Origin of the sequence: Kosakonia sp. YIM B13571 (assembly GCF_042788095.1) — a bacterium.
Taxonomy (GTDB): domain Bacteria; phylum Pseudomonadota; class Gammaproteobacteria; order Enterobacterales; family Enterobacteriaceae; genus Kosakonia; species Kosakonia quasisacchari.
Genome location: NZ_JBHZPL010000009.1, coordinates 57672 through 115342 on the forward strand (window position 1 = coordinate 57672; position 57671 = coordinate 115342).

General features: G+C 52.6%; 36 protein-coding genes (2 of these 36 cut by a window edge). 22 read left to right on the forward strand and 14 right to left on the reverse strand.

Annotation, left to right across the window (positions count from 1 at the left end; genetic code table 11):
- The 4 genes from ACFX4O_RS18500 to ACFX4O_RS18515 form a co-directional block, all read left to right on the forward strand.
- Positions 1 to 4316: the 3' portion of a neuraminidase-like domain-containing protein gene (locus ACFX4O_RS18500; RefSeq protein WP_380210135.1), read on the forward strand. 3214 nt of this gene lie to the left of the window's left edge; only the last 4316 of its 7530 coding nucleotides appear in the window; its start codon lies beyond the left edge, outside the window; its stop codon occupies positions 4314 to 4316.
- 101 nt (positions 4317 to 4417) lie between these two features.
- Positions 4418 to 11959: a neuraminidase-like domain-containing protein gene (locus ACFX4O_RS18505; RefSeq protein WP_380210137.1), complete on the forward strand. Its 7542-nt coding sequence runs from the start codon at positions 4418 to 4420 to the stop codon at positions 11957 to 11959.
- Positions 11960 to 12009: 50 nt separating this feature from the next.
- The gene (locus ACFX4O_RS18510) at positions 12010 to 20235 is read left to right on the forward strand and encodes an invasin domain 3-containing protein (protein WP_380210139.1); all 8226 of its coding nucleotides are present in this window, start codon (positions 12010 to 12012) and stop codon (positions 20233 to 20235) included.
- Positions 20236 to 20461: 226 nt separating this feature from the next.
- Positions 20462 to 20797: a cupin domain-containing protein gene (locus ACFX4O_RS18515; RefSeq protein ID WP_380210141.1), complete on the forward strand. Its 336-nt coding sequence runs from the start codon at positions 20462 to 20464 to the stop codon at positions 20795 to 20797.
- A 193-nt stretch (positions 20798 to 20990) separates the two neighbouring features.
- Here ACFX4O_RS18515 and ACFX4O_RS18520 read toward each other — a convergent pair whose 3' ends face one another.
- From ACFX4O_RS18520 to ACFX4O_RS18530, 3 genes are read right to left on the reverse strand one after another with little or no spacing between them, the layout of a single operon-like run.
- Positions 20991 to 21758 carry an inositol monophosphatase family protein gene (locus ACFX4O_RS18520; RefSeq protein WP_380210143.1) on the reverse strand — a complete coding sequence of 256 codons (768 nt, stop codon included), beginning with the start codon at positions 21756 to 21758 and terminating at the stop codon, positions 20991 to 20993.
- A 10-nt stretch (positions 21759 to 21768) separates the two neighbouring features.
- Positions 21769 to 22791, reverse strand: a complete 1023-nt coding sequence (locus ACFX4O_RS18525) for a LacI family DNA-binding transcriptional regulator (RefSeq protein ID WP_380210145.1) — start codon at positions 22789 to 22791, stop codon at positions 21769 to 21771.
- Positions 22788 to 23546, reverse strand: coding sequence for an MBL fold metallo-hydrolase (locus ACFX4O_RS18530; protein ID WP_380210146.1), 759 nt, complete (start codon positions 23544 to 23546; stop codon positions 22788 to 22790). The genes ACFX4O_RS18525 and ACFX4O_RS18530 overlap by 4 nt, the downstream gene beginning before the upstream one ends.
- Positions 23547 to 23698: 152 nt before the next feature.
- On the opposite strand from ACFX4O_RS18530, the gene ACFX4O_RS18535 reads away from it, so the two are divergent.
- The 5 genes from ACFX4O_RS18535 (at position 23699) to ACFX4O_RS18555 (ending at position 28812) form a co-directional block, all read left to right on the forward strand.
- Positions 23699 to 24682: an ABC transporter ATP-binding protein gene (locus ACFX4O_RS18535; protein ID WP_380210148.1), complete on the forward strand. Its 984-nt coding sequence runs from the start codon at positions 23699 to 23701 to the stop codon at positions 24680 to 24682.
- A 38-nt stretch (positions 24683 to 24720) separates the two neighbouring features.
- Positions 24721 to 25866 carry an extracellular solute-binding protein gene (locus ACFX4O_RS18540; protein WP_380210150.1) on the forward strand — a complete coding sequence of 382 codons (1146 nt, stop codon included), beginning with the start codon at positions 24721 to 24723 and terminating at the stop codon, positions 25864 to 25866.
- Between the two features lie 62 nt (positions 25867 to 25928).
- Positions 25929 to 26759 carry an ABC transporter permease gene (locus ACFX4O_RS18545; protein ID WP_380210152.1) on the forward strand — a complete coding sequence of 277 codons (831 nt, stop codon included), beginning with the start codon at positions 25929 to 25931 and terminating at the stop codon, positions 26757 to 26759.
- Positions 26759 to 27580 (forward strand): ABC transporter permease, encoded by an 822-nt coding sequence (locus tag ACFX4O_RS18550; RefSeq protein ID WP_131407070.1) that lies wholly within the window; start codon positions 26759 to 26761, stop codon positions 27578 to 27580. Before ACFX4O_RS18545 ends, ACFX4O_RS18550 begins: the two co-directional genes overlap by 1 nt.
- A gap of 104 nt (positions 27581 to 27684) precedes the next feature.
- Complete coding sequence (locus tag ACFX4O_RS18555) at positions 27685 to 28812, forward strand: hypothetical protein (RefSeq protein WP_380210155.1); 1128 nt, start codon at positions 27685 to 27687, stop codon at positions 28810 to 28812.
- Between the two features lie 319 nt (positions 28813 to 29131).
- On the opposite strand, the gene ACFX4O_RS18560 is transcribed toward ACFX4O_RS18555, so the two are convergent.
- A complete protein-coding gene (locus tag ACFX4O_RS18560; protein WP_131407074.1) occupies positions 29132 to 29413 on the reverse strand; it encodes a YjcB family protein in 282 nt (93 codons plus the stop codon).
- A 527-nt stretch (positions 29414 to 29940) separates the two neighbouring features.
- On the opposite strand from ACFX4O_RS18560, the gene ACFX4O_RS18565 reads away from it, so the two are divergent.
- Positions 29941 to 31344, forward strand: a complete 1404-nt coding sequence (locus tag ACFX4O_RS18565; RefSeq protein ID WP_380210158.1) for a diguanylate cyclase — start codon at positions 29941 to 29943, stop codon at positions 31342 to 31344.
- Positions 31345 to 31686: 342 nt separating this feature from the next.
- Entirely contained in the window at positions 31687 to 33258 is a 1572-nt protein-coding gene (locus tag ACFX4O_RS18570; protein WP_380210159.1) for an EAL domain-containing protein, read from the forward strand.
- Between the two features lie 7 nt (positions 33259 to 33265).
- On the opposite strand, the gene soxS is transcribed toward ACFX4O_RS18570, so the two are convergent.
- Positions 33266 to 33589, reverse strand: a complete 324-nt coding sequence (gene soxS, locus ACFX4O_RS18575) for a superoxide response transcriptional regulator SoxS (protein WP_131407081.1) — start codon at positions 33587 to 33589, stop codon at positions 33266 to 33268.
- Positions 33590 to 33670: 81 nt separating this feature from the next.
- Here soxS and soxR point away from each other — a divergent pair, with 81 nt between their 5' ends.
- The 4 genes from soxR to ACFX4O_RS18595 all read left to right on the forward strand — a co-directional run bounded on the left by soxR (position 33671) and on the right by ACFX4O_RS18595 (position 38532).
- Positions 33671 to 34129, forward strand: coding sequence for a redox-sensitive transcriptional activator SoxR (gene soxR, locus ACFX4O_RS18580; RefSeq protein WP_131407083.1), 459 nt, complete (start codon positions 33671 to 33673; stop codon positions 34127 to 34129).
- Positions 34130 to 34396: 267 nt separating this feature from the next.
- Entirely contained in the window at positions 34397 to 35071 is a 675-nt protein-coding gene (locus ACFX4O_RS18585) for a glutathione S-transferase family protein (protein WP_380210162.1), read from the forward strand.
- 293 nt (positions 35072 to 35364) lie between these two features.
- Positions 35365 to 36714, forward strand: coding sequence for a guanine/hypoxanthine transporter GhxP (ghxP, locus tag ACFX4O_RS18590; RefSeq protein ID WP_131407090.1), 1350 nt, complete (start codon positions 35365 to 35367; stop codon positions 36712 to 36714).
- A gap of 171 nt (positions 36715 to 36885) precedes the next feature.
- A complete protein-coding gene (locus tag ACFX4O_RS18595; protein ID WP_131407092.1) occupies positions 36886 to 38532 on the forward strand; it encodes a Na+/H+ antiporter in 1647 nt (548 codons plus the stop codon).
- Positions 38533 to 38580: 48 nt separating this feature from the next.
- Here ACFX4O_RS18595 and ACFX4O_RS18600 read toward each other — a convergent pair whose 3' ends face one another.
- Complete coding sequence (locus ACFX4O_RS18600; RefSeq protein WP_380210164.1) at positions 38581 to 39474, reverse strand: LysR family transcriptional regulator; 894 nt, start codon at positions 39472 to 39474, stop codon at positions 38581 to 38583.
- 100 nt (positions 39475 to 39574) lie between these two features.
- Between ACFX4O_RS18600 and ACFX4O_RS18605 the strand changes: the two genes are divergently transcribed.
- Positions 39575 to 39985 (forward strand): CidA/LrgA family protein, encoded by a 411-nt coding sequence (locus ACFX4O_RS18605; protein ID WP_380210166.1) that lies wholly within the window; start codon positions 39575 to 39577, stop codon positions 39983 to 39985.
- Complete coding sequence (locus ACFX4O_RS18610) at positions 39978 to 40667, forward strand: LrgB family protein (RefSeq protein WP_020456159.1); 690 nt, start codon at positions 39978 to 39980, stop codon at positions 40665 to 40667. Before ACFX4O_RS18605 ends, ACFX4O_RS18610 begins: the two co-directional genes overlap by 8 nt.
- A gap of 30 nt (positions 40668 to 40697) precedes the next feature.
- Here ACFX4O_RS18610 and ACFX4O_RS18615 read toward each other — a convergent pair whose 3' ends face one another.
- From ACFX4O_RS18615 to acs, 4 genes are all read right to left on the reverse strand, one after another.
- Positions 40698 to 41993, reverse strand: coding sequence for a Gfo/Idh/MocA family protein (locus ACFX4O_RS18615; RefSeq protein WP_380210171.1), 1296 nt, complete (start codon positions 41991 to 41993; stop codon positions 40698 to 40700).
- Between the two features lie 152 nt (positions 41994 to 42145).
- Positions 42146 to 43795: a cation/acetate symporter ActP gene (gene actP, locus ACFX4O_RS18620; protein WP_380210173.1), complete on the reverse strand. Its 1650-nt coding sequence runs from the start codon at positions 43793 to 43795 to the stop codon at positions 42146 to 42148.
- Complete coding sequence (locus tag ACFX4O_RS18625) at positions 43792 to 44106, reverse strand: DUF485 domain-containing protein (RefSeq protein WP_025263759.1); 315 nt, start codon at positions 44104 to 44106, stop codon at positions 43792 to 43794. Before ACFX4O_RS18625 ends, actP begins: the two co-directional genes overlap by 4 nt.
- Before the next feature lie 249 nt (positions 44107 to 44355).
- The gene (acs, locus tag ACFX4O_RS18630) at positions 44356 to 46314 is read right to left on the reverse strand and encodes an acetate--CoA ligase (RefSeq protein WP_380210175.1); all 1959 of its coding nucleotides are present in this window, start codon (positions 46312 to 46314) and stop codon (positions 44356 to 44358) included.
- A gap of 684 nt (positions 46315 to 46998) precedes the next feature.
- On the opposite strand from acs, the gene gltP reads away from it, so the two are divergent.
- Complete coding sequence (gltP, locus tag ACFX4O_RS18635; RefSeq protein WP_380210177.1) at positions 46999 to 48312, forward strand: glutamate/aspartate:proton symporter GltP; 1314 nt, start codon at positions 46999 to 47001, stop codon at positions 48310 to 48312.
- A 79-nt stretch (positions 48313 to 48391) separates the two neighbouring features.
- Here gltP and ACFX4O_RS18640 read toward each other — a convergent pair whose 3' ends face one another.
- The 3 genes from ACFX4O_RS18640 to ACFX4O_RS18650 all read right to left on the reverse strand — a co-directional run bounded on the left by ACFX4O_RS18640 (position 48392) and on the right by ACFX4O_RS18650 (position 52654).
- Entirely contained in the window at positions 48392 to 49810 is a 1419-nt protein-coding gene (locus ACFX4O_RS18640; RefSeq protein WP_380221878.1) for a hypothetical protein, read from the reverse strand.
- Between the two features lie 275 nt (positions 49811 to 50085).
- On the reverse strand, positions 50086 to 51120 hold the full coding sequence (locus ACFX4O_RS18645) for a hypothetical protein (protein WP_380210181.1): 1035 nt from the start codon (positions 51118 to 51120) through the stop codon (positions 50086 to 50088).
- 817 nt (positions 51121 to 51937) lie between these two features.
- Positions 51938 to 52654, reverse strand: a complete 717-nt coding sequence (locus tag ACFX4O_RS18650) for an ArsR/SmtB family transcription factor (protein WP_380210183.1) — start codon at positions 52652 to 52654, stop codon at positions 51938 to 51940.
- 76 nt (positions 52655 to 52730) lie between these two features.
- Between ACFX4O_RS18650 and ACFX4O_RS18655 the strand changes: the two genes are divergently transcribed.
- The 4 genes from ACFX4O_RS18655 to ACFX4O_RS18670 are packed head-to-tail and all read left to right on the forward strand — an operon-like array spanning position 52731 to position 56025.
- Positions 52731 to 53711, forward strand: a complete 981-nt coding sequence (locus ACFX4O_RS18655; RefSeq protein WP_380210185.1) for a sulfite exporter TauE/SafE family protein — start codon at positions 52731 to 52733, stop codon at positions 53709 to 53711.
- The gene (locus ACFX4O_RS18660; RefSeq protein WP_380210187.1) at positions 53708 to 54601 is read left to right on the forward strand and encodes a DMT family transporter; all 894 of its coding nucleotides are present in this window, start codon (positions 53708 to 53710) and stop codon (positions 54599 to 54601) included. Before ACFX4O_RS18655 ends, ACFX4O_RS18660 begins: the two co-directional genes overlap by 4 nt.
- Before the next feature lies 1 nt (position 54602).
- Positions 54603 to 55313, forward strand: a complete 711-nt coding sequence (locus ACFX4O_RS18665; RefSeq protein ID WP_131407104.1) for a methyltransferase domain-containing protein — start codon at positions 54603 to 54605, stop codon at positions 55311 to 55313.
- A complete protein-coding gene (locus ACFX4O_RS18670) occupies positions 55291 to 56025 on the forward strand; it encodes a class I SAM-dependent methyltransferase (RefSeq protein WP_380210189.1) in 735 nt (244 codons plus the stop codon). The genes ACFX4O_RS18665 and ACFX4O_RS18670 overlap by 23 nt, the downstream gene beginning before the upstream one ends.
- 35 nt (positions 56026 to 56060) lie before the next feature.
- Here the strand turns inward: ACFX4O_RS18670 and fdhF are convergent, their stop codons facing one another.
- Positions 56061 to 57671, reverse strand: the 3' portion of a protein-coding gene (gene fdhF / locus ACFX4O_RS18675) for a formate dehydrogenase subunit alpha (protein ID WP_380210191.1). The gene runs 537 nt beyond the window's last position; the window shows 1611 of its 2148 coding nt (coding positions 538-2148); its start codon lies off the right edge, out of view; the stop codon is at positions 56061 to 56063.

A 57671-nucleotide genomic window follows, 5' to 3' on the forward strand; every position in this document is an offset into this window, starting at 1 on the left:
CGGTGGGTGACGCGTTCCGGGGGTACATGACGCAGTTTGAGAAGGTTGCGAACCTGGACATTGTCAGCGCGTACCACGATAACGCCAGCATGGAGGAGGGGAAGACGTGGTTTATCGGCAGGTCGATGGTTGACGGGGAGAGATATTACTGGCGGTCGCTGCAGCAGTCGATGCTGAGCAACGGTAAATACCCGGCGACGGCATGGAGCGAATGGCTGGAGATAGGCACCGGTATAGCGGCGTACAACAAAATGGTGCGGCCGGTGATATTTAATGACCGTCTGTATGTGGTGTGGGTGACGGAGCAGCCAGTGGCGAAGGACGACGGCGGCACGGTGACAGAATCGACGGACTATTTTCTGAGTTTCTCATACCTGCGTCACGACGGCAGCTGGAGTTCGCCTTTAAGTGAAACGCTGTCGGAATATCTGCCGGCAGTAGATATCAGCAATATGTCGTCAAAACATCTTTATTGCACCAGCAATAATGGCGAGCAGGGCGCGTTTCTGATTGCGCTGTTTTATACGCCAGGTGCCACCGAGGCGTCTAACCAGTCACTAAAAGTATCGGGAATTACAATCTCTGCTCAGCATGAACTACTCACCATTACGGATGTCGGCGATTACCATGTTTCCGTATATACGCAGTACGACACACAGAGTGACACACGAGTTAATTTTTTACTTGCTCAATCTGTCAGTTATTCAGCAGGCAGCCTGAACTATGAGTGGGGCTATAAAAATCTGTCAATGATGAATGGAGGAAGTTATAAGGTAAATTCAGTTACAGTAAGTGATGACAACAAGACAGTTAATGTAAATTTGCAAGCTAACGTTAGATATATATTTAATGGTCTTGATAGTGGTGCATTCGGAGATAATAAAAAGAACTGGACTAACTTATTGAAAGAGGTTACCGAAGTTGGAGCAGAATACCTCTTTATTTGTGAAAAACCATTTACGATATTGGGAACCGCAGGGGATTTGTACTCAGGTTTTGTTATCTGCAATATTGACACCAATGAAATTTGGGTGAGAACTTCATCTCCTGTATATCAGCCTCTTCAGGGGCGGTTAAAACTTTATTTAGGCGGCGGTAGCGTGTCTTATACACTGGAGCCGCAATATTCAGGCGATAGGTGTGACACGTTTAAAGCTATCTATGATGACACGCAAATCACTGTTAAAGATCCCTCACTTCTGAATGATGGTTACGTGCAGTCTCTTTATTTTTATAGCGGACAGCACTTCGGCAAACCTTTTGTTTATTCAACATATGCTTCACATCCCTATTTAACCCTGACGGGGAACCCAACGACTGAAAGCTGGCGAGGTATAAATCATTCTGATGCTGTGCAGTGGGATTACACATATTATTATCCGGATCCAGAGGTTTCACTCAGTTTCGGCATCAGTGAATTTAAGAATAAAAAATTAGACGTTGCGATCGATTTTTCCTGTTCCAATGTGCGTACGCAATCTCTTGGGGCGCAACACGCTACCCTCAGCCTGTATCTGGTGGACGATGCTCGCAAGATGTTGCTGGTACGTACTGACACAGGAGCGCAGTATCTACAGCGCCAGGCATATCGGGCGCGTATTAACACACTGTTTGCCCGCCAACTGGTGGCCAAAGCAAACCTGGGGCTGGATGCGGTGCTGTCGATGGAGACACAACTGCTACAGGAGCCGAAGCTGGGTAAAGGGTTTTACTGTAATTTTGTCATGCCACCCTACGATGCCAGCGTGCATGGCGACAGCCGGGCCTTTTCACTCATTCTCAGACATGTTTATGATAATAATGACCGCCCTATCTATTCCGGTATGTTCGCTGATACACCGCTGACGATACGCCTTTTTATCCCCCTTGATGCGACGCCACTGCATACCGACTATATCGCCAGGGTTTACCCTGTCACGGCGAAAACGGTTTATTCAGGAGACGGAAAGGGCGCGCACTTCAAATATACCGACAGCACGCAGACTACCGTCGAGCTGAATCCCAATGTCTCTGATATAACCATGTTCCAGAGTGTCGATATTCTGCAGGACGATACTGAGCCGATGGATTTCGCCGGTGCCAACGCGCTCTATTTCTGGGAGATGTTCTTCTACGTGCCGTCAATGGTGTTCCAGCGCCTGCTGCACGAAAGCAAGTTCGAGGAAGCCACCATCTGGATGAAATACATCTGGAACCCGGCGGGTTATTACAGCAGTGATGGCACGCCCGCGCCGTGGACATGGAACGTGCGCCCGCTGGAGGAGGACATCTCGTGGAACCCGGACCCGCTCGATTCCGTCGACCCGGACGCGGTGGCGCAGTCTGACCCGATGCACTACAAGGTTGCCACCTTTATGCGGGTGCTGGATTTACTGATTGCGCGCGGTGATGCGGCGTACCGGCTGCTGGAACGGGACACCCTCAATGAAGCCAAAATGTGGTATGTGCAGGCGCTGAACCTGCTGGGCGATGAACCCGCTGACTCGCTGGTCAACGGAGGGTGGTCGAACCCGGTACTGGGGTCTGCGGCCAGCCAGACGCTGAAACAAACCTTCCAGCTGGAGATGATAAACATCCGTGAACAGACGGTAACGGAAGATGTGACCCGTACCGCGAACTCGCTGCTGGGGCTGTTTTACCCACAGATGAACGACAGGCTGAGCAGCTACTGGCAGACGCTGCGCCAGCGGCTGTACAACCTGCGCCATAACCTGTCGATTGACGGCCAGCCGCTGTACCTGTCGGTGTATGCCACGGCGGCCAGCCCGTCGGCGCTGCTGAGTGCGGCGGTGGCTTCCGCGAACGGTGGCGACTCCCTGCCGTCAGTATCCCTGCCGCTGCTGCGTTTCCCGGCGCTGCTGGAGAGTGCGCGGAGCCTGGCAAACCAGCTGACGCAGTTTGGCAGCACCATGCAGGTCATCACTGAGCGGCAGGACGCGGAAGCGCTGTCCCTGCTGTTGCAGAACCAGGGGCTGGCACTGCTGAGTCAGAGCATTGCGGTGCAGGAGCATGCCATTACCGAACTGGATGCGGATAAGGACGCGCTGACGGTCAGCCGGCAGGGGGCGGAGGAGAGACGCAACAGCTACCGGAAACTGTACGATGAAAACGTCAATGCCGGCGAAGCCCAGGCGATGGATTTGCTTATGGCCTCATCTATCACTGCCGAAGCAGCTAATGCGCTGCATATGGGGGCGGCGGCACTGGATATGGTGCCCAATATTTATGGTCTTGCGGTCGGCGGATCCCGCTATGGTGCACTGCTGAGCGCAGCCGCCATGGCAGTGAATATTGCTGCTGATGGCGTGCGTATCTCCGGCGATAAAATCGCCCAGTCGGAAATTTACCGTCGCCGCCGCCAGGAGTGGGAGATCCAGCGTAACAACGCGGAAGCGGAAATGAAGCAGATAGATGCGCAACTGGCCTCGCTGGCGGTGCGCCGTGAAGGTGTGGTGCTTCAGAAAGCGCAGGTGGAAACCCAGCTTGCACAGACGCAGGCACAGCTTGACTGGCTGCAGGGAAAATTCACCGGTCAGGCGCTGTACAGCTGGCTGCGCGGCACGCTGGCATCGATTTACTATCAGTTCTATGACGTGGCCATCACCCGGTGTCTGCAGGCGCAGCGCGCCTGGCAGTGGTACTTCAATGATGATGCCACCACGTTTATTAAACCGGGTGCCTGGCAGGCGAACTGGCTGGGATTCATGAGTGGTGAAACGCTGCTGCTGAGTCTGGCGAGCATGGAGCAGGCGTGGATTAATAAGGATTCTCGCATGCTGGAGGTCAATAAAACGATCTCGCTGGCAAAAGTGTATAGCGTGTTGTCGACAGGGGCGTTTACCCTGGCAGACCAGGTGGTTTCTCTGGTGAGTAGCGGGTCGGGCAGCGCGGGCAGCAGCGGTAATACGCTGGCTGTGGACAGCGGAGAGCTGCAGGCGAGCATTAAGCTTGCCGATCTGAACATTCAAGGTAATTACCCGGCGTTGCTGGGGGCAACCCGGCGCATCAAGCAGATCAGTGTCACGCTGCCGATGCTGGTCGGGCCGTACCAGGATGTCCGGGCGGTGCTCAGCTATGGCGGCAGCGTGGTGCTTCCACAGGGGTGCAGCGCGCTTGCTGTTTCACATGGTATGAACGACAGCGGTCAGTTCCAGCTTGATTTTAATGATGGCCGCGCGTTGCCCTTCGAGGGGATCCCTGTGGATGACAGCGGTACGCTGACGCTGAGTTTCCCTGATGTAGATAACCGGCAAAAAGATCTGCTGCAAAGCCTGACGGATATTATTTTGCATATCCGCTACACCATTACCGGCTAGTGCGATCTCTTTATTTCAGGCTTCCCCGAGGGAGCCTGAATAACCCCAAATAATTAGCCAGCCTCCTCTTTTTAAAGACGAGCAAGTTAGGGGATATTGATATGTACGACATTGATACCATCCTGAGTGAAATTAATACCACCCGCTCCAGTGCGCTGGATGTTAATAGACTGCTGTCCTCATTGATGCCTTATTCCGCTGTGGAAATACGTGAAGCGTATAAAGACGTTCTGACGTGGGGGGAAGCCAATTATCTCAGCAGCCAGGTTCGCGACGCGCAGAAAAAAAATAAAGAAACCGAAGCGCGAATTCTGAGCCGTGCCAACCCGCAACTGACCCGCGCCATCCGGTTGGGCATTTCTCAGACCCGGACCCAAACCCAGAGCCAGAACCTGCGGGATTATGACTCGCAGTTTGGTAACCGGACGCAACAGTATGTTGCACCCGGCTCGGTGGCCTCGATGTTCTCGCCTGCCGGTTACCTGACTGAACTGTACCGTGAGGCCCGGGATCTGCACACTACCGACAATGTGCGTCATCTGGATAACCGCCGCCCGGACCTGACCCGTCTGGCGTTGAGCCAGGACAATATGGACGCAGAGGTCAGCACGCTGTCGATCGCCAATGACATTGTGCTCACCAATCTCGTCAGTATTGAGGGGACTGACAGCGATACGGTGATGGAGAAACTTTCCACCTGGCGGCTGTCCGGTAATACACCGTATCACCAGCCGTATGAAGGGGCGCGGCAGGCAATATTATTGCAGGATCCGATGCTGGACGCGCTGGCAGAAAACCCGGCAATTGCGCAGCAGGTGGATTTAAACTCGCTGTTGGCGATCATGGCGGATGTCTCGCCGGAGCTTTACAGCATCCTGATCGAGGAGATTACCCCCGATAATGCCGTTGATTTGTATGCGAAAAACTTTGGTGCCGTCACTCCCGACGCATTAAAGAACGTTTATGCACAGGCCAGTTATTTTGACGTGAGCATTGACGAACTTGAGGCACTTACCGGCCTGCTGTCTAGCCGTGACTTTTCTGAATCGGTGCAGTACTACATTAATAATATGCTGACCATGCTGGTTGCCGGGGAGGAAACGGCCGGACAGGTCTCGCAATTCATCAGGACCGCCAGTGATAACTATGACGGTCAGCTGAATTACATGGAGCTGCTGCCCCAGGGGGGAGACAGCTATCTGCTCAGCTTTAATGTCAAGTACACGCTGGGTAATAATTCCAGGTTGCTTATTGGTACCAGCAATGACTCCGGTAATTTGTATCAGAATGATGATTTTGTGCCGCAGGCAAATCAGCATATCAGCGTGCCGGTGACGCTTACAGCCGAACAGTTAACCAATGGCGTGCTCATCGGCATTTCCAGAAAGCTACCCACCACCGGTGCGTATCATTTTACCGCAGCGAAGTTTCGGCTCTACACCCTGTCAGCGGAACAGTACCTGCTGTACCTGAATAAAATCACCCGCCTGTTTAAAGCCTGCCATTTCACGCCGGAGCAGATGTACCTGCTGATTTACAACAACCCCGGCGAAGAGCCGTTTGAAACCGACATGCTGGGGCTGAGTTTCCTCAGTTATTACTACCTGAAACGCTACAGTATGCGCTTTGAGGATGCACTGGTATTGGCTGGCGGGCACATCAGCGCGGTGGGTGTAAAAGGGCAGCCCAGCTATTTCACCACCCTGTTCAACACCCCACAGCTCATTAACCGGGAGTTCAGCGCCGACGGCGCGGCGGTAGACTGGGATTCGCAGGATGTGGATCACCTGTTCCGCGCCAGCGTGATCAAGCGTGGCTTCCACGTGAGCGGCGCAGACCTGAAAACGCTGTGGCAACTGGCGGCGGGTGGTGCCGCATTCACCGCCACTCAGGAGAATCTGGCGCTGCTGTACCGCACGCAACTGCTGGCAGATGTGCACCAGCTCACGGTCAGTGAACTGCGCATGCTGCTCTCCGTCTCAGCCTGGAGCCAGACACCGCTGGGTTCTCTGAATGGCGGCGGTTTTGCTTCGCTGGTGACCTGGCTGCACGGCATGATCCGCTGGCTGAAGACACTGGACTGGACGGTGGGGGAGCTGTATCTGATGGTGACGTCAAACTACAGCAGAGTGCTGACGCCGGAGATTGAGAACCTGGTGACCACCCTGCGGGGGACTGTCAGCACGGACAACCTTGATCCCGCCACGCTGATGGCCCGGATGGCACCGATCATTGCGGCGGCCTGCCAACTGGGTTACGCCGGGCAGGCGCAGAGTATCCTGAGCTGGCTTGACCAGCTGAAACCGGCCGGCACAGATGTGAAAGGGTTTGTCGCGCTGGTGCTGAAGGATGACCGGACCGCCGCCGAAACGGCAAGTCTGGTGACGTTCTGCCAGATACTGGGGCAGCTGACGCTGCTGGTACGTAAAACGGGGATCAGCGATTACCTGCTGTCGGCACTGGTGGCAAACCCGGCACTGGTGGCCGGCAGGGAGACGGTCACGGCGCTGAGTCTGGATACGGTACAGCGGCTGAGCCGGGTGAACCGGCGAATTATGCAGACCGGCGACTACGCGCAGCAGGTACTGACGGCGGTGGTTGGCGGCGGGCTGGCTCCGGATCTGCTGGCGCAGGCGCTGGCGGAAAGCACCCAGTCGGTAAGCCAGGCGATGACCCTGTCGGGGGCCGGGGGGGCGATCACCTCGCTGGAAATGCTGGATGTCACGCTGCAGTGGCTGGATTTTTCTGCGGCGCTGAACTGTTCCCCGCAGACGGTGGCGTCGCTGATCGCGCTGAAATATATCAATATTACGGAAGGTAACTCGCCAACGTACGAGGACTGGGTGGCAGTGAGTAACCTGCTACAGGCCGGGCTGAGCCCGGCGCAGACCACGGCACTGCAGCAGCAACTGGAAGAGCGAACCAGCGCGGCGCTGAGCAGCTACTACATCCAGACAGCGGGCAATGCGGACGTGACAAACCGCGAGCAGCTGTACGTCTGGCTGCTGGTGGACGGACAGGTGTCATCGCAGGTGATGACCACGCGGGTGGCAGAAGCGATAGCGAGTCTCCAGCTGTACATAAACCGCTGCCAGAACAGTCTGGAGGCGGAGATACAGCGGGCAGTCCTGACACGGCAGTTCTTCACGGACTGGGACCGTTACAACAAACGCTACAGCACGTGGGCGGGGGTGTCACAGCTGGCCTACTATCCGGAAAATTATATCGACCCGACGGTGCGCACCGGGCAGACCAGCATGATGGACAACATGCTGAATACCATCGGACAGAGTGCACTGAGTTCCGACACGGTGGGTGACGCGTTCCGGGGGTACATGACGCAGTTTGAGAAGGTTGCGAACCTGGACATCGTCAGCGCGTACCACGATAACGCCAGCATGGAGGAGGGGAAGACGTGGTTTATCGGCAGGTCGATGGTTGACGGGGAGAGATATTACTGGCGGTCGCTGCAGCAGTCGATGCTGAGCAACGGTAAATACCCGGCGACGGCGTGGAGCGAATGGCTGGAAATAGGCACCGGTATAGCGGCGTACAACAAAATGGTGCGGCCGGTGATATTTAATGACCGTCTGTACGTGGTGTGGGTGACGGAGCAGCCAGTGGCGAAGGACGACGGCGGCACGGTGACAGAATCGACGGACTATTTTCTGAGTTTCTCATACCTGCGTCACGACGGCAGCTGGAGTTCGCCTTTAAGTGAAACGCTGTCGGAATATCTGCCGGCAGTAGATATCAGCGATATGTCGTCAAAACATTTTTATTGCACCAACAGTAATGAAAATAGTCCGGAGATTGTCGCGATATTTTATACGCCCGCAGCCAGCGAGGCGTCTAACCAGTCACTGACAGTATCGGGATTAACCATTTCAGTGGAGCATAATATCTCTGCCTCAACCAAAATAGATTTTTATCACTCTTTCTGCTGGAGACAGTATGACACGGAGAGTGAACAACAAGTTAGTTTCTTATTTATGGCGGAAATAGCATTTACCACTGGCAGTTTGGGTTATGACTGGGGGTATGAATCCCTGTCGATTATGCTTGGTGGTAGTTATAGGATTAATAGTATTACTCTGGATGCAGATAAAGGTTTTGTTTATGTTAATTGCAACATGAATGTTCGGTATATATTTAACGGTGTTAATGGTGGTAGTTTCGGGAATAATAAAAGAAATTGGATAAATTTAATTAAATCTGCGGGCAGTGTTTATCGGCAATACACAATTTATACACGGCCATTTAAATATACTTATGGCGAAACAACAAATGAAGGGATTGCCATCGATGTGCTTGATGGTTTTAATAGTAGTAGACCTGTAAGGAGTTTATTAAAAACCGAACGAAATATAGTGACCCTTGGCGCTGAAATGAAAGACGGAACTAAACTTAAAATGTATGGATTAAATAATATTGTGGGTATGTGGGGGACGGAGTGGTATTATTTCTCTGATGATCATGGCCAGCTTGATAATATTGTAAATCTCTATACTAAGGATGATTTTCATTTGCTGGAACTCTTCAGTGCACCTATCAAATATAGCACTGTCGTTAATCCGGAGGATGTGGGTTATTCTGTAACGGCTGCCAGTGGATATGTTCTTTCTAAGAATGGTTCATCCGGTATGGCCTCGCCAGGTTGGGACACCACCTACAGCTTTACTAATACAAAGCTCACTTTCCCGGTATCAGAATTCAGGCAGGGTAAGCTAGACCTGACGATTCGCTTTTATGCAAAAAATTCAATGGGGCAATCCCTGGGGGTACAAAGCGCCACCATGAGCATTTACCAGCGGGCAGATTCGCGGAAATTTTCATTCGCGCGTACTGACTCTGGGGCGCAGTACCTACAGCGTGGAGCATACCGGACACGTATTAATACGCTGTTTGCCCGCCAATTAGTGGCGCGGGCGAACCTGGGGCTGGATGCGGTGCTGTCGATGGAGACACAACTGCTGCAGGAGCCGAAGCTGGGCAAAGGTAACTATGTGACCGTTACACTTCCGGCATATAACGCTGAGGTTCATGGCTCGAATGCAAATGTGCAGCTCAGTATTTCACCCTTATCTTCTTCAGCAACAAATACCACCCGGTATTCATTTTGGTCGGGTGTGTTGCAGAGCTCACCACTGATTATCCAGATTTTTGTACCGACATCCCAGACAGCCTATGGTGATCCCGTTCAGTTTCCAGAAGACAGGAATAAAGGGCTTGCAGTCTTTCTTACCTGTCAGAAAGGAACCTATTACCAGGGTGTTTTCGCAAATATTACCGTTTCTGATCTCTCCCTAACTGGATTCACAACTAATTCTGAAAGAGACGCAAAACGCGATGTGTCTATTGATGTTCTGACGGCGCAGAATACCGAGCCGATGGATTTCGCCGGTGCCAACGCGCTCTATTTCTGGGAGATGTTCTTCTACGTGCCGTCGATGGTGTTCCAGCGCCTGCTGCACGAAAGCAAGTTCGAGGAGGCCACCACCTGGATGAAGTACATCTGGAACCCGGCGGGTTATTACAACAGCGATGGCACGCCCGCGCCGTGGACATGGAACGTGCGCCCGCTGGAGGAGGACATCTCGTGGAACCCGGACCCGCTCGATTCCGTCGACCCGGACGCGGTGGCGCAGTCTGACCCGATGCACTACAAGGTTGCCACCTTTATGCGGGTGCTGGATTTACTGATTGCGCGCGGTGATGCGGCGTACCGTCTGCTGGAGCGGGACACCCTCAATGAAGCCAAAATGTGGTATGTGCAGGCGCTGAACCTGCTGGGCGATGAACCCGCTGACTCGCTGGTCAACGGAGGGTGGTCGAACCCGGTACTGGGGTCTGCGGCCAGTCAGACGCTGAAACAAACCTTCCAGCTGGAGATGATAAACATCCGTGAACAGACGGTAACGGAAGATGTGACCCGTACCGCGAACTCGCTGCTGGGGCTGTTCTACCCGCAGATGAACGACAGACTGAGCAGCTACTGGCAGACGCTGCGTCAGCGGCTGTACAACCTGCGCCATAACCTGTCGATTGACGGCCAGCCGCTGTACCTGTCGGTGTATGCCACGGCGGCCAGCCCGTCGGCGCTGCTGAGTGCGGCGGTGGCTTCCGCGAACGGTGGCGATTCCCTGCCGTCAGTATCCCTGCCGCTGCTGCGTTTCCCGGCGCTGCTGGAGAGTGCGCGGAGCCTGGCAAACCAGCTGACGCAGTTTGGCAGCACCATGCAGGTCATCACCGAGCGGCAGGACGCGGAAGCGCTGTCCCTGCTGTTGCAGAGCCAGGGGCTGGCACTGCTGAGTCAGAGCATTGCGGTGCAGGAGCATGCCATTACCGAACTGGATGCGGATAAGGATGCGCTGACGGTCAGCCGGCAGGGGGCGGAGGAGAGACGCAACAGCTACCGGAAACTGTACGATGAAAACGTCAATGCCGGCGAAGCCCAGGCGATGGATTTGCTATCCATTGCATCAGTGACTGCCGAAGCAGCTAATGCGCTAAATATGGGGGCGGCGGCGCTGGACCTGGTGCCCAATCTTTATGGCGTAGCAGACGGAGGATCCCGCTATGGCGGTATTCTGTCAGCTGTCGGATTCGGGATTCAAATTGCTGCCGACCGGGTGCAACTCACAGGCAATAAAATCGCCCAGTCGGAAATTTACCGTCGCCGCCGCCAGGAGTGGGAGATCCAGCGTAACAACGCGGAAGCGGAAATGAAGCAGATAGATGCGCAACTGGCCTCGCTGGCGGTGCGCCGTGAAGGTGTGGTGCTTCAGAAAGCGCAGGTGGAAACCCAGCTTGCACAGACGCAGGCGCAGCTTGACTGGCTGCAGGGAAAATTCACCGGTCAGGCGCTGTACAGCTGGCTGCGCGCTACGCTGGCAACGATTTACTACCAGTTCTATGACGTGGCCATCACCCGGTGTCTGCAGGCGCAGCGCGCCTGGCAGTGGTACTTCAATGATGATGCCACCACGTTTATTAAACCGGGTGCCTGGCAGGCGAACTGGCTGGGGTTCATGAGCGGTGAAACGCTGCTGCTGAGTCTGGCGAGCATGGAGCAGGCGTGGATTAATCAGGATTCACGTATGGCCGAGATCAGTAAAACCATTTCACTTAAAGAAGTTTACAGCGGTTTGTCGACAGGGGCGTTTACCCTGGCCGAGCAGGCGGCTTCTCTGGTGAGTAGCGGGTCGGGCAGCGCGGGCAGCGGTGGTAACACCCTGGCCGTGGCCAGCGGGGAGCTGCAGGCGAGCATTAAGCTCGCCGATCTGAACATTCTTTCTGATTATCCTGCATCGCTGGGAGCAACCCGGCGCATCAAGCAGGTCAGTGTCACATTGCCGCTGCAAGTTGAACCCTATCAGGATATCCGGGCGGTGCTCAGCTATGGCGGCAGCGTGGTGCTTCCGCGGGGGGGCAACGCGCTTGCTGTTTCACATGGTATGAACGACAGCGGTCAGTTCCAGCTTGATTTTAATGATGGCCGCGCGTTGCCCTTCGAGGGGATCCCGGTGGATGACAGCGGTACGCTGACGCTGAGTTTTCCGGACATTGCTGGCGAGCAAAAAGATCTCCTGATCGGGCTGACGGATATTATTTTGCATATCCGCTACACCATTACCGGCTAACTCTATGTATCTGTTTCGGGCTCCCGGCGGGAGCCCGTGGGAGCGCTACGATGCAAAATACAGATAATGTCAGACCTGAAACGCCCTCTTTACCGAAAGGTGGCGGTGCGATCAGTGGCTTAAAAAGCGATGTTGCAAGCGCAGGACCGGATGGGGCAAATACTCTGGTTATTCCGTTACCCATCAATCAAGGTAGAGGTTATGCGCCTTCGCTGGCGATTGACTATAACAGCCGCTCAGGCAATGGCCCCTTTGGTATGGGCTGGAGTGTTGATACACCGGCTGTTCGTCGCCGCACGAAGAAAGGGACGCCAAACTACGATGAGCAGGATGAATACGTTGGGCCAAATGGCGAGGTCCTGGTGCTTGATACGGGCGACACCCGCACAGCCACTTCGCTGCTTGGGACCACCCTGGGTAACAGCTTTACCGTTTACAGCTATCGGTCGCGTGTGGAAAGTGATTTTAGTCGGCTGGAGTATTGGTCTTCAACCGGGACTGGCGCGCGTGATTTTTGGCTGCATTACAATCCAGGTGGACAAGTACTGCTGTTCGGCAGCACTGCGCAAGCGCGGGTCAGTAATCCAGAAAACCCGGATAACACAGCTATCTGGCTGCTGGAGTCGTCTGTATCGGCAACGGGTGAGCAGATGTATTGGTTATATCGCGCCGAAGATGATACAGGCTGCGATGAAGGTGAAACCGCGTCCCATCCTTATGTGACCGCACAGCGCTATCTGACGGCAGTCTACTACGGTAACCGGGTAGCAGGGAGAATACTCCCTGGCCTGATGACGGCGACAAAAATCGACGACTGGTTGTTTTTGGTGGTACTGGATTATGGTGAGCGTAACGTTGATCTTATGGCCACTCCGGCATGGGTGGCTCCCGGTTCGGGGGACTGGCCTTGTCGGCAGGACTGTTTCTCAAGTTGGGAATATGGGTTTGAGAGCCGTACACGTCGCCTCTGCCGTCAGGTGCTGGGGTATCATTTTACGCAGGCTCTCGCCGGTGCGACAGAAAGTGCGCCAGAGCAGGTTTCCCGTCTCGTTCTGACCTATAACGATTCTCCAGCCGTCACGACGCTGGCATCCATTCAGCAGGTGGGACTGGAGCCGAACGGCACGCTGACTTCGCTTCCTCCGGTGGCATTTGACTGGAATACGTTTATTACAACGCCTGAAACCTTATGGCAGGAGCGGAAAGATTTAGCCAATCTGAATATCTGGCAGCCATACCAATTGGTGGATCTGAATGGCGAAGGTCTGGCAGGCGTTCTGTACCAGGATAGCGGAGCATGGTGGTACCGTGCGCCTGTGCGTAAGCAGGGCAAAGATCCCGATGCTATCACCTGGGATAAACCCGTGCCATTACCCGCCATTCCCGCTTTGCAAGACAGAGGAATGCTGATCGATATTAACGGCGATGGCTATATGGAATGGGTCGTCTCCGCAGCCGGTGTAAATGGTGTGTATGCACGTACGCCGGAACGAGGGTGGTTGAATTTTTCTCCACTATCCGCCTTTCCTGTCGAATATCAGCACCCTCGCGCTCAGCTCGCGGATGCATCAGGATCAGGTTTGGCTGATTTGGTGCTCATTGGTCCGAAAAGCGTTCGTCTTTATGTCGGCACCGGCAAAGGCTGGGAAAAAGCCCGCGATGTCATACAGCCTGATGGCGTCACACTGCCTGTTTCCGGCTCAAATGGTAATGTGCTGGTGGCTTTCAGTGACATGGCAGGAAGTGGGCAGCAACACCTGGTAGAGATCAAAGAGGATCAAGTCCGCTACTGGCCAAATAAAGGCCATGGGGAGTTTGGTACACCGGTACTCATGTCTGGGTGGGCTGCGCCGGGAGGTATTTTTAACCCAGCACAACTCTATCTGGCGGATATCGACGGTTCAGGCACAACGGATGTGATATATGCGCTGAGTAAAAAAATCCTGGTATATATCAATCAAAGCGGGAACAGTTTTTCTGCACCTTTTGAAGTTCTCCTGCCGGATGGCGTCCGTTATGACAATACCTGTGATCTACAGGTTGCGGACATTCAGGGATTGGGCATTGCCAGTCTGATGCTGACCGTGCCGCACCCAGAACCCCGCCACTATGTCTGCCATTTATCGGGTATCAAACCGTGGTTGTTGAACCAAATGCGCAACAATATGGGGCAACGACACGACTTTACCTACCGCAGTTCGGCGCAGTTCTGGCTGGATGAAAAGCAAGATGCCGCAACGGCAGGTGCTCCGGTTCCGGCCAGCTATTTGCCCTTCGCGCTTCATTTATTATCGCGCACGGATATCACTGACGAAATCACCGGAAATCATCTGATTAGTACTGCCCGTTACCGTTATGGTGCCTGGGATGGACAAGAACGCGAGTTTCGTGGTTTTGGTTTTGTCGAACTCCAGGATACAGATCTCCAGGAAAGTGCGGGAACAACCACAGAAATTAGCCAGCCATCGGTTTCGCGTCGCTGGTTTTCCACTGGATTACCCGTAGTTGATGATCAACTGGCGGCGAACTGGTGGGCCGGTGATAGCGCGGCGTTTGCACGTTTCTCTCCCCGCTTCACCTCGGGTAGTGGGGACAAGGAAAAGGCTTATATTCCGGACGATAGTGAAGTCTTCTGGCTACGTCGTGGCACCAAAGGCATATTGCTGCGCAGTGAACTGTACGGTCAAGACAGTAGCGACCAGCAAACCGTGCCGTATCAAGTCAGCGAAACCCGGCCTCAGGTTCGTCTGGTGGCGGCCGCGGCTGAGAATAGCTATCCGATTATCTGGTCTGTTATCGCAGAAACGCGTACCTATGTGTATGAACGAGTGAGCAATGATCCGCAATGTAGCCAGCAGATCCTGCTATCAAGCGATCAGTATGGTCAACCGTTGTATGCAGCGACTGTGAATTATCCTCGTCGCAAGCAACCAGACACCAGCCCGTATCCGGATACGCTGCCAGATACGCTGTTTGCTTCCAGCTACGATGATCAACAACAGCAACTGGTTGTGACATGCCAGATTAATACCTGGTACGGTATAGAAGATATGGCTTCAGGCATCTGGATGCAGGGACTTGCTGATATGGTTCGGCGCTATGTCTACCTCTATTCCTCTTCGCCGGACGCGGGGCTCACCCTGGAAAAATTTAGCCTTTCCGGGGAACCACTCGGCACCCCTGCTAGTCAGGCGTTCGCAGGTATGCAGGAGCTGTGGTATCTGGACAGCAGTGATAATGCCACTGCAAGTGCTCCGGCATTTCCTCCGCGTGTAGGGTTGACTCAAACAGCGGTGTTGGACGCCGATACGGTTGCAGAACTGAAAGAAGATCTGACCGACGATATCCTGCAACAAGCGGGATATTACTGGTATTCATATTATGGTCCTTGCTGGGTTGCGAAGCGGGATATCACCGTGTTTGGTACTGAGGAACATTTTTGGCTGCCGCAGATGGTGCGAGATTCGCAATTAACGGGATCGATAATTCTGATTCGCGACGTGTACGATTGCGTGGTAACGAAAGTCATCGATGCCGCAGGGCTTACCACCCAGGCGGAATATGACTGGCGCTTCTTAACGCCAGTCAAAATTATCGATGTAAACAACAATATTCAACAGGTAACGCTTGATGCTTTGGGGCGAGTGACCAGCCAACGTTTCAGCGGTACCGAGAACGGGAAGGCTGTTGGGTATAGTAATACCGCATTTGACCAGCCTGCTGATGCAGAAGAGGCTCTGGCGCTGACGGCACCGTTACCCGTGGCCCAGTGCCAGATTTATGTTACCGACAGTTGGCAAAATGGTGCGGGAATACCACCGCATGTGGTGACGCTGACTACCGATCGCTATGACGACAGTGATGAGCAGCAGATCCGTCAGTCGGTGCTTTTTTGTGATGGTTTTGGGCGGCAGCTACAAACTGCGGTGCGTTTCGAAGCCGGGGAGGCCTGGCAACGTGAGGATGATGGCACGCTTATTACCGATGTGGTGCAGACGACAACGCGTTGGGCAGTAAGCGGGCGTACGGAATATGACAACAAAGGGCAGGCGATACGCGCGTATCAACCCTATTTTCTGAATAGCTGGCAGTGGGTGGTGGATGACAGTGCGCGTGAAGATTTGTATGCCGACACCCATTTTTACGATCCTATCGGGCGTGATATTCAGGTCTTAACGGCAAAAGGGTATTTGCGCAGGTCACTGTATACCCCGTGGTTTGTGGTCAGTGAAGACGAAAACGATTTGTCGACGGTCAGGCTTGTCTGGTCGATTGCGCTAGCTGCTGTCACTAACAGTGCAGCAGCTGATGGTTCCTCATCTGACAGTGTCAAAGCCACTGTTTATGATCAGTATGGTGTCCCGATGGGCGATCAACTCGTGACATTTAGCGCTGATAGCGATGTGACGCTTGAACAAGCTGGCGGAAGCACCGACGCCGATGGCAGCATTACGGCTGTTTTAAAGAGTGTGGTAGCAGGGCAGCACACATTGACCGTATCTTGCAGCGGGCGAAGCAGTACGATAACGGTAATTTTCACGGCTGATGCTGCGCATTTGAGCCCAACATTATCAACATTGGCAGCAGTGCCAAAAAATATCCAGGCGATTGGCACGGATGCTACGACGGTCACTTTCATCCTGAAGGATATCCACGGTAACCTGGCTGCCGGTCAGAGTGTATCCATTCTTAGCAGCGTAGCAGGCGTAACGCTGACGGAGGTGGTTGATCACGGTGACGGCTCTTACACCAGTCAGCTCACCAGCAATGTTGTCGGCACAACCACCCTGACGGTGAGCGTGAATGGCAATGTTATGGATGGCATCACCTTTGAGGTGTACATGACGCCCCAAAGACAGGCGATGCCAAATACCACGATTTTCAATCCTAACGATTATCCGTTCTTCCGGCCTGCCGACGGTTTCCCAAATACGGGCATTTTTGGTGCGCAATTCCAGGTGCTGTTTGAAGGCTCCGCATCAAATAACAGTCTCTATCAATGGGGATCCGATCAGCCCTGGATGAGTGTCGACAGTAACGGCAATGTGGAGTTTATCGGTACGCCTGATATCACGAATAATACCGCCACGATTTGGGCAATCCCCATTGATACGGGAACGCCGATGTATGCCTACACCTTCACCGTGAAAAAATGGTTTGTCACCGCAGGATCGCAAAAGACGAACTATGACGGTGCCGTTATATGGTGCCGGGAGCGTAGGTTATCAATGCCGGCAACCACGGATATTGATTTTCCTAACCTGTCGGAAAGGCAGCGTCATGCGGGGCCGTACCTGTGGTCGGAATGGGGCGATCTGTCCCGCAATCCCCGAACTGGCATTACCTCATATTATTACTGCTGGGTAACAGATTTGGATGGTCGCGGAGTGCACCAGAATGTGGCTCTTGATTCGGGTGCAAACTCTGTTGATCTCAGCGACGACGCACCATATGAAACGCACTATGTGGTGGGTAAACTTCTGTTAGAAGAGGAACGGGTCCCTGCGTTGATGACGTTGACTCTTGACAGAGATAATGCGGTGGCAGATGGTCTGAAAACCAACTACAGCATAGCCCTCATTTATGATCAGTTCGGCAATCTTATGCGGGATCAGATTGTGGAATACAGCAGTGACGATAGTGTCACATTCGGTTCTGCATCTGATGTGACTAATCTCGCTGGCGAAAGCATGATGGCGTTTAACAGCACGGTTGCGGGCCTACATACAATTACTGTCACTGCGGGCAAAATTAGCCGCTCGTTGACAGCCAACTTTGTTGTCGACATTGAGCATTTAAGCCCGACGTTATCAACATTGACGGCTACGCCGAGAAGTATTCAGGCGATTGGTACCGATGCTGCCACAATCACCTTCATTCTGAAGGATTCTCACGGCAATCTGGCTGCTGGCCAGAGTGTGTCCATTTTTAGCAGCGTAGCAGATGTTACCCTGACGGAGGTGGTTGATAACGGTGACGGTTCTTACACTTGTCAACTCACCAGTAATATTATCAGCGTAACCACCCTGACGGTGAGCGCGAATGGCAAAGTCATGGATGGCATTGCCTTTGTGGTGAATATGACGCCGCTCAGACAGGCAATGCCAAATACCACGATTTTCAACCCTAACGATTATCCGTTCTTCCGGCCTGCCAACGGTTTCCCAAATACGGGCATTCTTGGTGCGCAATTCCAGGTGCTTTTTGAAGGCTCCGCATCGAATAACAGTCTTTATCAGTGGGGATCCGATCAGCCCTGGATGAGTGTCGACAGTAACGGTAATGTGGAGTTTATCGGTACACCTGATACGACGAACAATACCGCCACGATTTGGGCAATCCCCATCGATGCGGGAACGCCGATGTACACCCATACCTTTACGTTGAAAAAATGGTTTATCACGGCCGGGACGCTGAAAACCGACTGGGAGAGCGCGGTTGCGTGGTGCGAAGAAAATGGATTACAGATGCCCGCAGTGTCCGATATCTCATATCCTGATTCGTCGGCCAGATACCGCAAATCTGGGTTGTACCTGTGGTCGGAATGGGGCGATCTGTCCCGCAATCCTCGAACCGGCGTTACGCCTGGTTATTTCTGCTGGGTCACCGATTTCGATACTCGTATGTTGCACCAGAATGTGGGGCTGGACTCGGGAGGATACTACTATAACGATACTCTCAATGCGCCGTATGACACGTTTTACGTTGTAGGTTTCCGCTACCTGGCACAACCCCGGGTCGTTTCATCAATAGAGGTTATCCTCATATGGGATAATGTGCTCTCCGATGGTAAGACTTTCATCAATGCCAGAGTCGTCCTTCATGATCAGTTTGGTGACACGATGCTGGAAACATATGTGGAATACAGCAGTGACGACAGTGTGATATTCGGTTCCGCCTATGATGTGACGAATCTCATGGGGGAAAGCATTATGGTGTTTAGTAGCCAGGTTGCGGGTAAGCATACGGTTACGGCATCTGCGGGCGGGGTCACCGGCTCTGCGACGGCCACCTTTGCGGTAGATCTTGCTCATCTCAGCCCGACATTATCAACATTGACCGTGGTGCCACCAACCATTCTGGCAAATGGAATCGACACGGCGATGGTCACCTTCACGCTGAAAGATATTCGCGGCAACCTGGTGTCGGGCCAGTCCGTAGCCTTTACCAACAGTCTTTTAGGTGCTGGCATTACCATTGGTAAGATTGTGGACAATGGTAACGGAACTTACTTTGCACTCCTGAGTAGCCATATTTCCGGCAACAATAAAATTAGCGTAACGGTGAATGGTTCTGCTTTCGCCGTCACGCCTGCGTCCATCACGCTCGTTAATGCATCGAATTTAGGCGAGCTCAGCCCGACATTGTCCACCTTCAGTGCGTCGCCAGACACCATTACGGCAAATGGCACGGACATCTCAACCATTACCCTGACGTTGAAAGATGGGGATGAGGTGTTCAGACCCGGGCAGTACGTGGATTTCATCTGTAATGCGTCGGGCGTTACGCTCAGTAGCGTAGTGGATAACAATGATGGGACTTACTCCGCGACGATGAGCAGCATTGACGCCGGAAACGCTGAGGTAACGCTCATCGTGAACGGCGTTGATTTTGCGATGACGCCTGTCACGGTGAAAATCAGCGCGTCGGTTTATCCCAGTGCGCCAAGCCCTACGTTATCAAACCTGACCGCGAACCCTTTTGGTATTTTTGCAAATGGCACAGATATCTCGGTTATTAAATTGACACTGAAAGATGAGGATGGAGAGTTGATGACCGGGCAGTATGTGACATTTAGCAGTAGCCTGTCAGGCGTTTCGCTCAATGAAATTGCGGTAGATAATCATGACGGGACGTACAACTCGACGATGACTAGCACCGTTGCTGGAGAAGCTATGATTTCGGCAATGGTGAATGGTTCTGATTTTGCTACAAGACCTTACCCAGTGACAATCTATGAGGCGCCTGTCCCTCCAGGTCCACCTGATCCTGCATTATCAACGCTGATCGCGTCTCCGGATACCGTTTTGGCAAATGGCACGGACGTATCAACTATTACGCTTACATTGAAGGATAAAGACGGAAGGCCGGTTCCCGGAGCGATCGTAACTATCTCTCATGACGGATCAAATTCTATACCAACGGATAAAGGTGACGGAACGTACGTCTACGGGGTGAAAAGCGATGTTGCCAAAAGCATAGTGGTTAGCGCAGGTATTACTGGTGTCAGTTTTTATATCGAACCTGTCACCGTGGTATTTAAGGAAGTGCAATAACAGGGCGCATCAACACTGACGGTGTCGCTTGGCGTTATTATTGAAACCGGCGCGCGCATATTAAGGGAGCAATATGCGCGTGTTGCGTATTGTGACGCGCGTGATAACCAGATGGCTTTTGGACAGTACTGTAATTTCTACCGGGCAACACCGTGGCGGGATTTAAAAATGGACGGGCGCAGCCTGCCCTGCTGGAGACAATTCCCGACCAAAGGGAGCGCAAGCGATGCTAACCAACCTGCTGCGAGATTTCCCTGCAAGCGCAGGCGACGCGGAGACGTTTGAGGATCTGCTCTCGCGCCCGGATGTGAAAATTGAGCGCATTATCTCCACCGGGCAGGCCAGCCCGCCGGATTTCTGGTACTGCCAGCCGCAAAGCGAATGGGTGCTGGTAGTGCAAGGCGCTGCGGGTTTACACCTGGAAGGTGAGGCCGACGAGCGCGTGTTGCAGGTGGGCGATTTCGTTAATATTCCCGCGCAATGCCGCCATCGGGTGAACTGGACGCAGGCCGAACCGTCGACCATCTGGCTGGCGATTCACTACGCATACCCGGAAACATAACGGCGCGCGTAAACCGTTTTATTACTCACTGAAAAGCTGCCCGGTGAATGGGGTCATCAACAGGCTTTAGCGTTGCATTGCATGGATTGGCAACTCACAGGGCAGACACGCTTTTTGACGATATTGCTGCACCCCTGAAAGCGCCATCAGTACCGCCTTCGTCGAAGGCGGATTGTGACGTATCAAACCGGGTTTAACCGTTTGGCAGCAAAATCGGTTGCAGACGCTGCCACACTTGTGGCGTTGCCGCCCAGGCGTTATTGCCCTGTGTCAGACCGTTGTTGGCAAGAAAATCGTTATGCATGCCGCCCGCTTCTTTAATAATCACCAGCCCCGCCAGCGCATCCCAACTGTGCAGGTGCGCTTCGAAATAACCATGCACCTGGCCTGCGGCAACGTGCGCCAGCATTAATGCCCCCGCGCCGAAACGGCGGTGCTCCACGCCTTGTTCAAACAGGGTTTCGATGGTTTGCGTGTATTCGCGTGGCGGCCTGCGGCTGGAGCGGCCAATGCCAAGCACAACCGCGTCGGCGTCCGGCTCGCTCAGGCTCAGGCGTTTACCGTTTAAAAACGCGCCTTTGCCGCTTTCGGCGAAGAAAAACTCGTTGCGATCCGGGGCGTAAATCACCCCCAGTTTGATGGCATCGTCGCGCACGTAAGCGACGGAAATGCACCAGTAATCCATGCCGAGAATAAAATTTGTGGTGCCATCAATCGGGTCGATAACCCATACGCCGTCGCTGCCCGGCTCCAGCCCGCGCTCCTCGCCGAGCAGGCCGTCCTGCGGGCGTTCGGCTTTCAACCAGGCGCGCAGCTCGGTTTCGACATACACATCCGCCTGGGAGACAAAATCCTGGCGGCCTTTTTGTTCGATGGTCAGCCCGTTATCACGAAGCTGTTTCGCCTCCTGACCGAGACGACGAATCAGCGCGCACAGCGCCTGGGTAAACTCTTCTGTCATATCTGGACTCTTAGCCAATCTGTGGCGATGTTTGTCGGTGAATCAGTGTCACCTTAACCCACTCAACGCGGGAAGGCTGTAAAGGATTTTTCGCCCGCTCCAGCAAACGCGTCAGCGCCCGGTTCGCGATCTCCGCCACATCCTGATGCAGCGTGGTTAATTGGTAGCTGAACTGGCCGCTCTGCGGCGTGTTATCAAAACCTATCAGGTGAAAATCGGCTGGCGCGGATTTGCCGCGCTGGCGCATGCCGTCGAGAAAACCACAGGCTAGCTGCGCGTTGGCGCAAAATATGCCCTCCGGCAGATCCCCATCGTTCTCCTGCGCGGCCTGAAAACCGCCGTCGTAACCCTCTTCGCGCGCGTCAAACCAACGTACCTGCTGCTGAGTATCCACGCCGAGTTGCTGCAACGCCTGGAAAAAAGCCTCGCCGCGCTGAATACCCGCCCAGGTTGATCCGCAATTGTTGAGCCAGCCGAAACGGCGGCAGCCGGAGTGATAAAGCTGTTCAGCGGCCTGGCGCGCGCCGGATACGTTGTCGGAACAGACGAAATCAACCAACGGAATATCCGGGTGGCGGTTGATGCCGACCACCGGAATGCGCTGGCTGACGCACTCATTAACAATCGCTTCTGGCGGTTGGCCGGAGGTGACGATCACACCGGAAACGCGAAACTGGGTAAAACGGCGCAGTGTAGTGACCAAATCCTGCTCGCCAGTGATCTCTGTGACCAGCGCCTGGTAACCACGGCGCTGAATTTCATGCAGCAAGCCTTCCAGCAGATGGCTGCGAAACGGGTCGCCAATGCGCGCGACAATCACGCCAATTAAGTGGCTGCGCTGGCGGTTAAGTCCTTGAGCGAGGAAATTGACCTGGTAGCCAAGCTCCTGCGCGGCGCGCAGCACTTTCTCTTTGGTGGCGGGCGAAATGCTGCCGTTGCTGCTGAGTGCGCGTGACACCACGGCGCGGGACACGCCCGCGCGCTTCGCCACGTCTTCGGCGGTTACTGCTTGTTTGCGTAACGTCTGGCTCACACTTTCCCCTCCGCGCGGCTGCTGAGATCGGTGGCGAAACCATCATGGCTGAGAAACAAACCCGGATACGGCGTGCAAGCTTGCTCAATCGCGGGCAAGGCGGCGTCGTTGCAGTGGTACAACCCCAGGCGCGGTAAGCGCAATTGTTCGAACAGCGCCAGGCAGCCGGGAAAGTCACCGTGCGAGGCGTCATTGGGCAGCGCCGTTGCCGATGCGCACTCCTGAAACGCCAGGCAGGCGTTATGCATCAGCGCGATGCTTTCCGGTGTTGGGCGTCCGTCGCCGCTGTAGAACAGCGTGTGGCCGTCTGCCTCGACTCGCAGGGCGAGATTAGGCAGCTCATGGTGTGTAAACGCGGTGCGCATGTGCCAGCCTTGCCACTGCCATTCGGTTTCGCTGTCGCGCCAGTCAATATCGAAACAGAGGTCGTTTGCCGGCCAGTTAGCGAGGCTGGCCAGTTTTATCAGCACCGGTCGCTGCTCGCGCTGCGACCAGATGATCAGCGGTTTACGGCGCTGAAAACTTTTCCAGTAATTCAACAGCGCCGTCAGCCCGGAGCAGTGATCCGGGTGAACGTGGGTGAAGTAAATGGCATCGATGTCGTTCACGTCGCCGCCACGCTGCCAGAGCGCGCGCGGGATTGTCGGGCCACAGTCGATCAGCAACTGGCGGTTTTCGTTATCAATAACGCGGATCGCCGAGGTGTTTTGCTGCAATGAGAAGGCGCTACCACAGCCCAGAACATCTATTTTCATTTCGCTCCACCAAAATTATTGCGCACTTAATCAAACTGTCACAAATAGACGACAAAGTAGGCTCACATAATGTCGGTGCAAAGTTGCATTTTTTTTACAAATAAATGAACACGTGTTCATCGATGAAAGAAAAGTTGAAGAAAGGAACGCCCGTGAGTTATTTACAGATTGAAAAACTGAAAATTGGCTATGGCGAAAATATCGTTCTTCACGATATTCATCTCGCTGTGGAAAAGGGCGAAATGATTGCGCTGCTTGGGCCGTCTGGTTGCGGAAAAACGACGCTACTCAACGCGTTATGTGGTTTTATTCCGGTGCGTTCTGGTGGTATTTCCGTTAATGGTCGGGATATTACTCATAGCACGCCGGAGCTGCGAAATATTACGATGGTGTTTCAGAGTTATGCCTTATGGCCGCATTTTACCGTTGCGCAAAATATTGGTTATGGCTTAAAAGTCCGGCGCGTTAAAAAAGAGGCGATTACGCAACGCGTGCAGGAATTATTAAAAATCGTCAACCTTGAAAATTATGCGGATATAAAAGTGACGGCGCTTTCCGGCGGCCAGCGTCAGCGCGTGGCGCTGGCGCGCGCATTAGCCATTGAGCCGGATGTGCTGGTGCTAGATGAGCCGCTGTCGAACCTGGACGCCAAAGTGCGCCTCAACGTGCGCCATGAGATCAAAGCGCTGCAAAAAAAGCTCGGTTTCACCTCGTTAATCGTCACGCACGATCAACAAGAGGCATTGGTGATGGCCGACAGAATTGCGGTGCTGAATAACGGGCGCATCGAACAAATGGGGACGCCGGAAGATATTTATCACCGCCCGGCAACGCCGTTTGTCGCGGATTTTATGGGCGCGGATAACTGCATGACGCGGGCTGATGCGGGCGGGGAAACGCTCTATTTCCGCAGTTCAGACGTCAATATGCACCACCCGTTAACGCAGCCGGAACAGCCGGGGCTGGTACTGGATGGCGTGGTGGAGGAGAGCGCGTTTCTCGGCCATCAGTATCGCCACAGTGTGCGCTGCAACGGGCAGATTTTTCTCGCGGATTCCACGCAGTTCTGGCCTGCCCGAACGCCTGTGATTTTGCATGTGCCGGAAACGGCGCTGCATGTTTTTGCCAACACGTAGTCGTGCCAAACAACACACTCTTTTCCTGGGGATACATCATGTCTGTAAAAACGAAACTTGCTGTCATCGCCGCACTCTGTTTGGGTGCAGTACACACCGCCAGCGCCGAAACGGTACTCAACGTGGCGACGGCGGGCGATCAAAATATGGTCGACTACGTTAAAACCTGGCTGGGGCCAAAGTTTGAAGCCGCCCATCCAGGCGTGAAAGTGCAGGTGATTGGCACCGGGCCGGGCGATGCGGGCTCGAACAAGATTGTCGAAAAACTGACGGCACAACAGCAGAGCGGCGCGAAAAACTGGGACATTGACGTCGCGGTAGTGCACCAGGCGGCGGGTGGTCAACTGGTGGAAAAAGGGCTGCTGGAGAAATACCGCCACGCCATTAACACCGGCTCGATGGTCACGGCGGAAAACGCCAAAAACGCGCTGGGCGTTAACGTGGATGGCTACGTGATGCCGATGTTTTTAAGCCAGACGGCTATCGCTTATAACAGCGATCTGATTAAAACACCGCCGAAATCCTACGACGAGCTGGTGCAGTGGTCGGCGAAAAACCCGAAAGCCTTTGGCTATAACGGCATTAAAAACGGCATGTCCGGCGTCAGCTTTGTGGTCGGCTGGATTTACGCTTATGGCACCGACGCGGCCCGTCTTTCCGCGCTGCCGTATGACAAAAGCGTAGAAAAAACCTGGGGCCAGGCGTTCGCCAAACTGAAAGAATTCAACAAAAACGTCACCTTCACGCCGGGTAACGCCGGGACGCTGGATATGCTCAGCCGCGGCGAAATCACTATGGGGCCGGTGTGGGTCGATATGTTTTATAGCTGGAAAGATCAAGGTAAAGTGCCGCCGTCGATCAAACTGGCGTTAATCTCCCCGGGGATGCCGGGCCAGCCGATGTATTACGTCGTGCCGGCACATGCGGCGCAGGCCAAACTGGCGCAGGCGTTTATTGCGCTGGCGACCAGCCCGGACGTGCAGGCGCAGGGCATTGTGAAGCAGTTCAACTGGTATCCGGGTATTGACGCGAAATACGTGAAAGAGAAGCTGGACGCCGCCACCTGGCAGAAATTGTTTGCGGAAATCTCGCCGGATGATTTAGCCAAATATGGCAAAAGCTTCCCGATCACGCCGTACTTTGACGATATCAAAGAGGGCTACGAGAGCCAGGTTTCTAACTGACAGACATATGTGCCTGGGCATTTCGCCCGGGCATTTTTTTGCTGCGATTATTCAGGTTCACCATGCGACACGCCTTTAAATACTTCTTACTGGTTGGCCCGGCGACGCTGCTGATAGCCGTCTTTTTTCTCTGGCCGCTGGGCTTTTCGCTGATCTCGGCGTTCACCAGTGATACGCAGCCTTTCACGCTGGCGCATTTTGATAAAGTCTTTGCGCTCTACTCGAACGATATTCTCTTCACTGTGCTTATCGTACTGGTTTCACTGGCAATACTGGCGCTGCTGTCGATAACGATTTCCGCCATTATTGTGCTGTCGCCGTTTCGCGGCATCGTTAAGGCGCTGGCGTTTTTATACCGCTTGCCGCTGTTTATTCCGTTTATTGTGACCGCGCAAATGATGCGCACCTTCCTCGCCAAAAATGGCCTGATGAACAATGTGCTGGTGGCGAGTGGGCTGTTAACGCCGATGGACACCACTTCGCTGCTGGGCTGGAGCGGGATAATCATTACTTTTGTCTGGAAGCAGATGGCGTTCTCGACGTTACTGATTTGCGGCGCGATGTCGGCGGTGGAATCGTCACATATTCTGGCGGCAAAAAACCTCGGCGCGTCGCGCTTACGCATCCTGTTCGACATCATTTTGCCGCAGGTGCTGCCAACAATTGGCGTGGCGATGGTGCTCTCCACGGTGACGATGATGTCGGTACTTTCGGTGCCGCTGATGATCGGCACCGGCACGCCAACCATGATGACGGTCGATATGGCGTTTCGCGTTAACTCTTACGGCGATTATCCGGTGGCGAATGCGATGGGGGTGATCTCCTATCTGATTTGTGCGGCGCTCTCCTGGTTCTATTTGCGTCACAGCCTGCATGCGAAAGGAGCGCAGTGATGACCACGCTTCGACAAAAACTCCACGGCAGTTTTCTGCTGCAAACCCTGTTGCTCACTTTTCTGGTGCTGGCGCTGTTTGGCCCGCTGTTGAACCTGCTTATCTGGACAGTGGCGGAGAGTTGGTTTTTCCCGCACACCTTGCCGAGCCAGTGGGGATTAAAATACTGGAGCCAGGTGTTTAGCCCTTACAGCGATGTGTCGGGTTCGCTCTCCATCAGCGTGCTGATCGCCGTGCTATCGGTGCTGGTTTGCCTGCTGATTTCCATTCCGGCGGGTTACGCGCTGTCGCACCGATCCATGCCGTGTCGCGCCTTCTTTATGCTGCTGTTTCTCATCCCGCAGGCGTTTCCCAACCTGACGGTGTATATGAACGTGGCGCGGCTGTTTTACCAATGGGGGCTGAACGGCACGGTGGCGGGCGTGGTGCTGGTACACAGCGTTCACGGCTTGATGTATTCGATCTGGATAAGCGTGGCGGCGTTCTCTTCACTCGATCCACTGCTGGCGCGCGCCTCGCGCAACCTGGGCGCCGGGCCGGTATACACGTTTTTCCATATCATTTTGCCGCAGGCCGCACCTGGTCTGATTGCCGCCAGCATCTTTGTGTTCCTGGAATCGCTGGATGAGTTTACCGCCACCTTTTTTGTGGGCGCGCCGGATATCACCACGCTGCCCATTTTGCTCTATACCGCCAGTATGTCGGGCAACTACCAGGTTTCATCCATCACCGCGCTGATCCTGCTGGTGCCGTCGGTGCTGTTTATGCTGGTTATCCATAAATTTATGCGCCCGGAAATGCTGTCGAAACTGGGGAAATAATTATCTGACGACGTCACGAAAAGGCGCGTGCCGGGCCACTTACTAGATAGCTGTGGCGCAACGCAAGCAGCCAAAACAAGACGGCAATAGTCGGAGGAAAATGTATGGATATCAAAGGCCCGGCCGCGATTGATGTATTTAAACCTTATGATATTTCACCCTACGAAGACAAAACGCAAAGGGCAGTTCAGCAGGAACCGGCCTACGCCCCTTCGAAGGAATCTTTTGAGGCGTTTCAACAACGGCATTATTCATGGCGAACCGGTGATAAAAAACCGGACGCTTCCCGGATACCGAAAGACGAAGGAAAAATACCGCTGCCCACGTTGGGTGAAAGTTTGCAGGAGGTTTTTCTGGGCGCTGTTTTAGGTGGCCCGCTGCCGGAATACCCTGGTGGTTTGCGGTCGCTTCCTGGTGCGGGCGCTGCGCGGCTGACTGAAAGACCCTCCGGCACGTCTAAAGGTCCTCACGGTGAGATCAAACCCGCGATTGCGGAACCGAAGATGGCGATGGCAAGGCCATTAAACCCAACAACGGAAACGAATATTCCCGGCAGCAAGTCGTTAAGCCGCGCCCTACCTGAATCCGCTGGCCCGGATGAGTTACATGTTTCATTACCGCAAGCGGGAGGAAAGAATTTTTCCGATCCCGTGGCATCGTCAAAAATGAACATCAAACGATTTGCTGATATTGCTAAAGTTGGCGCGGATGTGGGTGAGAAAGAAATGGGGACGGTGACATTATCCGGCGAAATCAATATCGTGCGTCGCGACGGCCCGTTAAATGACCCGAATATGTATATGTTTTTCACCGATAACTATAAGGGTGAGCCGCGGCTGAATATCATCGGCCATGGTATTTTTACACCAAACGGTGACAGCACCACCGGACTGCAGGTCGCTGGCGGTATAAAAGCGCCGTTTGATGTGGCGCTGGATACGCTGGAACTGGCTGGCGATGTGAGGTTTAAGAACATCCGATGCTTAAGCTGTCACGGTGCGGAAGGGGGGATCGATTCTTTCGCACAAAAACTGGCGAATTATACCGGTGTGCCGGTAAAAGGTTATCACGGTTCGGTGACCGTTGGCGGGCATGCGGACGGTTCAAATATGGTGGTGATAAAAAATGAGATGGATGCGCTGTTCTATTTCGGCAAGCGCGAAATGACGCACTATCAACCACAGAAATTCCACCCGCTCTGGCGACCGTGGGAAAGCCGCATCCTTGAATAAAATAATCGTGGTGCCGAAGTAAAAATGCAGATGCCCGCTAAACAGAGTCTTATCGGGCATCTGTGTTTTTTCGCTTGGGTCAACGAGCGTTTCTTCCCGCTTAACAACTCTGGATGACAATAAGATGCTGTTCATCCGCCTTGAGCCGTTTTGAAAGCGAATGGCTGTTCGCCTGTTTGCGCGCCGGTAAGCCAATATGCCAATGCCAGTAAAGATCGGCCGCTGGCGCAGATCCGTTGTTTATACTTATGCGAAAGTGCGTTGCGTAGAAAAATGACAACCGTGGAAATAAAAAAGCGCCCGCAGGCGCTTTAAGCAATCACGTTACAATCATTGGCCACTCGGGGGGCGCTTTTTCCGCGATCTCTTCCATAACGACGACCAGGTTATGCCAGGTCGTGGAGAGATCTATCACCGTAATGCCCAGCAGACCGGTGGCAAACCAGCATGCCGCCGCTAAGCCCATGCCGCTGCTGATCACTGCCAGACCAATATAATCAGCACGACGGAAACGAATATTCAGCGTACTGGCCATAAACATCAACACTGCACTCAGCAACTGCCAGCGAATAAGTACGACGCTGGCGGTAAAGGTAGCCATCAAACCATCCTCAGAAAGAACCGAATACCGGGCGGACAAGCACATTGCGCGAGTGGCAATGCTGAAGATCCGCGAGTAGCACAACGAAATGAAACGGCGTTTTCCGTTTCAGTAATGTGTGAACTATATCACATTTGTTGATTTATTCGCCAGTGCAAAAAACGTGCTTTTTGCACAGTATTGGCGCTATTTTGTTCGAAAATATATCGCCAATATATTTATTAGTTCGCGGGAATTAACGTTTTCGCAACCTAATACATTTGAGTGATATTTAGCATCCTAATTGCCACAACGTTTACAGTTTGTGTTGCATATATTATGCTTTTGAGGAAAATCTTATTAGCCTGTGAATGATGATTCAGGGTTTTGATCTTTATTGATATATTCTTTTTCATCACGTTCTTTATGCGTGATGAAGATATTTGTGCGTGCAGTTGCGCTGACTGAATTGATGGCCGCCTCTTCTTTTTTCCTGATGACATCATTTAAAGCTGGTTTTGCGTCTTATAACCTGCGAATGAAAAAATATGAAAATAGAAAATTCCGCCGTGCCTCCTGGGGACGCTGATGCGGCGTTGTCGGTTCTGGCCAGGCTGATGCCCTGGCTCACCGCGCAACGTTCAATGGAAGAGATATTACGCGCAATCAATGCAGCACTTGGATCCACGCTTGCGTGGGTGGTTATCCGGCAGGATGACGCGTGGCAGTTCGTCAGTGCAGGTGCACCTGGCTGCACGTTGCAGGATGTTCAAACCTTTCTTGAGCAGTCTCAACTGCAACGGAATCAACGTGCCTGGCGAGTCATTTGCTGGCGACGGCATGCCGGAAATTTATTATTCCCGCATCATGAAATTGCAGCCAGAAAATTAAGTAGCGGTATTCTTTGTAAATTAAACTATAAAGAATCGGGTCTTGAAGGTTTTTTCTTTTTGGCATTTTCTCAGCCCTTGAACTCTTTATCCATTGTGAAGAATGTCGTTATTGTCTTGGTCGAAAAACTAAAAAACTATCTTGCTGAAATTGTCGCCAGAGAACGCACAGCAAAAGAGATGCAGCGCATAGTGACACAATATAAAGCACTATTTGAACGCGCCCCGGTTTTAATGAACTCGTTTGATAAAAGTAACCGCTGCGTATTATGGAATGGTGAGTGCGAACGCGTATTTGGCTGGAGTATCAATGAGCTCAATCAGCAGGCCGATCCATTAGCGTTATTTTTCCCCGATCCCGAAGTTCGACAAAAAGTTCGCGCTTCGGTTAATACATCGCCGGGCGTCGACATGCACGAATGGCACCCGGTACGCCGCGATGGCCAGGTGCTGACTGTACTCTGGTCGAATATTCAACTGCCGGATCACTCTGTCCTCAGCATTGGCCTTGATATTACCGAGCGCAAAAAAGCAGAACGGCAACTGGAAATGAAAGCCACCATTGACGATCTGACCGGCTGCTATAATCGTTTTTCCATGCTGCGTAAGCTGAAAGAGGCGCTGGTGGAATGTCGGCCAGACGAGCCGCGTAGCCACTTCAGCCTGTTGATGCTGGATCTGGATTATTTTAAAAGCATCAACGATCGCTGGGGGCATTTAACGGGTGACGCTGCATTGATCCACTTTTGCGATCAGATCCGCGAACATTGCGATCCATCGTATATTTTTGGTCGTTTGGGCGGTGAGGAATTTCTGATTTTAATGCCGCATACCCTCAGTAAAATGGCGCTGCGTTTTAGCCAAAAGGTTCGCGCTTCATTGGCGCGAAATCCATTGTTTAGCAATGGTGAAAAGATAGCCTTATCCTTTAGCGCTGGTTTAGTATTCGTCACGGGTGAAGAGAGAGATACTTCAGTTTTACTTACGCTTGCAGATAACGCTTTGTACGATGCTAAACGCGCAGGACGCAGTAAAACCGTGGTGGTTGACGCTTTTTTATAAATAAAGAAGAGATGATGAAGGCCTGCTATCGACAGATGAAAAAATACCCGGATGGCTCGCCTTTTTTTTATCCTGCGGCCAGTTTGGCTTAATCAGCGATACTCTGTTGTATTAAGTTAAAACACCCCTACACGAATGGATTAATATTTTCCTTAATATAAACATTGGGCACACTCTGAGTTTGCTTTATGGTCGCGTATTCTGGTCATAACCAAATATTAGGTTTTTAATTAGAAAAGTCAGTTGCTAATGTCGTTTGATTCATGCAACGTAATCACCTGTTTATCAAAGCATCCTGCCAAACATTAAAAAGGCACTTTAAATGCATGGATATAGGCGGACATGAATCATAGCGTGCGTCGCAAGATACTCAGCGTCGTCGGGATCATCACGGTAGTACTTCTACCGCTGGTGCTATCGCTATGGTTTGCGCATATCCGTGCGGTTAATGAAACAAGTACACAACTTCAATCGTTCGCCCAATTAGCACTAAATAAAACGGAGCGCGTTATCCAACAAGTGGATACGGTTCGCAGTGCAGCGGAAAATTACCGCGGGCAAATTTGCGCACCGGAACACCGCGCGGCCATGCTCAATATCGTGCGCGGCAGCATGTATGTTTCGGATTTAATTTATGCCCGTGGCGATCACTTTTTATGTTCGAGCGTAATAACGCCCACGCAATCGTATACTATTTCACCAGCGGATTATAAACCCGCGCCCGATATTGCTATTTATTATTTTCGCGATACGCCTTTTTACGCAGGCTACAAGATGGTGTACATGCAGCGCGGAAATTATGTGGCGGTCGTTAATCCGCTCACTTACAGCGATGTGGCATCAGACAATACTGATCTGGCTTACGGTATTTACGATACCGTTACGCGTCAGTTTTTTTCCGTCAGCCAGAATGCGCATCTTGATAAGTTAGCTACGTTGTTACGCAACAACGATTTAACGTTCCAGCAGGATCAACGCTTTTATACCATTGTGCATTCGGAGAATCGTCCGACAGCGATTATTGTTTCGACTTCCAGCAACCGCTATTTTCAATCTTTTTACCACCAGGTCACATTAACGCTGCCGCTGGGCGTGATTGGCAGCGTTATTCTGCTATTAATATTGTCGCGAACACGGCAGGAGTTTAACTCTCCACGGCGTATGCTCCACCGGGCGTTAATCCGACGCCAGCTTCGCCTTCATTACCAACCTATTATCGATATCAAAAATGGCACCTGCGTTGGCGCGGAAGCGTTATTGCGCTGGCCTGGGTTTAATGGGCCGGTCATGAGCCCGGCGGAGTTTATTCCGCTGGCAGAAAAAGAGGGCATGATTGAGCGGATTACCGATTATGTCGTCGACGAATTGTTCAGCGATTTGGGCGATTTCCTGGCAGTGATGCCGCACCTTTATATCTCGATTAATCTCTCTGCCGCTGATTTTCACTCGTCGCGCCTGATTTCATTGATTGCCAATAAAGCCAAGATGCATGCGGTGCGCGCTGAGCAGATTAAGATTGAAGTGACCGAGCGTGGGTTTATTGATGTGCCGAAAACCACGCCGGTTATTCAGGCGTTTCGCCAGGCGGGTTACGAAGTGGCGATTGATGATTTCGGTACCGGTTATTCGAATTTGCACAACCTTTACTCGCTGAATGTCGATATCCTGAAAATCGACAAATCTTTTATTGATACGCTGACGACCAACAGCACCAGCCATCTGATTGCGGAACATATTATTGAGATGGCGCAGAGCCTGCGTCTGAAGATTATTGCGGAAGGGGTCGAGACGGCGGAGCAGGTCACGTGGCTGTTAAAGCGCGGCGTACAGTTCTGTCAGGGTTGGCACTTTGCAAAGGCGCTGCCGTCGCAGGAATTTAAACGCTGGGTACAGCAGCCGCCTTCGTTAAAGTAATCGTCCATCAGGCATGATGTCGGTAATCGCTGGGGGTGCGATCAAACTCCCGGCGAAAGACGCGTGAAAACGTCTGTTGCGAGACATATCCCAAATCCATCGCAATATCAAAAATAGGCCGCTGCGTTGTTCGCAGCGCTTCCGCTGCCAGCACTAAACGGCGCTGGCGAATATAGTCACCCAGCGTTTGACGCATGACCGTGCGGAACATCCTCTGTAAATACCACTTTGAATAACCTGATTTTCTGGCGACTACATCAATGTTCATTGGTTGGTCGATATGTTCATCAATCCATTCAATAAGCGTCTGAATAATTTGCTGATGGGACATATGGCTTCCTCATTTCCCGATTCGTCGTTTTGTCTGGGAGCGAGTATAATTCCTCAAGTTAACTTGAGGTAAAGAGGTTTTATGGAAAAGAAAACGCCACGTATTAAAGCCTTACTCAGCCCTGGTGAAGTGGCGAAGCGCAGCGGAGTTGCCGTCTCTGCGCTGCACTTTTATGAGAGCAAAGGCTTAATCAAAAGTATCCGCAACACCGGCAATCAACGGCGCTATACGCGTGATGTGCTGCGCTATGTGGCGATCATTAAGATTGCCCAGCGGATTGGTATTCCGTTGGCGACTATCGGCGACGCGTTTGGTGTGCTGCCGGAAGGGCATACACTAAGCAAGAAAGAGTGGAAACAGCTGTCATCACAGTGGCGCGAAGAGCTGGACAGGCGCATCCATACGCTGGTGGCATTGCGTGACGAGCTGGATGGCTGCATTGGCTGCGGGTGTTTGTCGCGCAGTGATTGTCCGCTGCGTAACCCTGGTGACCAACTTGGGCAGCAGGGCACCGGTGCGCGCTTGCTGGAAGACGATTGAAACGTACAAAAAACTAAAGCGCCCGTTGGGGCGCTTTAGTCGTTTTCCGGTCTTTGTCTTTCACTCTATCCCGCTCTGTTACGGGAGGGTTTCCCCCGACACCAGCACCCCTCAGTATGTTGGAGGTTCCGGGTTGTGCTGACACTTTCAGTGTAGGCCACGGTCGCATAATTGCTACTTTTTTGAGCAATTATTTTTGTCTTTTTTTTCGCCTGTATAAGTGTGGGTTTTCTATAGTTAATTTGTATAAATCCTCTGGAGAAAACCATGCTTACGGTGCATCACCTTAATCAGTCGCGATCCCAGCGCGTGCTCTGGGCGTTAGAAGAACTGGGCGTGCCGTACCAAATTGTCCGTTATCAGCGAGAAAAATCGATGCTGGCGCCAGAATCTCTGAAAAAAGTGCACCCGCTCGGTAAATCGCCCGTGGTGGAAGATAACGGACTGATCCTCGCTGAATCTGGGGCGATCCTCGAATATTTGCAGGAAACCTACGATCTACAGCAGCGCTTTAAACCGCAGGAGACAAAGCAGAAGCTGGATTACCGCTTCTGGCTGCACTATGCCGAAGGTTCGTTGATGCCATTGCTATTAATGAAACTGGTGATGAATAGCCTGGGTAAACCTCCGGTACCGTTCGGGATTCGCAGCATTGGCAAACTCCTCGCTCAGGGTGTCGATAAAGCGTTCCTGAAACAGCAAATTGAAAACCATGCGCGCTTTATCGAGGGCGAACTGGCGCAGCATAGCTGGTTTGTAGGAAACCAACTGAGCATGGCGGATATTCAGATGAGTTTCCCGGTGTTCGCGCTGCTGTCGCGCGGTGGCGTGGATGATTTGCCCAATTTGCGCGCATGGAAAAAACGGGTAGAGATGCGTCCGGCCTGGCAGCGAGCCATTGTACAGGGTGGACCATTTGCTCTGCCAGGCGGCGAAAAATGATCGGCAAATGTTGCAAAGTTGCGCACCAACGATAACGTTTGCGCATCAGCCGGGCACTTCTTCGCCGCTTCGCGCGAAATTTCGCAAAAAGCGGCAAAGTTCAGTTGAAAAGCGCCATATAAACGCTGGATAATCGTTTGCCTTTTTTTGACCAACCGTTGTATGCGCGGAGTTAAACGTTTGCTTTTTTGTGGCCCCTTGTCACAACGCAGCACAGGGAGATGACGTTTAACCGGCAGTGGACTGTCCACCACGCATACCAACGCACAATAAAATTCTCAGGGGATGTTTCTATGTCTACGCCTTCTGCGCGTACCGGCGGTTCGCTTGACGCACTGTTTAAAATTTCTGCCCGTGGCAGCACTGTTCGTCAGGAAATCGTTGCCGGTTTAACCACGTTCCTGGCGATGGTCTACTCGGTCATCGTCGTCCCTGGCATGCTGGGTAAAGCCGGTTTCCCACCGGCTGCGGTGTTTGTCGCCACCTGCCTGGTAGCCGGTGTTGGTTCCATCGTGATGGGCCTGTGGGCGAATCTGCCGCTGGCTATCGGTTGCGCGATCTCTCTGACCGCCTTTACCGCGTTCAGCCTGGTGCTGGGTCAACATATCAGCGTACCGGTCGCGCTTGGCGCGGTGTTCCTGATGGGGGTGCTGTTTACCGTTATCTCTGCCACCGGCATTCGTAGCTGGATCCTGCGCAACCTGCCGCAGGGCGTTGCGCACGGCACCGGTATTGGTATCGGCCTGTTTCTGCTGCTGATCGCCGCTAACGGCGTGGGCCTGGTTATCAAGAACCCGCTGGATGGCCTGCCGGTTACGCTTGGTCACTTTGCCAGCTTCCCGGTGATCATGTCGCTGATTGGTCTGGCGGTGATTATCGGCCTGGAAAAACTGAAAGTGCCGGGTGGCATTCTGCTGACGATTATTGGCGTGTCGATTGTGGGTCTGATTTTCGATCCGAGCGTGCATTTTTCTGGCATCTTCGCCATGCCGTCGCTGAGCGATGACAAAGGCAACTCGCTGATCGGCAGCCTCGATATCATGGGCGCGCTGAATCCGGTAGTGCTGCCAAGCGTGCTGGCGCTGGTGATGACGGCGGTATTTGACGCCACCGGCACCATCCGTGCGGTGGCGGGCCAGGCAAACTTGCTGGGTAAAGATGGCCAGATTATCGATGGCGGCAAAGCGCTGACTACCGACTCCCTGAGCAGCGTCTTCTCCGGTTTAGTTGGTGCGGCACCTGCGGCGGTGTATATCGAATCTGCGGCGGGTACGGCAGCAGGTGGTAAAACCGGTCTGACGGCGATCACCGTGGGCGTGCTGTTCCTGCTGATCCTGTTCCTCTCTCCGCTCTCTTACCTGGTTCCGGCCTACGCAACGGCACCGGCGCTGATGTACGTTGGTCTGCTGATGCTGAGCAATGTGGCGAAAATCGATTTTGCCGACTTCGTCGATGCGATGGCGGGCCTGATTACTGCCGTGTTTATCGTGCTGACCTGCAACATTGTAACCGGCATCATGATCGGTTTTGCTTCGCTGGTGATTGGCCGCGTGGTATCCGGTGAGTGGCGCAAACTGAACATCGGCACCGTGGTGATTGCCATCGCGCTGGTGGCTTTCTATGCGGGCGGCTGGGCAATCTAACATCGCTTTTCCTCTTCCTGTGGGCAGAGGACGTTGAGCGTAAATCTTTACACAATGGGCGACTTCGGTTGCCCATTTTTTTGCCCACAGCCCGGTTTCTTTGCGTTAAGCTGAAGGCTCTGGCATCAAGGTCTGAGGCCTTTATAACAACACATCGCAAACAGGGAACGCATGGAAATATTTTTTACCATTCTCATCATGACCCTTGTCGTCTCGCTTTCTGGCGTAGTGACTCGTGTTCTTCCATTTCAAATCCCGCTTCCGCTGATGCAAATCGCCATCGGCGCGCTACTGGCCTTTCCCACCTTTGGCCTGCATGTGGAATTCGACCCGGAACTGTTCCTGGTTCTGTTTATTCCGCCGCTGTTGTTTGCCGACGGCTGGAAAACACCCACGCGCGAGTTCCTCGAGCATGGCCGCGAAATCTTTGGCCTGGCACTGGCGCTGGTGGTGGTCACCGTGGTCGGGATCGGCTTCTTAATTTACTGGATGGTGCCTGGCATTCCGCTGGTGCCCGCCTTTGCGCTGGCGGCGGTGCTGTCGCCAACCGATGCAGTAGCGCTTTCCGGCATTGTCGGCGAAGGGCGTATTCCGAAGAAAATCATGGGTATTTTACAGGGCGAGGCGCTGATGAATGACGCCTCGGGCCTGGTGTCGCTGAAATTCGCCGTGGCGGTGGTGATGGGCACCATGGTGTTCACCGTGGGTGGTGCGACGCTTGAGTTTTTCAAAGTGGCAATCGGCGGTCTGCTGGCCGGATTTGTGGTGAGCTGGCTGTATGGTCGCTCGCTGCGTTTTCTCAGCCGTTGGGGCGGTGATGAACCGGCAACGCAAATCGTTCTGCTGTTTCTGCTGCCGTTCGCCTCCTATTTGATTGCGGAACATATCGGCTTTTCCGGCATCCTTGCGGCGGTCGCGGCGGGGATGACCATCACCCGTTCCGGCGTGATGCGCTCTGCGCCGCTGGCAATGCGTCTGCGCGCCAACAGTACCTGGGCGATGCTGGAGTTCGTCTTTAACGGCATGGTGTTCTTGCTATTAGGCTTGCAGTTGCCGGGCATTCTGGAGTCTTCGCTGGTGGCGGCAGAAGCCGATCCGAACGTCGAAACCTGGATGTTGTTTACCGATATTGTGCTGATTTACGTGGCGCTGATGCTGGTACGTTTCGGCTGGCTGTGGACGATGAAGAGATTCAGCAGGCGCTTCCTGGTAAAAAAACCGATGGAGTTTGCTTCGTGGAGCGACCGCGAGCTGCTGATTGCTACCTTTGCCGGGGTGCGCGGGGCGATAACGCTTGCCGGTGTGCTCTCCATTCCGTTGTTGTTGCCGAGTGGCGATGTCTTTCCGGCGCGCTATGAACTGGTGTTCCTCGCCGCCGGGGTAATTCTGTTCTCACTGTTTGTTGGCGTTATCGCACTGCCCGCGCTGTTGCAGCATGTTGAAGTGCGCGACCACGCGCAGCAGTACAAAGAGGAACGGATGGCGCGCGCGGCAACCGCGGATGTGGCGATTGTGGCGATTCAGAAGATGGAAGAGCGCCTGGCGGCTGACACCGAAGAGAACATCGATAACCAGTTACTTACGGAAGTGAGTTCGCGGGTGATTGGGAACCTGCGACGTCGCGCCGACGGGCGCAATAACGTTGAGAGTTCGCTGCAGGAAGAGAATCTGGAACGCCGCTTCCGCCTGGCGGCGCTGCGCTCAGAGCGCGCCGAGCTTTACCATTTGCGCGCAACCCGGCAGATCAGTAACGAGACGCTGCAAAAATTGCTGCACGATCTCGACCTGCTGGAAGCGCTACTGTTAGAGAATAAGTAAGCCCTGCGCCGGGCAGCCGTTTATGCGCTGTCCGGCCTGATTCATCCACTACTCGCTTTTCTCATCCAGCCAGAATCCTTTACAACATTGCAGCCACGCCTGCGCACTGCGCGAAAGGTAAACGCCTTCGCGCCAAATCATCCCCAGTTCCCAGCGCAAGTTGCTCTGTAGCGGGAGCCAGCGCAACGTCTGTTTATCCAGCCGCTGGCAGACCGGTTCCGGCAGAATGGCAATGCCCACGCCCGCTTGCACCATGGCGGCGAGAAAATCCCACTGGCCGCTGCGCACGGCGATACGCGGCTTCACGCCATGCTGTTGAAACAGCAGCATCAACTGGCGGCTCAGGGCGAAATCTTCGTTGTAGATCAGCAGCGGATGTTCGGCGAGCTCTTCCGGCGTGACGACGTCGTGTTCGAGCCAACTGCCGGAGCGCGGCACCAGCACGCACATCGCATGGCTGAACAGCGGCAACGTAGCCAGGCCACTCTCTTCCTCGACTGGCAGCGCTGTCATCGCCACATCCAGTTCGCCATTGCTCACCGCCTGCTGTACGGTCAGACCGCCAAATTCAGCAATTTTCAGCTCTACACCGGGGTAGCGCTGGCTGAAGAGGTTGATTGGCCCGGCCATCAGCATGCCGACCATCGGGGGAATGCCGAGGCGCAAAATCCCTTTGTTCAGGTGGTTGATGTCGCCAAGTTCGGTTTCTAACTGGCGAAACTCCGCGAGGATCGCGATGCCGCGTTCATAAACCACGCGCCCGGTATCGGTGAGTAAGAGTTTGCGCCCGTCACGAATAAGTAGCGTGCAGTTCAGCTCATCTTCGAGATTTTTCAGCATCTTACTGATGGTCGGTTGCGTCACGAACAGGCGCTCCGCCGCGCGGGTGAAACTTTGCTGACGCACCACCTCCACGAAATAGCGCAGCGTTCTGATGTCCATAATTATTCCTTAGAACTATGTATGCGATGAGTTTAATTCATTTCAGTAGCGCATTGGGGCTCTCTATACTGACCGCCTGCTTATTTGATGGAAAATCATTATGGACGTGGCGTTAAGCCGTGTTACGCCTGCCCTTGTGCGTTGTTTACAGGTTCCGGTTCAGGTGTTGCTCTATGCCGGGCTGTTTATCTTTGCGCAATACCTGGTTCAGTGGCTGCATTTGCCGCTCCCCGCCAATCTGGTGGGCATGATACTGCTGCTGGGGTTAATACTTTGCCGGGTGATCCCGCTGAATTGGGTGCGCGCCGGTGCGCACTGGCTGCTGGCGGAAATGCTGCTGTTCTTTGTGCCTGCGGTGGTCGCCGTGGTTAATTACGCACAACTGTTGATGGTGGAAGGCTGGCGCATTTTTATGGTGATCGGTTTGAGCACGCTGTTGGTGCTTGGTGCCACCGCCTGGGTGGTGGATAAAGTCTACCGCTTTGAACTCAGCAGGCTGAAAAATGAGTGATTTCGCCTTAAGCCTGCTGTGCCTGGCGATGACGCTGGTGTGTTATTTCCTGAATAAACGCCTCTACCGCCGTTTTCGAAAATTGCCGCTGATGCCGCTGGTATTCACGCCATTGCTGTTGGTGTTAATGCTGGTGTTCGGTCATATCTCCTGGCAGGACTACATCGGGGAATCCCACTGGCTGATGTGGCTGTTGGGGCCCGCAACCATCGCCTTCGCTGTGCCGGTGTATGACAACCTGGCGATTATTCGCCGCCACTGGATGTCGCTTTCGGCGGGCGTAATCACTGCTTCGGTGGTGGCGGTGACCAGCTCGGTCTGGCTGGCGCGCCTGTTTACGCTGCCGGATGAGATCCAGCGCAGCCTCGCGGTGCGTTCAATCACCACACCTTTTGCGCTGGCGGCCGCCGGGCCAATAGGTGGCCAGCCGGATCTGGTAGCGTTGTTTGTGGTAGTCACCGGTGTGTTTGGCATGGCGGTTGGCGATGTGCTGTTTCTGCGTTTATCAATTCGTGAAGGTGTGGCGAAAGGCGCGGGTTTTGGCGCGGCTTCGCACGGCGCGGGCACCGCACGTTCTTACGAGCTGGGCCAGCAGGAGGGTGTGGTCGCAAGCCTGGTGATGATGCTTTCCGGCGTGTTAATGGTGCTGGCTGCGCCCTTGATCGCCAGCGTGATGTTTTAGCTCCCCGCCTTGCAACGGGGAGCCGGAAGGTCAGTGCTTTTTCAGCCTTGCAACCAGTTCGAACTCGTTAAAGTTAACCGGGCGTTGCTGCTGCATCGACATGTTCCCGGCAATGCCGGTCAGGATCGACATCGCGCCTGCGCGGTGATCGGCGGCGCGTTTTAGCGGGTCATTACCTGGCGTACCAAACAAGTCTGCCAGCATGGCGTTATCGCCGCCGCCGTGACCGCCTTCGCCAAGGGTGAAGGCGGCTTTCCACGGTTCGGCAAACATCGGGAACACGGTAATGTCGCAGGATTCAAGGCTGCCTTCATTAGCGCGTTCGCCACCGGCATTCACATAGGATTTCTCGACGATTTTCATCTCCAGCCGTCCCTGGCTGCCGTTAAATACCACGTTTAACCCTTCCCACGGCAAGTAGGTATTCAGTGAATAGCTCAACTGGCACTGGTTCTGGTATTTCACCAGCACCGACAACGTATCTTCAATGGTGATGCCGTCGCTGAACACGCTTTGATCGCGCCAGTAGTTATCTTCATGTTCCGCGTCGAGATAGAGCGCTTTTAACTGCGGGTTGTCCGCCATGTGCAGCGCGAAAGGATCATCGTGAGCAGCGGCATAGCCGTGTGCGCGCGGGTAAAACTGCGTGACGCCGCGTTTTTCGGCGTTCTCTTTACCGTAAAAACGCAGCCCGCCTTCGGCATAAACTCGCTGTGGGTAGCTGTTGAGCCAGAAGTTCATCAGGTCGAAATGGTGGGTCGATTTATGCACCAGCAGCCCGCCGCTGTTGCGCTTTTCCCGGTGCCAGCGGCGGAAATAATCGGCGCCGTGTTCAGTGTTCAGTAGCCACTCGAAATGCACTGAATAGACATCGCCGATGGTGTTGTTCATCAGCAATTCACGCACTTTACTGTGGTGCGGCGCGTAGCGGTAATTAAACGCCACACGCACCGTTTTCCCGGTCTGCTCAATGGCATCGAGGATGCGCAGCGCGCGCTGTTCGTCAATGGTCATGGGTTTTTCGGTGATCACATCGCAGCCCGCGTGCAACGCGCGCACAATGTAGTCGTCATGGGTTCTGTCCATGGTGGTGACGATAACAATGTCTGGTCGGGTTTCGTGGATCATCGCTTCAAACTGCGCCGCTTTCCAGGTGGAAACGGGCGGTGCGTCTTCGTTTTGTAATAGCTGATTGGCGTAATCCATGCGCGTCTGGTTACTGTCGCAAAACGCCACCATGCGGGCATTCTCTTTCCACTGCCCGCCGATGGCGGAAATATACAACCCGGCGCGCCCGCCAGTTCCCACTAAAGCATATTTTTTCATCACAGCCTCTTCAGTCATACATGAATTAACGTGCTGATGTATTAAAAACGTTGTTTCAATAAGCTGAGGGTACTGTAGCGCGCTGGCGTAAGAGGGGTAGAGAAAAGGCGGGAAAGTGTGATCCCCGGCCATTACTGACCGGGGTAAAAAGATTAATGGGCGCGGCCCTGTTCGATACCGATCCCGGTTTGCGAACGAATAAACTGCGCACGGAACTGCTCGCGCTCCAGTTTGCCGGTTTCGGTGTTATCGGTGGCGGAGAAGAGCCAGATGCCGATAAACGCCACGGCAATAGAGAACAGCGCCGGGTACTCATACGGGAACACCGGTGCGGCGTGACCGAGGATCTGCACCCAAATTGTTGGGCCGAGGATCATCAGGATAACCGCCGTTAACAGACCCAGCCAGCCGCCGATCATTGCGCCGCGCGTGGTCAGCTTCGACCAGTACATGGAGAGCAGAATAATCGGGAAGTTACAGCTGGCGGCAATCGAGAATGCCAGCCCAACCATAAAGGCGATGTTCTGTTTTTCGAACAGGACGCCCAGCAGAATGGCGACAATCCCCAGTATCAACACGGTGATTTTCGACACTTTCAGTTCCTGGCGTTCGGTCGCACCTTTGCGGATTACGTTGGCGTAGAGATCGTGGGAAACCGCAGAGGCACCCGCCAGCGTTAACCCGGCGACCACCGCCAGAATGGTGGCGAACGCCACAGCGGAGATAAAGCCTAAGAACAGGTTGCCACCGACCGCATCAGCCAGGTGCACCGCCGCCATATTGTTGCCGCCAATCAGCACGCCCGCCGCGTCTTTAAACGCCGGATTTGCGCCCACCAGCATGATGGCGCCGAAACCGATAATAAAGGTCAGAATGTAGAAATAACCCATAAACCCGGTGGCATATAACACGCTTTTACGCGCTTCACGCGCGTCGCTGACGGTAAAGAAACGCATCAGAATATGCGGCAAACCGGCAGTGCCGAACATCAACCCAAGGCCGAGCGAAAGGGCGGATATCGGGTCTTTTACCAGCCCGCCAGGGCTCATGATGGCCGCGCCTTTCGGATGGACAGCCATCGCTTCCGTGAACAGGTTATTGAAGCTGAAACCAACATGTTTCATAACCATAAAGGCCATAAAACTTGCGCCGAACAGCAGCAGCACTGCTTTGATGATCTGTACCCAGGTGGTGGCGAGCATGCCGCCAAACAGCACATACAGCACCATTAGCACGCCAACCAGCACTACCGCGACGTGGTAATTCAGGCCAAACAGCAGCTCAATCAACTTGCCCGCGCCGACCATCTGCGCAATCAAATACAGCGCGACAACCACCAGCGAACCGCAGGCGGAAAGGGTGCGGATGGGGCCTTGTTTCAGGCGATAAGAGGCCACATCGGCAAAGGTGTAACGCCCCAGGTTACGCAAGCGTTCGGCGATCAAAAACAGGATGATCGGCCAGCCGACGAGAAAGCCGAGTGAGTAGATCAGGCCGTCGTAGCCGGAGGTATATACCAGCGCGGAGATACCGAGGAACGAGGCCGCTGACATAAAGTCACCGGCTATTGCCAGCCCATTCTGAAAACCGGTGATATTGCCGCCCGCGGTGTAGTAATCGTTGCGCGAACGCACCCGTTTGGATGCCCAGTACGTAATGTATAAGGTCAGCGCCACGAAAATGACGAACATAATGATCGCCTGCCAGTTGGTCGGCTGGCGTTGTACCTCGCCGGTGATGGCATCGGCGGCGTGAGCCGTAAAGGGAAGTGTGGCGGCCAGCGCCGTCAGGACTCTCTTCATGATGCTTTTACCTCGCTCAGAACCGCTTTTGTCAGACGATCAAACTCGCCGTTTGCCCGCCAGACGTACACGCCGGTCAGCACAAACGAAATCACAATCACGCCGATGCCAATCGGAATGCCGCGCGTGACGTTGGTGCCTTCATGTAATGGCGTACCGAGCCAGTGCGGGGCAAACGCGATGAGCAAAATAAAGCCGACGTAGATAATCAGCATGATGATGGAAAGCATAAAGGCAAACCGTTGCCGTCTTTCGACTAACTCCCTGAAATGCGCACTGTTTTCAATCTGTTGATAAATGTTATTCATCACAGAATTCTCCAGAGGTCTCCCCGTTGTCTTGCGCGCTGCCGGTGAGTTGGCCACACGTGCCCGCCCCAGTCACATCGCTATCTCTGCGCCTGGGAATGTGCGCGTTTGCCGCCTTCCTGCAACACGAAATCCATTAGGAATTGTAGGGTGAGGTGATTGTTTCCTCTCCTTGGAAGGAGAGCGTTATGGTTGCGTTTGCCCGCCGGAGAAGGCGCTTTCGCGCCGCTATCCGGCAGGGTTTTACGATTATTACGATGGCATGGTAATGGCCTGCTTCTCTTCGAGCAGTTTTTCCACTACGCCAGGATCGGCGAGCGTTGACGTATCGCCGAGATTGCTGGTATCGCCAGCGGCGATTTTGCGCAGAATACGGCGCATGATTTTGCCGGAGCGGGTTTTCGGCAGTGAGTCTGTCCAGTGCAGCACGTCCGGCGTTGCCAGCGGGCCAATCTCTTTACGCACCCAATTTCGCACTTCGGTGTACAGCTCCGGAGAAGGTTCTTCACCGTGGTTGAGCGTGACGTAAGCGTAAATGGCCTGGCCTTTAATGTTGTGTGGAATACCCACGACTGCCGCTTCGGCGATTTTCGGGTGCGACACCAGCGCCGATTCGATCTCTGCTGTCCCCAGACGGTGGCCGGACACGTTAAGTACATCATCCACGCGACCGGTGATCCAGTAGTAGCCATCTTCGTCACGACGCGCGCCGTCGCCGCTGAAGTACATGTTTTTGAAGGTGGAGAAATAGGTCTGCTCAAAGCGATCATGATCGCCAAACAAGGTACGCGCCTGACCCGGCCAGGAGTCGGTGATCACCAGATTGCCCTCGGTCGCGCCATCAATCACGTTACCTTCGTTATCCACCAGCGCAGGCTGCACGCCGAAGAACGGGCGCGTGGCGGAACCGGCTTTCAACTGGGTAGCACCAGGCAGGGGAGTGATCATAAAACCGCCGGTTTCCGTCTGCCACCAGGTATCCATGACCGGGCATTTACCGTTGCCGATTTTTGACCAGTACCACTCCCAGGCTTCCGGGTTAATCGGCTCGCCTACGGAGCCGAGGATCCGCAGCGAAGAACGGCTGGTGCCGTCAATCGCTTTATCCCCTTCCGCCATCAGCGCACGGATGGCGGTTGGCGCGGTATAGAGAATATTCACATTATGTTTGTCCACCACCTGGCTCATGCGCGCCGGGGTCGGCCAGTTCGGCACACCTTCAAACATCAGCGTGATAGCACCGCAGGCCAATGGCCCATACAGCAGGTAGCTGTGTCCGGTGACCCAGCCGACATCGGCGGTACACCAGTAGACATCGTCCTGGTGATAATCGAAGACATATTTAAAGGTTGAGGCGGCATAGACCAGGTAACCGCCAGTGGTGTGCAACACGCCTTTCGGTTTACCGGTGGAGCCGGAGGTATAGAGGATAAACAGCGGATCTTCTGCGCTCACTTCAACCGGCTGGTGCTGGTCGCTGGCGTTATCAGTCAGCTCGTTCCACCAGAGATCGCGCCCTTCGTGCCAGTCGATTTTGCCGCCGGTACGTTTGAAAACGATGACATGTTCGACACTGTTGACGTTCGGGTTTTTCAGCGCGTCATCGACGTTTTTCTTCAGCGGGATATTACGCCCGGCACGCACACCTTCATCGGCGGTGATCACCAGCCGCGAGCTGGAGTCAATGATGCGCCCGGCGACCGCTTCCGGCGAGAAGCCGCCGAAAATGACCGAATGCACCGCGCCAATACGCGCGCAGGCGAGCATCGCCACCGCGGCTTCCGGCACCATCGGCATATAGATGGCGACCACATCACCTTTCTTAATTCCGAGCGACACCAGCACATTGGCAAAACGGCAGACATCGCGGTGCAACTCACGGTAGGTGATGTGTTTGCTTTGGCTTGCGTCATCACCTTCCCAAATAATGGCCGTTTGATCGCCACGTTCGGCGAGGTGGCGGTCGAGGCAGTTGGCCGCCAGGTTCAGCGTGCCGTCTTCATACCATTTAATGGAAATGTTGCCTGGCGCGAAAGAGGTGTTTTTCACCTTCTTATAAGGCTTAATCCAGTCGAGGATTTTGCCTTGCTCGCCCCAGAATGTGTCAGGGTCAGTTACCGATTGCTGGTATTTGGCCTCATACTGCTCCGGATTAATCAGGCAACGTTCCGCAATATTGGCGGGAATATCGTGTTTATGAATTTGGCTCATGGCGATTGCTCTCCTTGTAAGATGTTAATAATATGTCACAAGAACGTTAATTGTAGGGCCTTTGCCAGCTTTGTTTACTATTTGCGCGATAGATCACGCATTAAATGAATTGTGCAAAAAACGAGCAAAATAAATGTGCTGGTGCGCGAAAGAACGCAAAAAGGTGGAACGGAAAGAAAGACGCTTCATAACAGCAAGTTATGGAATGGGGCAGTTCGATTACGCTTACTATCGGCGTAAAAATGCAGGCTGATGCAAGTCTATGAAAATGCACTACTCGATTATTAGTCTGGTAATGGTTGGTACTGTGTATTATTCACTGCGTTAACCACGAAAGGCAGACGAAATTTCGGTAAAAATTGGTCGGGATGGTATTTTTCGTGATTAAAAAATGCGCAAATGAACAAATTATGCGTAATAATTTCTAATGGTAAATATTGGATTTAGTCGTAGTGAAAAGTTTTTCATAACAAAGAGTTATTCATCATAACTGAAATAAAAGACGGTTTTTGAGTAAAAATTCAGTCAAACCCCCTCCCGGTATAGGGTTGCGCGTTACACCCTGCAAATGATACTGATAATGCGCGTTAAAAAACCCCGCAATACTGTGCGACGCTAATCATACCCTTTCAGTATGGGTCGTTCCGGACCTGGAATGGCGCTTCATTGAGGATGTCTGTAGTTATGAAAAACATGAAAATCAGCCTGGCCTGGCAGATTCTGCTAGCCCTTGTGCTGGGTATTCTTTTGGGTAGTTATCTGCACTACCACAGCGACAGCCGCGAATGGCTGATCGCAAATCTCCTGTCTCCGGCGGGCGATATCTTTATCCATTTGATCAAAATGATTGTCGTGCCAATTGTTATCTCAACGCTGGTTGTCGGCATTGCAGGCGTTGGCGACGCGAAACAGCTTGGCCGTATCGGCGCGAAGACCATCATCTATTTCGAAGTGATCACTACGGTGGCGATTATTCTCGGTATCACGCTGGCGAATGTGTTCCAGCCGGGCGCGGGAATTGATATGTCGCAGCTGGCGACGGTGGATATTTCGAAATACCAAAGCACCACCGCGGATGTGCAAAGCCACGCCCACGGCCTGATGGGGACGATTTTATCGTTGGTGCCGACCAATATCATCGCGTCAATGGCGAAGGGCGATATGCTGCCGATCATCTTCTTCTCGGTGCTGTTTGGTCTGGGGCTCTCTTCCCTGCCTGCGTCGCACCGCGAACCGCTGGTCACCGTGTTCCGTTCTATTTCCGAAACCATGTTTAAAGTCACCCATATGGTGATGCGCTATGCACCGGTCGGCGTGTTTGCGTTGATCTCGGTAACGGTGGCGAACTTTGGTTTTGCCTCGCTGTGGCCGCTGGCAAAGCTGGTTATCCTGGTCTATTTCGCCATTCTGTTCTTTGCGCTGGTGGTGCTGGGGATTGTGGCGCGGGTGTGCGGCCTGAGCATCTGGATTTTGATCCGCATCCTGAAAGATGAGCTGATTCTGGCGTACTCCACCGCCAGCTCAGAAAGCGTGCTGCCGCGTATTATCGAGAAGATGGAAGCCTATGGCGCACCGGCGTCGATCACCAGCTTTGTAGTGCCGACCGGTTACTCCTTTAACCTCGATGGTTCGACGCTGTATCAGAGTATTGCGGCAATCTTTATTGCGCAGCTGTATGGTATTGACCTGTCGCTGTGGCAGGAAATCATCCTCGTGCTGACGCTGATGGTCACCTCGAAAGGTATCGCCGGTGTGCCGGGCGTTTCCTTTGTGGTGCTGCTGGCAACGCTGGGTAGCGTGGGAATTCCGCTGGAAGGTTTGGCGTTTATCGCCGGTGTGGACCGCATCCTCGATATGGCGCGTACCGCGCTGAACGTGGTGGGTAATGCGCTAGCGGTGCTGGTGATCGCCAAGTGGGAACACAAATTTGACCGCAAAAAAGCGCGTGCTTACGAGCGCGAGATGTTGGGTAAATTTGATAAAACAGCCGATCAGTAACCTTCTCAATCCCTCCTCTACGGAGGGATTTTTACATCAGGCGGGCTTGCCCGCCTTGCCTGTCAAATGACGTCGTTCACTAATTAATGCTCTGATCGAACATCACCGTCACGCCGCCGCGATACGTATCCGGCCGGGTGCTGAGCATGGCTTCAACATCGCGTTGGGGAACCAGGAAATCGATACTGCCTTTTTGATCCTGGCCATAGGATTTGGTGGTGAAGATATTCTGCGACGGGTCTTTCCCGACGTTCAGGTGCCGCTGAACAACTGTCGCCCCGGTGGCATTATCGACGATATTCGTCGGCAGGTTGAGCGACGCTCTGAACGGCACCAGTTGCCCGGTGTTATCGCTTTTTAAGGCGCAATCCTGGCCCACTTGTCCATCAGCACAGGCAAGGTAAACAGTGAAACTGCCGGTGCTGGTGATGCCGAAATTACTGCGTCCTGTGAGTTGTGGTGTGACGCGGCTGACCATCCAGCGCTCCCAGTTTGCTTCGCCTTGATCCGGCGTACAGACCTGACCGGATTTACACGGTTGCAGTGCTACCTGTCGGTCGTCTGCGGTGGTGGTGATTTTGAACTCATTCTTCACGGTCAGGCGAAAATCAATGTCAATGCTGGAATCGCTGGCGACATAGGCGTCTCCAAAATCAATATCCCCGCCGGGAGCCACGGACAAATGCAGTGTCCCGGTATAATCACCTGACACTAATAGTTGCGGGCTGGAGTTTGTTATTTCGTAGATAATGCTCAAGTCATTTAGTAGATAAGGTTCATTTTCAAGATCCCTTGTTGCAATCTTATAGCAAGCCGCATCACTGACGGGCCATTTCCACATAAATTCAAAGGATCGGGGAAGACTCAGGCCGAGCCCGGACGAGGTGCAAGGGCTGGGCGCAGTCGCAAACGATCCGTCCACCCATGAGTCATCATGGTTACCGGGAGTCCAGTTCCAGTCAAAATGCGTATTATAGGTCGCCGCTAAGCCCACAGTCCTGAAATGAACGGTGGTGATTTGCCCCTCGTCGTTGATGACTCTGACATCACGCCCGACAGCCGGTATTTTTAAGTAAAAACCATCTCGTGGGGCTGCGTTTGTCAGGATCCACGCCTTCATCAACGATGCTGTTAAATTGAGTGAGATACTGAACGTTTTACCATCGGTACACAGATAAGCATGATTGATACAAAGCCCACTCTGTGGTGTGGTGTTAACAAAGGTGTTTCCGGATGCGGAGTTGTATTCCTGGCTAATACTGAGCCTTTCGCCGTAGGTGTGAAAACTCACAATAAACAGAAGAATAGAGGAAATAATACTGAATAATCTGGTGACGCGGCTCATTGCTGTCTCACTTAATTTTTTATTACCACCCTGCGCTGTGACCCAAAATAGTAAATGAAAATAGCGGTGGAAAATAATTGCGTTAAATCTTGCATATATAGCGTGGAGGGTAACATTTAGGATGTGAATAATAATAGGGCGATTACCCAGCAATACTGTCGCTTTTTATAATGAACAGTCACAGAGAAATAATTTTTTATGACGATTAACAGTGAGTTATTGCTTTTCTGGCTTTCGTCTTTTCCCCATTGAGCGTTATCTGAAACGCTTTTTTCGCCGGAAACGTCGCTGGGTTAGCCGGGTAAATAGAGTATTGAACAAAAGTGCATGTATATACGGAAGGGATGTGGTGAGAATCGGTGAAAGCGGGCGAACAGTGAGTTTTTCAATCCCTCCTTCACGGAGGGATTTTTATATCAGACTCGCCGCTAATTGATGTTCTGGTCAAAAATCACCGTTGCACCGCCGCGATAGGTATCCGGCCGGGTGTTGAGCATGGTGTCGACATCATGCTGCGCGACCAGAAAGTCGATACTGCCTTTTTGATTCTGCGCATAAGATTTGGTGGTAAAGAGATTCTTCGCAGGATCTTTGCCAATGTGTAAGCGCCGCTGAACGATTGCCGCTCCGGTGGTGCTATCCACAATATTCGCGGGCAGGTTGATAAAGGCACTGAACGGCACCTGCTGCGCGGTGTTATCACTTTCTAGCACACAGTCCTGGCCAATCTGGTTATTCATGCAGGCAAGGTAAACGGTGAAATCCCCGGAACTGGTGATGCCGAAATTGCTTCGCCCCGTGAGCTGCGGTGTGACGCGGCTGACCCTCCAGCGCGCCCAGTTTGCCTCCCCCTCTTTTGCAGAACATACCTGGCCCGGTTTGCAGGGTTGTAGCGCCACCATCCGGTCTTCTGCGGAGGTGGTGATTTTAAACTCATGATTCACGGACAAGAGGAAGTTAATATCAAGGATGGAATCGCTGGGAACAAAACGATCGCCAAAATCCATATCCCCGCCGGGGCCGATGGTGAAATGCAATGTCCCCTTATAGTCACCGGGCGCCAGCTGAAATGGGTCAGGTGTTCGCAATTCATAAACAATGCTCATATCGCGTATCAGATAAGGTTCATAGTGCAGATCTGCAACCGGGGTTTTATAGCAAGCCACATTGTTTTCTGGCCATTTCCACATAAATGTATAATTTCTTGCTAAAGGCGAGCCGACCCCGGAAGAGATGCACGGGCCTGGCGCATTGATAAATGCACCGCCAACCCAGGAATCAGCGTGTTGGGCCGTTGTCCAGTCAAAATGAGTGGAATAGGTGGCGGCGAGCCCGGCAAATCTAAAATGGACAAATACACTTTTGTGTTCGGCATTCGTCACTTTCACACTCCGCAATGCTCCCGGCATTTTATAGTACATAGCATCCTGAGGCGCGCCATACGCCAGGATCCAATCCTGCATTAATGATGCCGTGAGGGCGAGCGGGATACTGAACGTCTTATTGCTGCTGCATTGCTGTGAATATTCTATACAAAACCCGTCTTGCGGCGTGGTGTTGATAAAGTCGTTTCCCGAGGATGATGAGAATTTCGAGCTTATATTGAGCGTTTCGCTATAAGCGTGAAAGCTCAGCGTAAATAAAAAAAGAAATGAAATGATGCTGAATAACCTGGTGATACGACGCATTGTTGCCTCACTTTTATTATTTGTGACTTCCATGTTTGTACGTTTAATTATTTATATAACGAATGGTATTCTGTGGTGAAAGGTGGATTTTGACTAGGTTTCTTAGGTATATCAAGAAAATAATATTAGTGCTGTGCTGATTAATAACGAAATAAACTGCTTATGATGCCGTTATTTATGGTGAATGACGGCTATTTTTTAAGGAGAGACGTAATGTTTATTTTTCTTTTAGAGAACATCTATTTCTGTTTCTGCCAACTGAAATGGGACTAAAAACGCGTTATCGGCGAAGCATTCTGCTTTTGACAATAAACAACAAAAAATACCGACTGAAAACGGTGAGCTTCAGCGCACGGTTTTCCTGCCAGCGGTATTGATTAACGACGGGGAACGTCAATAACGAACAGCCAATCCTGCTTTTATATTTGCGGGCCACGTTCGGTGAGCCGTTCGGCAGCGATCCCGGCGGCCAGAGCGTGGCGACAGTGCGCTATGCGATGGTACAAACACGCTCGACAATCTCCTGTGTGCCTTGAGATGAAAACGTTTCACGACTGGCTGGCGCAGGCGGTAATGGCGAACCAACGGCACATCACTCATCATCAATGTTATGAATACCCAGGCTGCGCTGCAAAAACGCTTTCCCGGCAGGGGTGATGGTCAAAATACGTGCTTCATTGGTTTTGAGGATAAAACGCTTGTTGAGCAGTGCACTAAAGAGTTGTGCGCCGAGCTCTCCTGAAAGGTGGTAACTCTGTTCGCTCCAGTCCATGCAGGGGATCACCAGCGCCCGGCGCGAGTGGCTAAGTGCGTTAACATCAATGCCTAAGTGTGTGCTGAACCACGTATCGCCAACGGTGCTAATGGCAAGGTTTCCTTCTGCGGCCTCGAGCACTTTTTGCTGGCAAAGGTGCTCGTAGATTGCCACGCCGACATGCCCGGCAATGTGGTCATAGCAGGTTCTGGCATAACACATTTTCTTGAACCCGCTGGGTTTTAGCCGTTCCTGAAAATTGTTATCAGCATAGGTGGCGACCATCATCGATTCTATCGCCTGGGCAATCAGCGAGTTATAAAGCCGGTAATACCGGTTGCGGCCAATTTTATCGAAGGCAACGACGCGGCAATGGATGAGTTTCGCCAGATGATTACTCGTCGATTGAGGAGAAAGCCCGGCGGTTATGGCTAGTTGCGATGCGGTGAGGCGGCTATTATCCATTAACGCGCAGAGCATTCGTGCCCGGCTCGCATCTGCTAACAAACAAGCCAACCGACTAAAATTAGGAAGTTGTTCTGTCATTACGTTCATAGTTCATTAAAGAATTAAACATTTATGTGTTTGTTCGTAAAGAATACCGCAATTCAGAACAGACAAGGCAGTCATAATGTTCTTACAACGACCTTTATATAAGGACTCCCTCCTCTTTTTCAGATTTTTTGCTTTAATTTTATGGCTTCTATTGACGGTTTATATTACTGGCTTTGTTAGTATTGCTGAGAATTATATTTTAAGTCTCGCCATGATGGTCGGCGCGTTTGTCGGCAGTGCCACACCCGTGGGCGGTGGCGTGGTTGCGTTTCCGGTACTGACCTTTATCAAGCAGATCCCGGCGAAAGAGGCCGCTGTTTTTTGCCTGGCAATGCAATCGTTTGGCATGACGGCGTCTTCTTTAGCGATATTTACCCGCAAGATACCGGTGGATAAATTCCTGATAACCTGGTGTGTAATAACCAGCTTTATAGGTTATCTGCTGGCGCTATTTTATATTCCCAATCCCTTTTCATCCGCAGGTTTAAAAGTCTTTTTCTCCTCTTTCTGGCTTGCCTTTGGCGCGGCGATTTTTCTTGTCAGAAGAAAGCAAAACATTCCGCAGACTGTTGAAATTGCCCACGCGAGCGGCTGGCGATTACTACTATTTATCGCTATTTGCTTCGCGGGTGGGATTGTGACGTCGTGGATTGGTAATGGTATTGATGTGGTCTTTTTTTGCGTTTTGATTTTACTGTTTTCCCGCACTGAATCCGTGGCAACACCTTCCGCGGTCGTTGTTATGGCGTTGATATCTCTCTTTGCGACAGCGTTGAATATCAGTGCCGGTAACGTGAGTATGCAGACATTAAAATATCTTAGTGCAACGATTCCGGTTGTTATTATTTTTGCACCTTTGGGTGTCCTTTTTTCTATTCGGCATGGAGATGTATTTATCAGAAAGCTTCTTCTGATGCTGGTCATTATTCAATATCTTTTTACCGCCGTGGCTTTTTTTAAACAACTGGATTACGTCCTTCTCTCTATGTTCGTTATTGTTCTTTCATTCGTTTTATTGTTTGCCATTGGCTGTATTGATAAAAGGAAAGCGGCGTGACCACGAAAAATATGAACTTTCTAATAAAAGTCGTTATTGCGACCCTCTGTATGGGGTCTTCTTTTCCAACTGGGAAATACTTAATCTCTTATGAAAATATGCCGCCGTTTTTAATGGGTGGTTGGCGGTTTATGGCGGCCGGGATTTTTATGCTGTTAATTCCGATTTTTACCCGTGGTGTTCAGGCCATCATCCCGACCAGTGAGGGTTCAGTCGCAAAGGGGTTACTTTTAACCGCTGTCGTCGGTGCGTTGCAGACGACAGGGACAATGGGCTTCCTCAACCTGGCGCTGGAGAGCGTTACCTCATCCATGTCTTCTATTATTCTATTTACCAACCCGCTGTGGCTCGCGGTATTAGCGCATTATCTGCTGCACGATAAATTAAATAAGCGAAAAATAATCTCACTTATCATCGGCGTCGCGGGGGTAATTGTTTGCCTGGGGCTTGAGAGTGTTAAAGGCGGAACCGGTTTATTTTATGCGTTTTTAGGATCGATATGTTGGGCGATATGCACCGTCGTGAGTAAGCGATTTGTTTTTGACAAAGATAGCTGGGTATTTACCGGGTGGCAGCTTTTTCTCGGTGCGCTGTTTATGTTGATCATCGCCTGGATAAGACATGAAAAATATGACATCGGCGATTTACAAACCTGGGGCTGGGTGTGGTTTATTTGGCTTATTTTACCGGCCAGCGTCGGTTCGTTCGGCTTGTGGTTTTCAGCGCTACGGCAAGGAGGTGCCACGCTTGCCAGCGGTTTTCTATTTCTGGTTCCTCTCTTTTCAACGATCTTTTCTATTTTCACATTGCATGATGGTCTCTCCATTCAGCTTATTATCGGCGGATGCCTGATTGTCCTTTCACTCTTTCTTCTTAATCGGGAGTATTAACATGGAAGTGGGTAACAGTATTTCGATATCAACCGGGAAACAATGGTCTTTTGATAATGATGTCGCTAGCCATTTTGATGAGCATGTGCAAATGTCGGTGCCGGTTTATCAAGAGGGTCATGAACTTATTGGTTTCTTAAGTGATTTTTTTATTAAAGAGGGCTCAGTGTTTTATGAAATAGGTTGCTCCACCGGTGCACTGATCCATAAGATTTATACCCGGCATAGCCAAAAAACGGAGACACGGTTTATTGGTGTTGAGCCGGTTCAGAATATGATCGCGCAGGCGAAAAAAAGAACCGGCAGTTTACCCATTGAATATGTACATAACACGATTGAAAACATCGATATGGAAACGTGCGACTTTATTGCCTCTTATTACTGCTTGCAATTTATTCCGCTGACTAAACGTATAATGGCTTATGAGAAATTATACGACGCATTGATTCCAGGAGGCGCGCTGATTCTTTTTGAAAAAGAGGTTATTGACGACTCGAAAATAAATGAAATGATCGAATCTTGTTATCTTAAATTCAAACTGTCACGAGGATTTTCGGTTGATGAGATTATCGCTAAGAAATTTAGCCTCGAAGGAATGATGCGGCCTTGCACCGAGCGAGAGAACAGAAAAATCCTTGCTGAAGTCGGATTTAAACAAATTGCCACGATCATGAAATACGGTGAATTCCATGGATATCTTTGCATCAAATAAGCGCAGTCAACAAAATAAAAGTAAATGGGAAGAGTTACATAAAAAATCGGCGGATGAACGTGTGCGCACTACACCCAGTTACGCCATAAAACGGATCTACGAAAGTCTGGAATATATACAAACTCGCTCTACAACCGTCAATACGCTTGAAATTGGTTGCGGATTTGGTCGCAACCTTCATTACCTTATTACACATGGTTTCTCTGATAATTATGTCGGGATTGATCAGACCGAAATCTCTATTCAGAAAGCAACGGAGCTGCTTAGCGATTATCAACAGAAAGGCATTGTGCAAATTATTAAGGCCAACGCGGCGGGCGATTTACCTTTTCCAAATGCTCACTTCGACTGCATTTTCGATATTATGTCCGCCATCACCTTTATCCCCGATGAAGCGGTCCGTGTGGCTTATTTCAACAATGTAGTCAGGCTCCTGAAACCGGGCGGCGCTTATTTCTTTCTTGCTGTCAGTAACCAGGCGGTGTTTAACGATAAAGTCGTTGATTCAACGCTGGATGAGCCGGGCCTGTTCAAACGTAAGTTCGACAACATGATTGAAAAAGCCTATTCGGAGGATGAGCTGAAATGCTATCTGGCGGGGTTGTCTGCTTGCTGTCTGGATGTTGTTTCCGAGCATACTCGCGCTTTTGGCGATGAAAAGTTCGAACGAGAAAATGGTTTCTGGTTTGGCTGTTTTACCAAAGAAAGCTAAAAACGCGGGGTGAGTGAACACCCCGCGCTAACCGCTTAACCCATTGCGCTTTCGCGCAGGTGAGTCTTCAGTTTGCTGTACTCATCTATCACATACTGCTCGGCGGCGCGCTGATCGGCGATCGGCTCCACACGCACGGCGCAGTACTTGTACTCCGGCGTTTTGGTTATCGGACTGAGGTTTTCCGTCACCAGCTCGTTACAGGCACCAATCCACCACTGGTAGGTCATATACACCGCGCCTTTATTAGGACGCTCGCTGACCTGCGCACGCGTGATAATTTTGCCTTTGCGCGAGTTCACCCACACCAGCGCTTCATCTTCAATGCCCAGCCTTGCGGCGTCGGCCGTGTTGATTTGCGCATAACCCGGTTCATCCGCCAGCGCAGCGAGCGCGGCACAGTTACCGGTCATTGAACGGCAGGAGTAGTGACCGACTTCACGCACGGTAGACAGCACCATCGGATACTCCTCGTTGAGTTTATCCATTGGCGCGACCCAGTCGCAGGTGAAGAACTTCGCCAGCCCATTCTGCGTGTCGAATTTTTCTTTAAACAGATACGACGTTCCCTGGTCGGCATCCGATGTGTCACGACACGGCCACTGAATGTAGCCCAGCTCACCCATTTTTTCGTAGGTGGCGCCGTAGAAGTCCGGGCACAGATGACGCAACTCATCCCAGATTTCCTGCGTGTTGTTGTAATGCATCGGATAACCCATCCGGGTGGCAATTTCGCTGATAATTTGCCAGTCCGTTTTCAGATCCCACTTCGGTTCCACCGCTTTAAAGAAGCGCTGGAAGCCGCGATCCGCTGCGGTATAAACACCTTCGTGTTCACCCCAGGAAGTCGAAGGTAGGATGACGTCTGCCGCGGCTGCGGTTTTGGTCATGAAAATGTCCTGCACAATCACCAGCTCAAGCCCTTCGAACGCCTTACGTACCGCTGAAAGCTCGGCATCTGTCTGAAGTGGATCTTCGCCCATGATGTAAGCGGCGCGGACTTCGCCGTGCTCAACGCGGTGCGGCAGCTCGCTAATGCGATAGCCGGTGTGCGCGGGTAGGCTTTCAACGCCCCAAGCTTTGGCGAATTTCTCGCGATGCGCATCTTCTTTCACATACTGGTAACCGGGGTAGGTATCCGGCAGCGCACCCATATCGCAGGCACCCTGTACGTTGTTCTGACCACGCACCGGGTTCACGCCAACGTGTGCTTTGCCGAGGTTGCCCGTCAGCATCGCGAGGCTGGTCAGCGAACGCACGGTTTCCACACCCTGGTAGAACTGGGTCACGCCCATGCCCCACAGAATGGCGGCGGTTTTCGCACCGGCATACATCCGGGCAGCCTGGCGGATCTCCTGCGCCGTAACGCCAGTGATCTCCTCGACCGATTCCGGCGTATAGCCTTCAACGATTTTCCGGTACTCTTCAAACCCTTCGGTACGATTGGCGACAAACGTCTGGTCGTACAGATTTTCCTCAATAATGACATGTCCCATTGCGTTGAGCAGGGCGATATTCGACCCGTTTTTCAATGCAACATGCATATCAGCAATGCGCGCCGTTTCGATTTTGCGCGGATCGCAGACGATGATTTTCGCCCCGTTTTGTTTCGCGCGAATCACATGATTAGCGACGATCGGGTGAGA

Coding starts and splice junctions, on each gene's coding strand:
- ACFX4O_RS18505 (WP_380210137.1), top strand. CDS start 4,418: ATGTACGACATTGATACCATCCTGAGTGAAATTAATACCACCCGCTCC.
- ACFX4O_RS18510 (WP_380210139.1), top strand. CDS start 12,010: ATGCAAAATACAGATAATGTCAGACCTGAAACGCCCTCTTTACCGAAA.
- ACFX4O_RS18515 (WP_380210141.1), top strand. CDS start 20,462: ATGCTAACCAACCTGCTGCGAGATTTCCCTGCAAGCGCAGGCGACGCG.
- ACFX4O_RS18520 (WP_380210143.1), bottom strand. CDS start 21,758: ATGACAGAAGAGTTTACCCAGGCGCTGTGCGCGCTGATTCGTCGTCTC.
- ACFX4O_RS18530 (WP_380210146.1), bottom strand. CDS start 23,546: ATGAAAATAGATGTTCTGGGCTGTGGTAGCGCCTTCTCATTGCAGCAA.
- ACFX4O_RS18540 (WP_380210150.1), top strand. CDS start 24,721: ATGTCTGTAAAAACGAAACTTGCTGTCATCGCCGCACTCTGTTTGGGT.
- ACFX4O_RS18545 (WP_380210152.1), top strand. CDS start 25,929: ATGCGACACGCCTTTAAATACTTCTTACTGGTTGGCCCGGCGACGCTG.
- ACFX4O_RS18550 (WP_131407070.1), top strand. CDS start 26,759: ATGACCACGCTTCGACAAAAACTCCACGGCAGTTTTCTGCTGCAAACC.
- ACFX4O_RS18555 (WP_380210155.1), top strand. CDS start 27,685: ATGGATATCAAAGGCCCGGCCGCGATTGATGTATTTAAACCTTATGAT.
- ACFX4O_RS18560 (WP_131407074.1), bottom strand. CDS start 29,413: ATGGCTACCTTTACCGCCAGCGTCGTACTTATTCGCTGGCAGTTGCTG.
- ACFX4O_RS18565 (WP_380210158.1), top strand. CDS start 29,941: ATGAAAATAGAAAATTCCGCCGTGCCTCCTGGGGACGCTGATGCGGCG.
- ACFX4O_RS18570 (WP_380210159.1), top strand. CDS start 31,687: ATGAATCATAGCGTGCGTCGCAAGATACTCAGCGTCGTCGGGATCATC.
- soxS (WP_131407081.1), bottom strand. CDS start 33,589: ATGTCCCATCAGCAAATTATTCAGACGCTTATTGAATGGATTGATGAA.
- soxR (WP_131407083.1), top strand. CDS start 33,671: ATGGAAAAGAAAACGCCACGTATTAAAGCCTTACTCAGCCCTGGTGAA.
- ACFX4O_RS18585 (WP_380210162.1), top strand. CDS start 34,397: ATGCTTACGGTGCATCACCTTAATCAGTCGCGATCCCAGCGCGTGCTC.
- ghxP (WP_131407090.1), top strand. CDS start 35,365: ATGTCTACGCCTTCTGCGCGTACCGGCGGTTCGCTTGACGCACTGTTT.
- ACFX4O_RS18595 (WP_131407092.1), top strand. CDS start 36,886: ATGGAAATATTTTTTACCATTCTCATCATGACCCTTGTCGTCTCGCTT.
- ACFX4O_RS18600 (WP_380210164.1), bottom strand. CDS start 39,474: ATGGACATCAGAACGCTGCGCTATTTCGTGGAGGTGGTGCGTCAGCAA.
- ACFX4O_RS18605 (WP_380210166.1), top strand. CDS start 39,575: ATGGACGTGGCGTTAAGCCGTGTTACGCCTGCCCTTGTGCGTTGTTTA.
- ACFX4O_RS18610 (WP_020456159.1), top strand. CDS start 39,978: ATGAGTGATTTCGCCTTAAGCCTGCTGTGCCTGGCGATGACGCTGGTG.
- ACFX4O_RS18615 (WP_380210171.1), bottom strand. CDS start 41,993: ATGAAAAAATATGCTTTAGTGGGAACTGGCGGGCGCGCCGGGTTGTAT.
- actP (WP_380210173.1), bottom strand. CDS start 43,795: ATGAAGAGAGTCCTGACGGCGCTGGCCGCCACACTTCCCTTTACGGCT.
- acs (WP_380210175.1), bottom strand. CDS start 46,314: ATGAGCCAAATTCATAAACACGATATTCCCGCCAATATTGCGGAACGT.
- gltP (WP_380210177.1), top strand. CDS start 46,999: ATGAAAAACATGAAAATCAGCCTGGCCTGGCAGATTCTGCTAGCCCTT.
- ACFX4O_RS18645 (WP_380210181.1), bottom strand. CDS start 51,120: ATGCAGGATTGGATCCTGGCGTATGGCGCGCCTCAGGATGCTATGTAC.
- ACFX4O_RS18650 (WP_380210183.1), bottom strand. CDS start 52,654: ATGAACGTAATGACAGAACAACTTCCTAATTTTAGTCGGTTGGCTTGT.
- ACFX4O_RS18655 (WP_380210185.1), top strand. CDS start 52,731: ATGTTCTTACAACGACCTTTATATAAGGACTCCCTCCTCTTTTTCAGA.
- ACFX4O_RS18665 (WP_131407104.1), top strand. CDS start 54,603: ATGGAAGTGGGTAACAGTATTTCGATATCAACCGGGAAACAATGGTCT.
- ACFX4O_RS18670 (WP_380210189.1), top strand. CDS start 55,291: ATGGATATCTTTGCATCAAATAAGCGCAGTCAACAAAATAAAAGTAAA.